This is a genomic window from Chitinophagaceae bacterium, assembly GCA_016710165.1.
Taxonomy (GTDB): domain Bacteria; phylum Bacteroidota; class Bacteroidia; order Chitinophagales; family Chitinophagaceae; genus Ferruginibacter.
On record JADJLJ010000002.1, the window covers coordinates 587,501 to 645,171 of the forward strand.

The 57,671-nt window shown below is 45.3% G+C and carries 50 protein-coding genes, 2 rRNA genes and 2 pseudogenes (2 of these 54 running past the window's edge); 32 read left to right on the top strand and 22 right to left on the bottom strand.

What is annotated here, in order from left to right; genetic code table 11:
- Window positions 1–877 (top strand): 23S ribosomal RNA (locus tag IPJ02_13010) (it extends 2,012 nt beyond the left edge of the window).
- 181 nt (window positions 878–1,058) lie between these two features.
- Window positions 1,059–1,170: ribosomal RNA gene (gene rrf / locus IPJ02_13015) — 5S ribosomal RNA — on the top strand.
- 328 nt (window positions 1,171–1,498) lie between these two features.
- On the opposite strand, the gene IPJ02_13020 is transcribed toward rrf, so the two are convergent.
- From IPJ02_13020 to IPJ02_13055, 8 genes are all read right to left on the bottom strand, one after another.
- Window positions 1,499–2,074, bottom strand: a complete 576-nt coding sequence (locus IPJ02_13020) for a DUF1211 domain-containing protein (GenBank protein MBK7376435.1) — start codon at window positions 2,072–2,074, stop codon at window positions 1,499–1,501.
- Window positions 2,075–2,188: 114 nt separating this feature from the next.
- Window positions 2,189–2,566 (bottom strand): RNA-binding protein, encoded by a 378-nt coding sequence (locus IPJ02_13025; GenBank protein MBK7376436.1) that lies wholly within the window; start codon window positions 2,564–2,566, stop codon window positions 2,189–2,191.
- A gap of 318 nt (window positions 2,567–2,884) precedes the next feature.
- Window positions 2,885–3,331 carry a 50S ribosomal protein L9 gene (locus IPJ02_13030; GenBank protein MBK7376437.1) on the bottom strand — a complete coding sequence of 149 codons (447 nt, stop codon included), beginning with the start codon at window positions 3,329–3,331 and terminating at the stop codon, window positions 2,885–2,887.
- Between the two features lie 72 nt (window positions 3,332–3,403).
- Window positions 3,404–3,667: a 30S ribosomal protein S18 gene (locus tag IPJ02_13035; GenBank protein MBK7376438.1), complete on the bottom strand. Its 264-nt coding sequence runs from the start codon at window positions 3,665–3,667 to the stop codon at window positions 3,404–3,406.
- Between the two features lie 2 nt (window positions 3,668–3,669).
- Window positions 3,670–4,026 (bottom strand): 30S ribosomal protein S6, encoded by a 357-nt coding sequence (rpsF, locus tag IPJ02_13040; GenBank protein MBK7376439.1) that lies wholly within the window; start codon window positions 4,024–4,026, stop codon window positions 3,670–3,672.
- A 207-nt stretch (window positions 4,027–4,233) separates the two neighbouring features.
- Complete coding sequence (locus IPJ02_13045) at window positions 4,234–5,955, bottom strand: M14 family metallopeptidase (protein ID MBK7376440.1); 1,722 nt, start codon at window positions 5,953–5,955, stop codon at window positions 4,234–4,236.
- 108 nt (window positions 5,956–6,063) lie between these two features.
- Window positions 6,064–8,730 carry an endonuclease gene (locus tag IPJ02_13050; protein MBK7376441.1) on the bottom strand — a complete coding sequence of 889 codons (2,667 nt, stop codon included), beginning with the start codon at window positions 8,728–8,730 and terminating at the stop codon, window positions 6,064–6,066.
- A 124-nt stretch (window positions 8,731–8,854) separates the two neighbouring features.
- Window positions 8,855–9,109 carry a 30S ribosomal protein S20 gene (locus IPJ02_13055; GenBank protein MBK7376442.1) on the bottom strand — a complete coding sequence of 85 codons (255 nt, stop codon included), beginning with the start codon at window positions 9,107–9,109 and terminating at the stop codon, window positions 8,855–8,857.
- A gap of 115 nt (window positions 9,110–9,224) precedes the next feature.
- Between IPJ02_13055 and IPJ02_13060 the strand changes: the two genes are divergently transcribed.
- Window positions 9,225–9,719, top strand: a complete 495-nt coding sequence (locus IPJ02_13060) for a paraquat-inducible protein A (GenBank protein MBK7376443.1) — start codon at window positions 9,225–9,227, stop codon at window positions 9,717–9,719.
- A 59-nt stretch (window positions 9,720–9,778) separates the two neighbouring features.
- Window positions 9,779–12,523, top strand: coding sequence for a 2-oxoglutarate dehydrogenase E1 component (locus IPJ02_13065; GenBank protein MBK7376444.1), 2,745 nt, complete (start codon window positions 9,779–9,781; stop codon window positions 12,521–12,523).
- Window positions 12,524–12,550: 27 nt separating this feature from the next.
- Here IPJ02_13065 and pdeM read toward each other — a convergent pair whose 3' ends face one another.
- The 3 genes from pdeM to IPJ02_13080 form a co-directional block, all read right to left on the bottom strand.
- Window positions 12,551–13,198, bottom strand: a complete 648-nt coding sequence (pdeM, locus tag IPJ02_13070) for a ligase-associated DNA damage response endonuclease PdeM (GenBank protein MBK7376445.1) — start codon at window positions 13,196–13,198, stop codon at window positions 12,551–12,553.
- A 99-nt stretch (window positions 13,199–13,297) separates the two neighbouring features.
- The gene (locus IPJ02_13075) at window positions 13,298–15,838 is read right to left on the bottom strand and encodes a ligase-associated DNA damage response DEXH box helicase (GenBank protein ID MBK7376446.1); all 2,541 of its coding nucleotides are present in this window, start codon (window positions 15,836–15,838) and stop codon (window positions 13,298–13,300) included.
- A gap of 41 nt (window positions 15,839–15,879) precedes the next feature.
- Entirely contained in the window at window positions 15,880–16,638 is a 759-nt protein-coding gene (locus IPJ02_13080) for a CHAD domain-containing protein (GenBank protein MBK7376447.1), read from the bottom strand.
- 193 nt (window positions 16,639–16,831) lie between these two features.
- On the opposite strand from IPJ02_13080, the gene ffh reads away from it, so the two are divergent.
- The 5 genes and pseudogenes from ffh to IPJ02_13105 all read left to right on the top strand — a co-directional run bounded on the left by ffh (window position 16,832) and on the right by IPJ02_13105 (window position 21,478).
- Window positions 16,832–18,157 carry a signal recognition particle protein gene (gene ffh, locus IPJ02_13085; GenBank protein ID MBK7376448.1) on the top strand — a complete coding sequence of 442 codons (1,326 nt, stop codon included), beginning with the start codon at window positions 16,832–16,834 and terminating at the stop codon, window positions 18,155–18,157.
- 196 nt (window positions 18,158–18,353) lie between these two features.
- The gene (gene rpsP / locus IPJ02_13090; protein ID MBK7376449.1) at window positions 18,354–18,836 is read left to right on the top strand and encodes a 30S ribosomal protein S16; all 483 of its coding nucleotides are present in this window, start codon (window positions 18,354–18,356) and stop codon (window positions 18,834–18,836) included.
- 187 nt (window positions 18,837–19,023) lie between these two features.
- On the top strand, window positions 19,024–19,542 hold the full coding sequence (gene rimM, locus IPJ02_13095) for a 16S rRNA processing protein RimM (protein ID MBK7376450.1): 519 nt from the start codon (window positions 19,024–19,026) through the stop codon (window positions 19,540–19,542).
- 102 nt (window positions 19,543–19,644) lie between these two features.
- A pseudogene (dinB, locus tag IPJ02_13100) lies at window positions 19,645–20,794 on the top strand (DNA polymerase IV).
- Window positions 20,795–20,839: 45 nt separating this feature from the next.
- The gene (locus tag IPJ02_13105) at window positions 20,840–21,478 is read left to right on the top strand and encodes a peroxiredoxin (GenBank protein MBK7376451.1); all 639 of its coding nucleotides are present in this window, start codon (window positions 20,840–20,842) and stop codon (window positions 21,476–21,478) included.
- Window positions 21,479–21,553: 75 nt separating this feature from the next.
- On the opposite strand, the gene IPJ02_13110 is transcribed toward IPJ02_13105, so the two are convergent.
- From IPJ02_13110 to rlmN, 3 genes are all read right to left on the bottom strand, one after another.
- Window positions 21,554–22,273: an RNA pseudouridine synthase gene (locus tag IPJ02_13110; GenBank protein MBK7376452.1), complete on the bottom strand. Its 720-nt coding sequence runs from the start codon at window positions 22,271–22,273 to the stop codon at window positions 21,554–21,556.
- Between the two features lie 3 nt (window positions 22,274–22,276).
- The gene (locus tag IPJ02_13115; protein MBK7376453.1) at window positions 22,277–23,323 is read right to left on the bottom strand and encodes an rRNA pseudouridine synthase; all 1,047 of its coding nucleotides are present in this window, start codon (window positions 23,321–23,323) and stop codon (window positions 22,277–22,279) included.
- A 365-nt stretch (window positions 23,324–23,688) separates the two neighbouring features.
- Entirely contained in the window at window positions 23,689–24,729 is a 1,041-nt protein-coding gene (gene rlmN, locus IPJ02_13120; protein MBK7376454.1) for a 23S rRNA (adenine(2503)-C(2))-methyltransferase RlmN, read from the bottom strand.
- Between the two features lie 195 nt (window positions 24,730–24,924).
- Between rlmN and IPJ02_13125 the strand changes: the two genes are divergently transcribed.
- The gene (locus tag IPJ02_13125; GenBank protein ID MBK7376455.1) at window positions 24,925–26,025 is read left to right on the top strand and encodes a PQQ-dependent sugar dehydrogenase; all 1,101 of its coding nucleotides are present in this window, start codon (window positions 24,925–24,927) and stop codon (window positions 26,023–26,025) included.
- Between the two features lie 3 nt (window positions 26,026–26,028).
- Here the strand turns inward: IPJ02_13125 and IPJ02_13130 are convergent, their stop codons facing one another.
- From IPJ02_13130 to IPJ02_13150, 5 genes are all read right to left on the bottom strand, one after another.
- Window positions 26,029–27,225 (bottom strand): hypothetical protein, encoded by a 1,197-nt coding sequence (locus IPJ02_13130; protein ID MBK7376456.1) that lies wholly within the window; start codon window positions 27,223–27,225, stop codon window positions 26,029–26,031.
- Window positions 27,226–27,249: 24 nt separating this feature from the next.
- A complete protein-coding gene (locus IPJ02_13135; GenBank protein MBK7376457.1) occupies window positions 27,250–28,878 on the bottom strand; it encodes a hypothetical protein in 1,629 nt (542 codons plus the stop codon).
- A gap of 550 nt (window positions 28,879–29,428) precedes the next feature.
- Complete coding sequence (locus tag IPJ02_13140) at window positions 29,429–30,571, bottom strand: OmpA family protein (GenBank protein MBK7376458.1); 1,143 nt, start codon at window positions 30,569–30,571, stop codon at window positions 29,429–29,431.
- 133 nt (window positions 30,572–30,704) lie between these two features.
- Window positions 30,705–31,331 carry a response regulator transcription factor gene (locus IPJ02_13145; protein ID MBK7376459.1) on the bottom strand — a complete coding sequence of 209 codons (627 nt, stop codon included), beginning with the start codon at window positions 31,329–31,331 and terminating at the stop codon, window positions 30,705–30,707.
- A 48-nt stretch (window positions 31,332–31,379) separates the two neighbouring features.
- Window positions 31,380–34,349 carry a hypothetical protein gene (locus IPJ02_13150; GenBank protein MBK7376460.1) on the bottom strand — a complete coding sequence of 990 codons (2,970 nt, stop codon included), beginning with the start codon at window positions 34,347–34,349 and terminating at the stop codon, window positions 31,380–31,382.
- A gap of 108 nt (window positions 34,350–34,457) precedes the next feature.
- On the opposite strand from IPJ02_13150, the gene IPJ02_13155 reads away from it, so the two are divergent.
- Window positions 34,458–35,651: an acetyl-CoA C-acyltransferase gene (locus tag IPJ02_13155; protein MBK7376461.1), complete on the top strand. Its 1,194-nt coding sequence runs from the start codon at window positions 34,458–34,460 to the stop codon at window positions 35,649–35,651.
- A gap of 101 nt (window positions 35,652–35,752) precedes the next feature.
- Here IPJ02_13155 and IPJ02_13160 read toward each other — a convergent pair whose 3' ends face one another.
- The 3 genes from IPJ02_13160 to IPJ02_13170 are packed head-to-tail and all read right to left on the bottom strand — an operon-like array spanning window position 35,753 to window position 38,038.
- Window positions 35,753–37,141: a histidine--tRNA ligase gene (locus IPJ02_13160; protein MBK7376462.1), complete on the bottom strand. Its 1,389-nt coding sequence runs from the start codon at window positions 37,139–37,141 to the stop codon at window positions 35,753–35,755.
- Window positions 37,142–37,175: 34 nt separating this feature from the next.
- The gene (locus IPJ02_13165; GenBank protein ID MBK7376463.1) at window positions 37,176–37,529 is read right to left on the bottom strand and encodes a four helix bundle protein; all 354 of its coding nucleotides are present in this window, start codon (window positions 37,527–37,529) and stop codon (window positions 37,176–37,178) included.
- Window positions 37,530–37,573: 44 nt separating this feature from the next.
- Entirely contained in the window at window positions 37,574–38,038 is a 465-nt protein-coding gene (locus IPJ02_13170) for a low molecular weight phosphotyrosine protein phosphatase (protein ID MBK7376464.1), read from the bottom strand.
- Between the two features lie 236 nt (window positions 38,039–38,274).
- Here IPJ02_13170 and IPJ02_13175 point away from each other — a divergent pair, with 236 nt between their 5' ends.
- The 21 genes and pseudogenes from IPJ02_13175 to IPJ02_13275 all read left to right on the top strand — a co-directional run.
- Window positions 38,275–39,102, top strand: a complete 828-nt coding sequence (locus tag IPJ02_13175; GenBank protein MBK7376465.1) for an energy transducer TonB — start codon at window positions 38,275–38,277, stop codon at window positions 39,100–39,102.
- 61 nt (window positions 39,103–39,163) lie between these two features.
- Window positions 39,164–39,421 (top strand): hypothetical protein, encoded by a 258-nt coding sequence (locus IPJ02_13180; GenBank protein MBK7376466.1) that lies wholly within the window; start codon window positions 39,164–39,166, stop codon window positions 39,419–39,421.
- Window positions 39,422–39,519: 98 nt separating this feature from the next.
- Window positions 39,520–40,362: a substrate-binding domain-containing protein gene (locus IPJ02_13185; protein ID MBK7376467.1), complete on the top strand. Its 843-nt coding sequence runs from the start codon at window positions 39,520–39,522 to the stop codon at window positions 40,360–40,362.
- Between the two features lie 74 nt (window positions 40,363–40,436).
- Window positions 40,437–42,344: a tetratricopeptide repeat protein gene (locus IPJ02_13190; GenBank protein MBK7376468.1), complete on the top strand. Its 1,908-nt coding sequence runs from the start codon at window positions 40,437–40,439 to the stop codon at window positions 42,342–42,344.
- Window positions 42,345–42,463: 119 nt separating this feature from the next.
- Window positions 42,464–42,859 (top strand): NADH-quinone oxidoreductase subunit A, encoded by a 396-nt coding sequence (ndhC, locus tag IPJ02_13195; GenBank protein MBK7376469.1) that lies wholly within the window; start codon window positions 42,464–42,466, stop codon window positions 42,857–42,859.
- Window positions 42,860–42,937: 78 nt separating this feature from the next.
- Window positions 42,938–43,501, top strand: a complete 564-nt coding sequence (locus IPJ02_13200) for an NADH-quinone oxidoreductase subunit B (GenBank protein MBK7376470.1) — start codon at window positions 42,938–42,940, stop codon at window positions 43,499–43,501.
- A 101-nt stretch (window positions 43,502–43,602) separates the two neighbouring features.
- On the top strand, window positions 43,603–44,109 hold the full coding sequence (locus tag IPJ02_13205; protein ID MBK7376471.1) for an NADH-quinone oxidoreductase subunit C: 507 nt from the start codon (window positions 43,603–43,605) through the stop codon (window positions 44,107–44,109).
- A 10-nt stretch (window positions 44,110–44,119) separates the two neighbouring features.
- On the top strand, window positions 44,120–44,338 hold the full coding sequence (locus tag IPJ02_13210; GenBank protein MBK7376472.1) for a hypothetical protein: 219 nt from the start codon (window positions 44,120–44,122) through the stop codon (window positions 44,336–44,338).
- On the top strand, window positions 44,335–45,555 hold the full coding sequence (locus IPJ02_13215) for an NADH-quinone oxidoreductase subunit D (protein MBK7376473.1): 1,221 nt from the start codon (window positions 44,335–44,337) through the stop codon (window positions 45,553–45,555). Before IPJ02_13210 ends, IPJ02_13215 begins: the two co-directional genes overlap by 4 nt.
- A gap of 27 nt (window positions 45,556–45,582) precedes the next feature.
- Window positions 45,583–46,077, top strand: coding sequence for an NAD(P)H-dependent oxidoreductase subunit E (locus tag IPJ02_13220; protein MBK7376474.1), 495 nt, complete (start codon window positions 45,583–45,585; stop codon window positions 46,075–46,077).
- The gene (locus tag IPJ02_13225; GenBank protein ID MBK7376475.1) at window positions 46,056–46,499 is read left to right on the top strand and encodes a nuclear transport factor 2 family protein; all 444 of its coding nucleotides are present in this window, start codon (window positions 46,056–46,058) and stop codon (window positions 46,497–46,499) included. Before IPJ02_13220 ends, IPJ02_13225 begins: the two co-directional genes overlap by 22 nt.
- Window positions 46,500–46,576: 77 nt before the next feature.
- The gene (gene nuoF, locus IPJ02_13230; GenBank protein ID MBK7376476.1) at window positions 46,577–47,932 is read left to right on the top strand and encodes an NADH-quinone oxidoreductase subunit NuoF; all 1,356 of its coding nucleotides are present in this window, start codon (window positions 46,577–46,579) and stop codon (window positions 47,930–47,932) included.
- 86 nt (window positions 47,933–48,018) lie between these two features.
- Window positions 48,019–49,197: a (2Fe-2S)-binding protein gene (locus IPJ02_13235; GenBank protein ID MBK7376477.1), complete on the top strand. Its 1,179-nt coding sequence runs from the start codon at window positions 48,019–48,021 to the stop codon at window positions 49,195–49,197.
- A 20-nt stretch (window positions 49,198–49,217) separates the two neighbouring features.
- Window positions 49,218–50,270 (top strand): NADH-quinone oxidoreductase subunit NuoH, encoded by a 1,053-nt coding sequence (gene nuoH, locus IPJ02_13240; protein MBK7376478.1) that lies wholly within the window; start codon window positions 49,218–49,220, stop codon window positions 50,268–50,270.
- Between the two features lie 53 nt (window positions 50,271–50,323).
- A complete protein-coding gene (gene nuoI, locus IPJ02_13245; GenBank protein MBK7376479.1) occupies window positions 50,324–50,878 on the top strand; it encodes an NADH-quinone oxidoreductase subunit NuoI in 555 nt (184 codons plus the stop codon).
- Window positions 50,879–50,883: 5 nt separating this feature from the next.
- The gene (locus tag IPJ02_13250) at window positions 50,884–51,387 is read left to right on the top strand and encodes an NADH-quinone oxidoreductase subunit J (protein ID MBK7376480.1); all 504 of its coding nucleotides are present in this window, start codon (window positions 50,884–50,886) and stop codon (window positions 51,385–51,387) included.
- A gap of 115 nt (window positions 51,388–51,502) precedes the next feature.
- Window positions 51,503–51,835, top strand: a complete 333-nt coding sequence (gene nuoK / locus IPJ02_13255; GenBank protein MBK7376481.1) for an NADH-quinone oxidoreductase subunit NuoK — start codon at window positions 51,503–51,505, stop codon at window positions 51,833–51,835.
- Window positions 51,836–51,933: 98 nt separating this feature from the next.
- Window positions 51,934–53,831: pseudogene (nuoL, locus tag IPJ02_13260) on the top strand (NADH-quinone oxidoreductase subunit L).
- 9 nt (window positions 53,832–53,840) lie between these two features.
- Window positions 53,841–55,328: an NADH-quinone oxidoreductase subunit M gene (locus IPJ02_13265; GenBank protein MBK7376482.1), complete on the top strand. Its 1,488-nt coding sequence runs from the start codon at window positions 53,841–53,843 to the stop codon at window positions 55,326–55,328.
- Window positions 55,329–55,363: 35 nt separating this feature from the next.
- On the top strand, window positions 55,364–56,758 hold the full coding sequence (locus IPJ02_13270; GenBank protein MBK7376483.1) for an NADH-quinone oxidoreductase subunit N: 1,395 nt from the start codon (window positions 55,364–55,366) through the stop codon (window positions 56,756–56,758).
- Window positions 56,759–56,832: 74 nt separating this feature from the next.
- A protein-coding gene (locus tag IPJ02_13275; GenBank protein ID MBK7376484.1) for an ABC transporter permease crosses the window boundary here: on the top strand, window positions 56,833–57,671 show its 5' portion. 445 nt of this gene lie beyond the right edge of the window; only the first 839 of its 1,284 coding nucleotides appear in the window; the start codon lies at window positions 56,833–56,835; the stop codon falls past the right edge of the window.

Here is a 57,671-nt window from a genome sequence, read left to right on the forward strand (position 1 = left end):
CTCCACGAGCCCGGTGAAATTGTAGTATCGGTGAAGATGCCGGTTACCCGTCACGGGACGGAAAGACCCCATGAACCTTCACTACAACTTTGCATTGATTTTGAATTTTTGATGTGTAGGATAGTTGGGAGACTTTGAAGTGGTGTCGCCAGGCATCATGGAGTCGTTGTTGAAATACCAACCTTTAAACATTTAGAATCTAATCCCGAATGGGAAACAGTGCATGGTGGGTAGTTTGACTGGGGTGGTCGCCTCCTAAAGTGTAACGGAGGCTTGCAAAGGTTCCCTCAGTACGGTTGGTAATCGTACATAGAGCGTATTAGTATAAGGGAGCTTGACTGTGAGACTTACAAGTCGAGCAGGGACGAAAGTCGGCTAAAGTGATCCGGCGGTTCTGTATGGAAGGGCCGTCGCTCAAAGGATAAAAGGTACTCTGGGGATAACAGGCTGATCTCCCCCAAGAGCTCATATCGACGGGGAGGTTTGGCACCTCGATGTCGGTTCGTCACATCCTGGGGCTGGAGAAGGTCCCAAGGGTTCGGCTGTTCGCCGATTAAAGTGGCACGTGAACTGGGTTCAGAACGTCGCAAGACAGTTCGGTCCCTATCTGTGATGGGCGCTAGTAAATTGAAAGGACATGACCTTAGTACGAGAGGACCGGGTCGTACACACCGCTGGTGTATCTGTTGTGCCGCCAGGTGCAGTGCAGAGTAGCTATGTGTGGCCAGGATAAACGCTGAAAGCATCTAAGCGTGAAACCTTCCTTAAGATGAGTTTACTTTTAAGGGTCGTCAGAGACTATGACGTTGATAGGCTACAGGTGTAAAGGTGGTAACATCAAAGCCGAGTAGTACTAATTGCCCGTAAGCTTTATTTTTTATTTTGTTTCCCCCATCCCCTAAAGGGGAGAAGGAAGACACAATAATCATAATCAATTACTCTGTTAAACTTCTTATCCCAATATGTCACCTTATTGTTATGGTGAATGATAAATGCCGAATGTTAAATGAAAGTCTCATTCAATATATAGCATACAACATTCAACATGATTAAGATCTTATGGTGGTTTTGCCGAGGGTGTTCACCTCTTCCCATACCGAACAGAGAAGTTAAGCCCCTCATGGCCGATGGTACTGCACAACAATGCGGGAGAGTAGGTAGCTGCCATATTCATTTAAAGAGCCTTTCAGTTAATTCTGGAAGGCTTTTTTATTTTATGTATGTGGGTAAAATCACAGAGAAGTTAACCCGCCGGTGGTGGCCGATGGTATTGCACAACAATGCGGGAGCCCGAAAGTTATCGGATAAAATCCGGTAACTGCCATACCTGCCTGCCGGCAGGTTCATTTAAAGCCTTTCTGGAAAAGGGGTGCTTATTTATTTTGAGGATTTGAAGAATGAATAATGAACAAGGAATGCAGATCGGAGGATTACTTCGGAATTTGATTTGTCCCGGAGAGAACCGGCTGATGTTGCAGTAGAAAGAACGAATTTTGGGTTACTTATTCATATTATTCTCTATTCTTTTATCCGGGATGAACCATATAACAGCCACTGCAACATAAAGTGAAAATCCGATCCATGAGTTCAGAAAAGAAAAGCCAATTCCCAGTGCGTAGAGGATTATAGAGATGATTCCCTTTCGGTCTTTACCTAAGGCCTGCGCCAGGGCAGAATCTTTTCCATGTACATTGGTAAGGCAATGCGCTAAAATATAGTAAGCGATCGCAGCCATCAGCAATACAACACCATACAGCACCACCGGCCAGAAACTGAAGTTATTCTCACCCATCCAGGCAGTGGTGAACGGAATGAGTGAAAGCCAGAATAAGAGATGGATGTTTGACCAGAGCACCGTACCTGTTACTTTATGTACTATATGCATTAAGTGATGATGGTTGTTCCAGTATATACCCAGGTATATGAAGCTGAGCACATAACTGATGAATACCGGAAGCAGCGGTTTCAATGCTGCCAGCTCGCTGCCATGCGGAACTTTCATTTCCAGTACCATGATGGTGATAATGATGGCAAGTACTCCATCACTGAATGCTTCTAACCTTCCTTTTCCCATACGTTAATGATCTAAGGGTGCAATATAGTTTCAGCCATCCAAATTTATTGATTCAAAATAAAAATCCTTCCGGGGTGACCGAAAGGATTTTAAAAATGAGGTTATTTGTATGAATTAATAATCCCTGTTGTAACCACCACCACCGCCGCCGCGGTTTCCACCACCATAACCGCCACCGCCACGGCTTCCGCCACCGTAACCGCCGCCGCCGCTGCGTTTCTTGTAGCCGCCACCACCGCCTTCGCCCTGGGGCCTTGGCTGTGATTCGTTAACGATCAGTTTCCTGCCCTGTACTTCTGTTTCGTTCAGGTTGGCAATAGCAGCTTTTGCTGCTTCATTGTCTTCCATTTCAACAAAACCAAAGCCTTTACTGCGGCCATTCATTTTGTCTTTGAGGATTTTTGCACTGGTAACACTGCCGTACTGTGTGAATAGGTTCATTAAATCATCATCAGTCATTGACCAACTCAGATTTCCAACATAAATGTTCATTGTAAAACTTTTTGATAAATAAATATAATAATACTATAATGACTTAGTTGTAACAATGAACTGAACCTGACTTCTAATAAAGCTACTTCAGCCAATAGCAAAAAACTAAAACCATTAATCGCTATAAAGATAGGGGGCTTTTCTGATTAATGAAATTAATTTTTAACTTTTAAACCGGTTAACCGTGGGGATCGATACAGTTATCTGAATAACAGCACTTTTTGCCACGGAAAATATATTAATATAGGACATTTTTACCTGCGGGGCAATAAAAAAAGCCTGGTGAAGACAGGCTTTTTTACTATTTGTTCGGATGACTCACTCGGCTACCACTTCAAAATCAACTTCTGCTTCGTTTCCGTTCCCGAAATCAATTTTTGCCTTGTAGGTACCCAATTCTTTCACTTCATCAATGATCGAAATGCGGCGGCGGTCGATCTCGTATCCTTTCTGGTCTTTGATCGCCCGTGCGATCTGAACAGAGGTTACGCTGCCAAATATCTTCCCACTGGTACCGGTTTTTGCACCGATCTTCAGTGCTCCTTCTTTTAAAACAGATATCACGCTGTTTAATTCCGCCAATAATTTGGCTTCTTTTTTAGCCTGTTGCTTCTTTTTTTCTTCCATCATTTTAATGTTGGAAGGACTGGCTTCAACAGCGAATTTCTGGGGAATAAGATAATTACGACCGTAACCATTCTTAACAGTAACCAATTCGTTAACGCCACCTAAATTGTTTACATCCTGTATTAATATTACCTGCATCGTTTTGCATTTTTACCCAATCTCGCCAAAGGCGAGACTTTCTCTATTTAAAGGTTAGGGTGGTTAAAAAAATTATTTTAAAAGATCCGTAACGTATGGTAAAATAGCCATTTGACGGGCTTTTTTTACGGCATCGCCTACTTTACGCTGGAACTTAAGCGAGTTCCCGGTAATGCGGCGTGGCAGCAGTCTGCCTTGTTCGTTGATGAATTTTTTCAGAAATTCTGCATCCTTATAATCGATATAGTGGATACCCATTTTCTTAAAGCGGCAGTATTTCTTCGGGCGTTTCTCCTGCTTGATGGCAGTAAGATATTTTATTTCATTTTTTGCCATGATTATGCCTCCGCTTTTTCTGGTTCAGAATGTTTTACGCCACTTCTCTTTTTTACATTGTACTCAACGGCGTATTTGTCGAGTGCAGTGAACATGTGACGCATCTGTGATTCGTCACGTAAAAGTTGAATTTTCAACTTTTCATTGAAGCTGGATGGCGCTTTATACTCCATTACCCAATACAAACCGGTTGTTTTTTTGGCAATGGGATAGGCCAGCGATTTTAGTCCCCAGGGATTCAAGTGCAATACCTCACCTCCGTTTTCTGTAACGAGGTCGGCATATTTTTTCTGAGCGGCTTTAAATTCTTCGTCAGACAGCACAGGGGTAAAAATCACCATCAATTCGTAGTTGTTCATTTCCCTGATTGATTTTTTGTTAAAAATGTTGTTTAATAACCGTTTTTTGAACGGGCAGCAAAGGTAGGACTTTATCAATTAAAAATGAAGAATTAATGAATTAAAAATGAAGCTTTTTTGGTACCAACCCCGGTATTTCAATTTGGCTTCAGTGGCGTTGCAATCCCTTCGTCTTCAATACATATGGCCACATTTCTAACCCTACTATCAATTCAGCCTGTACACCGGGTACCTGTTATGCCCCGGTTCGTAATAGGGCGAATTTTTATATATGAAGTCTAATTGGGCAGAACCATTGGCGGCAAATTTTGGATCTGCCGCTTTTTTCTCTTCCAGCCTGGTTTTGAGGGCCGGATCATTTTTCAATACTTCGGCAGCCAGGTCATCCCACCGGTAATCACTGTATCCTTCTTTTTGCTGCAGGATGGCATCAAAAAAATTCCAGGCAAAGAAACTGTCATCACCGGTGGGTTCCAGCATCTCAACCAGATAACGGTTTGCCGGTTGATCCAGGGGAATAAGATAATCTCCCTTAAGGAATTTTATCTTCTGCTTTTTAACAGATGTTTTCACAGCCGAATTCTTATGATGTTTTTCATAAGGACGGGGAGCGGATCTGTAATCCTCGATCCTGTATGCTTCTACTTCTATGACCGTATCCCTGGGGAATTGCTTAACGGTCACGTTATTGAGTTTAAGCAGGTCCACCACAGCGCTCCATCCCTGCGGTATGATATAGGCATCCGGCCTGTTTATAAAATCAGCGGGATTGAATGCGTTGAAGAACCTGACCTGTTTGGTAAAAGGTTTGCTGCGGTCGTAATACATCCTGTTAACACCGGTGGCATCACTGGGTTTGAACGCCTGTTCATATCCTTTAAAACCAACAAAGGAATATTTTGAAGTATCCACCGTCCATTTGAACGGCCATGATTTTGTTTTTATGACTTCTGCTTTTGCTTTTTTGCGTTGTGCAATCAACCCGGTTGCGTTGGCTGATGATCTTTCCAGTACGGTTTGCATAAAAGCATAGGTGGAAAGCACGCGGTCTTTAAATGGTTTAAGCATGTGTGTTTCCGGAACAAACCCGATGGTTTGAAACAACGCAGCATACCCCGATGAATAACGCGGCGGATCGAAGAACATGACCATCCCCCTGTCTGGACTGGCGGTTTCAAAACTTACATAGGGAACCATATCCCAGTTCTTTTCGGCCATGCCTTTGTACAACTGCGGTTCAAAATCATCTTTCAGCCATCCGCCCAGGTCAGCTCCCAGTTTATCATACTGCGTGGTCAATAAGGTCATGGTGTGCTGGTAATCTGCACCGTCGCTTACGTGGTTATCAATTAATATATCGGGATCCAGCCCATGAAAGGTCTGTGCAAATGATCTTGCTTCTTTACTGTCGCATTTGGTGAAATCCCTGTTCAGGTCAAGGTTTTGTGCATTGCCACGGAAACCATATTCCAACGGTCCATTCTGATTTGCCCGGGAATAGGAATTCCGGTTAAGGCAACCGCCGATATTGTAAACCGGTATCAGGGCCAGGGCAACATTATCCGGCAGATTTATTTTTTTTGAAACGATGTCCCTTACCAGCATCATGCTGGCATCAATGCCATCCGGCTCCCCGGGATGAATGCCGTTGTTGATCAGAATGACTGCTTTGTTTTGCTTATGCCATTGTGCGGCATCGAACTTCCCGTCATTACTTACCAATACCAGGTGCAGGGGATAGCCTGCATCGGTCATTCCCATTTCCTTCACAAGTACCTGTGTGGAAGCCTTGTCCAGATCTTTATACCATTCAATGGCCTCAAAATAAGTAGCGCTCTCGGTGCCATTGCTTTTTTCAAAGGGGCACTGCTGGGCATTTATTTGCGAGAAAAAGGAAATGAAGAAGGAAAGAATGATGAGCTTTCTCATGCAGGTTAATTTTTTTCAAGCTACAATAATTTCAGGTCAGTGAATTGCCGTTCGTAAAAATAAAGAACCGGCTGCATTATTGCAGCCGGCCCGGTCAGGCGATCAGAATTATTTAATGATCACGAAAGACTGTCGTATCAGTTCAGTATGGTTGCTGATGCGGATAAAGTACCTGCCTGCAGGAAGTCTGCTTACATCAAGGTCAACAGATGATTGTGACACGGTTACCTGTTGCTGCATAAGAATTCTGCCGGAAAGGTCAGTAACGGATAAACTGCCTGCTTCTGTCAGCGGGCTGGATAACCGGATGACCAGGTTGCCTTTTGCAGGATTGGGATAAACCAACGCATTGGAAAAGTTCCCATTCAGGCGGACAGGAATGGTTTTGCTGTAACTGTACTTGCCGTCGATGTCAACCATTTTTAAGCGGTAGTAAACAATGGCTGCAGCTGGCATACTATTATCAATGAAAGAATAATCTGCCAGGTTCCTGCCTTTTACAGAACCGATCTTATGAAACAAGGAACCGTCAACACTTCTTTCAACTTCAAACTGTTTGAAATTGGTCTCATAAGTGGCATACCATTTTAAAAATACGGATCCATTATTTTTTTGTGCGGTAAAGTCAGTAATGGTTACGGGCAATAAGCCGGTGCATTGCCATATCATATAAACAAATTCGGGATGATCAATGAACGGATTCCGGTTTCCCTGAATTGCATACACCGCATTGTTCCGGTCGATCTCCTTTTGACTTACCGGGTCATTTGTATGCCACTTGTACATCAGCTTAATATCCCAGTCATCAAAGGAGGGATAGGCAGTACCATTCAGTACATCATTGGCATTCCCGTTGTTTTGCCATCCTGCCACCAGGTTCTGGTATCTTGTTGCCATGTATAAATGCGCTCTCGCCAGGTCGCCCTTGTATTCATTTCTTGGTTCAAAAACAACTCCGCTGAAACCCGGGAAAGTATTTGGTCCCAGCTTGCCGCCATTTTGAGATGTCCAGGTAGGGGCGCTTACCTCTCCATAAGGCTGATTTCCCCTCCGGTTATTCACATATCCGTCGGTGGGAAATAAATGATTGATGTCTGAATACATCGGATAGGCATCATTGAACCACGACGAGGGAAAGGAATGTTCCCTGTTATAACAATCGCTTTCCGAATTATACGTACCGCATTGATCAACGCTGAAGGTATACGTATAGGGTTCCGGGCCCACCGGGTTGTCGCTGTACATATCCCAGATGATATCCGCATTGTTGGCATCATTCCGGTGCAGGTCGGTGGTTTGATAGGCATTCCAGACACCGGGTGTATAACTTAACTGGGTATAATTTGCTGAAATGATATTGAATAAAGCCGTTTTCAGCGGTGCGCAGGTTAGGGCATTGGCCGCATCATAATAACCGGGGGGAATACCATTGCCACTGAGGGTTGTGGTACTTCCGGTAAGAGGCGTTATGTTATAAAATGGTTCGCCGCTGCAATCCCCGTTGGCAGAAAAAACAAAGAAATAATAGAGCGTTCCGGCTGTTAATCCAAATGATGAGAAACTTGTTGCTGAGGTATAAGTCACTACAGTACCTCCGCCAAATGCCTGGCCGGCTGTATAGGTCGTTCCATCAACAGGGGTTGCAGCCAGGCTTGCATTTAAGCTTCTTACTACCAGGTACCTGTTGGCGCCGGCAGCAGCCGTGAAACTCCCGCTTACTGAAATAACGCTTGGAGTGAGCACTAAATTAGTGGGTGCAGAAGACGGTGTGGTGCAGGGCGGTAGTGCGGGAGTGGCAATACTTCCCGTTAATGGATTTAGCTGGAGATAATTCGGAGCAGCACTGCAATTCTCATTATTATGAGCAAAGACAAAATAGTAATAAGTAGTTGCAGGGATTAAATTAATGTCGGTAAAAGAAGTGGAGGTTGTGCTGGAAACAACAACTCCGCCGCCCAAAGGATCCCCGGTTGTATAAAACGTTCCGTCAGCAGGCGGTGAAGCTAACGTAGCAGCAGTACTTCGAACGATCAGGTATTCGTTTGCAGCCGGAATGGCGGCATCAAATGTTCCGCTCACAGTTGTAGGCGTAGGTGTTAAAACCAGATTGGAAGGCTGGCTGGCCGGCTCCGTGCAGGGGGCAGCACCCCCGCCAATACTGATATCGTCTATGGCGATCCGGTCTCTTGACCCGGATCCGCCCGCCGTTGCCCAATAGACCCACCTGATCTGAACTTCGGGCTGATTCTCTGCTGCTACAGGTAAGTTTTCTGTAAAAGCCAAAGAGTGACCGGCTACCTGCCCGGTACTGCTGTATGTGGAAGTGGTTCCGATATCAATAAAATTACCCGTGGTTCCAAGCCGGTATTGCAAAGCAACATTAACATCCCAGGCCGTCTGCTGCAATATCAAACGGGCGGTCCACTGCACTTCAATATTCGTCTTCCCGGTCGTATTTACAGAGATCACCCATGCACCTGCCGACTGGCTGCCAGATGCCAGCACACTCAAACCGTTGGGTCCCTCATCCCTCCAGCCACCTGAATTTATGGTTGCATTATAGGGGAGATCTGCATTGCCCGGGATAAGTGTCCTGGTTGTGGGAATAGCCCCCGCCGTTGTGCCAAAACGATGCAGGGCAACTCCGGCAGGAGGAATATTGCCGGTATGACTGGTAATATTAAATGGCAGCGTTTGTGGTGTGGGGTTCGTTTGAGAAAAACTGATAACAGCCAGCAGCAAAAAAGAGAGAAGGCCGGTACTTTTTTTAAGCATAAAGCATTTTGTAATAGGACAGCAAATTTAAGAATTAACCCCCTGCCAGCATTAATAATTTATCAACAAAAAGCCCGTCAATAGTATAATTGACGGGCCTGAATCATATGGAATGAGTAAACTTTTATTTTGCCTGCGCATTCACTCGCCTGGCCAGTTTGCTCTTTAGATTGGCAGCTTTGTTCTTGTGGATGGTACCACGCTTGGCCAGTTTATCGATCATGGAAGCAACTTTAGGGAGTTCACCGGTTGCGGTCTTTTTATCGGCAGCTTTTAAATCACGGATGGCGTTACGGGTGGTTTTACCGTAATAACGGTTACGTTCGTTACGCTTTTTGCTCTGACGTACATCTTTCTTGGTAGCTGAATGGTTTGCCATTTACATTTATTTTTTGGGCTGCAAAGATAGGGGAATCCATGTAAAATTCAGGACCGGGTCATCAATAATTTTTAAATCAGCCGCCTATTTCATTAATTTGACCTAAAATCGGCTTATGAACAGGTATCTTTTACTGGTTTTACATACCGGATCACTGGTATTGCTGGGGTTTGGCTGGGTACTTGACGTCCTCCAGATCGATATTTCCGTTCAGTTTTTTGCCAGGGTCAACCTTTTCAACGAGAAACGCAGTGTGCTGGGCATGCTGCAAAAGCTTTGGAGCGACAAAAGCTACTGGCCTTTTGTCCTGATCTTTGTATTTGGCATCATCATCCCGGTCCTGAAATCTGCCCTTCTTTACTACATCATATTGGTTAAGAACCACAATATCAAATGGCGGCACCTGGTAAGCGCCATCAGTAAATGGGCCATGGCCGATGTTTTTGCCATCAGCATCTTTGTTGCATTCCTGGGCGCCAATGCCATGCAGAACACGAAGGCAATCCTGGAACCCGGCTTCTATTATTTTTCCGGCTATGTTCTGCTGAGCGGAATAGTAGCCATGTTGTGCGCAAAAATGCTGGATAATTCCACCGCACAAACCGCATAATTAACCGATATTTGCAGCCTGTTTTTGAGCAGGTAACTACATCAAATTTTCTGATCACCATGAAGGATTTCCAGTACATCACCAGTTCCCATCCCGGCTATATCGAAGGTTTATATAATGATTTTGTAAAGGACCCCAACAGCGTGGATGCGGATATGCGTAAATTTTTCGAGGGCTTCGACTTTGCCGTTACCCATGGGGCTGCAGTAAATGGAAAGGCCACTACGGGTAATGGTACGGCTGCCGGGGTAGACTGGATGCAGGAGATCAGGGCTTACCGCATGATATTGCGATACCGGAACAAGGGCCATTTATTGGCTGATACCAACCCGATCCGCAAACGGAAAGACCGGGGCGCCAACCTGGAGCCTTCGTACTTTGGTTTTACCGAGGCAGACCTGGACAGATCTTTTCATGCAGGCGAATTGATCGGCCTGGGAACGACAAGCCTGCGAAATATCATCGCCCATTTAAAAAAATGTTATACCGGGCATCTGGGAGTTGAATTCAAATATGTAGCGGATAAGGAAAAGACAGACTGGCTCACTAAAGCTATTGAAAAAACAATGCTGGAACCGGTTCTGCTCACCCAGAAAAAACGCATTCTCCAGAAACTCAATGAAGGAGTGATGTTTGAAAAGTTCCTGCATACAAAATACATCGGGCAGAAAAGATTTTCACTGGAAGGGGGGGAAACAGCCATTGCTGCATTGGATGCGATCATCAATACTTCCGCCAATAATAATGTGGAAGAAGTAGTGATCGGCATGGCACACCGGGGAAGGCTGAATGTACTGGCCAACATCATGGGAAAGACCTATGAACAGATATTCAGTGAATTCGAAGGCTCCAGCCTGCCCGATACGACCATGGGCAGTGGTGATGTGAAATATCACCTGGGTTTTGGCAGTGATGTGGAAACGGCGGATGGTAAAAAGATACATTTAAAACTCAGCCCCAACCCATCACACCTGGAAGCCGTTGACCCGGTGGTGATCGGTTTTGCAAGAAGCAAGGCGGATATTCTATACAACAGCGATTACGATAAGATACTTCCCATCCTTATCCATGGCGACGCATCGGTTGCCGGGCAGGGAGTAGTGTATGAAGTGCTGCAGATGAGCGGGCTGAAAGGATATTATACCGGCGGAACGATCCATTTCGTGATCAACAACCAGATCGGGTTCACGACAGATTTTGATGATGCAAGAACCGCCGATTATTGTACAAGCATTGCTGCCATGGTACAGGCGCCGGTACTTCATGTTAATGGCGATGATGCAGAAGCCGTGGTAAAAGCAAGCCAGATAGCAACCTTATACCGCCAGCAATTCAACAGCGACATTTTCATTGACATGGTTTGCTACCGCCGGCATGGTCATAATGAAGGCGATGAACCCAAATTCACCCAGCCGCAATTGTATGCGATTATTGAAAAACACCTGAACCCAAGAGAGGTCTATACACAGTTCTTAATGCAGAACGGGGAGCCGGAAGCACAGGCCCTGGCCAGGGAAATGGAACAGAAATTCCTGGCCGACCTGCAGGAACGCCTGGATGAAGTGAAACAAAACCCGCTGCCGTATACCTACCAGCCACCGGAATTGGTCTGGAAAAGTTTGCGTAAGGCAACGTCAGATGATTTTGATGCTTCTCCTGTAACGGCGATCGGGACTGAAATGTTTCAACAGCTTTTTGAGGGCATGATGAAATGGCCGGCCGATTTTAAGCCGCTTCGTAAAGTGGAAAAACTGATCCAGGATAAACTGAAGCTGTTCCATGATGAAAAGAAAGTGGATTGGGCTACCGCAGAGCTGATGGCTTATGGCAGTTTGCTGGTGGAAGGCAAAGATGTACGCATGAGCGGGCAGGATGTTAAGCGTGGCACATTCAGTCACCGCCATGCGGTGATCTATGATGAGAATACGAATAAGGGCTACAACCGGCTGAATCATTTTACCGAAACACAATCTCCCTTCCGCATTTATAATTCGCTGTTGAGTGAATACGCGGTGCTGGGCTTTGAATATGGATATTCCATGGCGAATCCAAATGCCCTGGTAATATGGGAAGCACAGTTCGGGGATTTCTGCAACGGTGCACAAACCATCGTTGATCAGTTCATTGCTGCAGCCGAAACCAAGTGGCAACGGATGAATGGCGTTGTAATGTTATTACCACATGGGTACGAAGGGCAGGGGCCCGAGCACAGCAGTGCCCGTATGGAGCGCTTTTTACAAATGTGTGCCGAACTGAATTTCGTGGTGACCAATGTTACTACTGCTGCCAACTTTTTCCATCTGTTGAGACGGCAACTGGCATGGCCTTTCCGCAAGCCGTTGGTTAATTTCTCTCCAAAGGCCAACCTGCGCCATATTGGTAGTTACAGCACCATGAATGAATTTACCAATGGGGGATTCAAAGAAGTGCTGGACGACAGCAGCGCAGGCGATGCCGCATCGGTAAAGAAGGTGTTGCTTTGCAGCGGAAAAATTTATTTTGACCTGGCAGAGCGTAAGCAGAAAGAAAACCGGAATGACGTAGCCATTGTACGGATGGAACAGGTACATCCGTTACCGCAAAAGCAACTAGATGCCCTGTATAAGAAATACAGCAAGGCCATCTGGTACTGGGTGCAGGAAGAGCCGCTGAACATGGGTGCCGCCACTTTCTTACGGATGAACCTGAAGAACATCAATTTCTATATCATCAGCCGCCAGCCAGGTGCCGCCACGGCAACCGGGTTCAGTAAGATACATGCAAAGGAACAGGCACAGATCGTAGATACGGCATTCAGTATTTAATAAAACCGGTGATGGACTAAACGGCTATCACGCTGTTGTTAACAACCGCAAAGGCTTTTCTTTTTTTGATGGTTCTACCAGGTATGTTCCGGTAAATTTTCCAAAGGCAGGCAGTACGGCATAGTTTTCTGTAAAATAAAAGCAGGGAAAGCGTAGGGACTGTTTACCCAATCCCCTGATGCTTACCGCCGGGTGGATATGCCCGCTGAAGCAATAATTGTTCTTCAGTTCAGCTTCTGCCAGGTCTTCAATGTGATGCACAAAGATGAAATCATTTTTTTGCCAAAGCTGCAGGGCCACTTCAATGCCTGCATTCCTGTACCACTCGCCGGCAATGATATCATGATTTCCTTTTACCAGCAGGAAATCAACATGCGGGAAATCATTCCGCCATTTTAAGAACCAGTCGTGTTCTTTATTCTCAATGCTGTGAAACAGGTCGCCTACAATGATCAGTTGTTTTGGTTTGAAGAACTGGATACTGTCTACCAGCCGCTGCATATCTTCTTTGGTAACCGAAGGAGGGATGGGAATGCCGCTCTTTCGGAAATGGCCTGTCTTGCCAATGTGCAGGTCGGATAATATCAATGCCTTCTCCTGCTCCCAAAAAACCGTACGGTTGCTGTGAAGGATAAGATCATTGTTGTGGATAGTATGTTTTATAAATGCCGGCATTAATTTCTTTGTCGCTTTTGTTTTTTTTACCTGCTTTGACCAACTCAGCATGACAGAAAAAACAAAAGCTGTCAGCCTGAGCTTGTCGAAGGCGGTTATTTAAGATTCGCCTTCCAATTGTACCTGCATTCGTTTCACCCTGTCTTCTAATTGTTCTGAGCTCATGTTCTCCCGCAAACTGTCAACCTTTAACGGGAAACAAAATGGGGTTAATTGCTGCGGCCAGGTGATCACAATATTGCTTTTCTGTATCCGCTGCAGCATATCCCGCAGCCTTGCTTCTTCCATCTGCTGGTCAAATACTTCCGTGTAAGCCTGTTTCAACAGGATATTATTGGGTTCATACTCTGCGAATACTTTGAACAGCAAGGATGCGGAAGATTGCAGGTGCCTTGCCTTTTGTTTCTCACCCGGCATGCCCTGGAATATCAACCCGCCAATGACGGCAATATCCCGGAACTTGCGTTTTGCCATTTCGGTGCTGTTCACACTTTTCTGTATGTCCTCAAATAGATTTTCCTCGCTGAACAGTTCATACACGTTGCTGTCGTCAACCGGGATGGGCTGGTCACTCAGCAGTTCAAAACCATAATCATTCATGGCAAAGGAAAAAGTGACGGGCATGATGCGGCTGATGCGGTAAGCCAGGATGGCCGCCATGGCTTCATGCACCAACCGGCCTTCAAACGGATATACGAACAGGTGAAAGCCATCTTTGGTCTCAATATGTTCGATCAGCAGTTCATTCTCTTTTGGTACACGACTGAGTTCATTCTGTAGTTTGAATAAGGGTTTTAAGACCTGCAGTTCTTCTACCTTGTTTTTCTTTTGGCTCGTATCAAGCGCCTGCCGTAGTTTTTTACCCATGTTGCTGCTCAGGCTCATTCTTCCCCCCATCCAGCTTGGGATGATGCTTTTTTTAGACGTTGATCTTTTTACCAGCACGGTCATATCCTTTATCATCACCAGTTCCAGGTTTCTTCCCGCAATGGTAAATGAATCACCCGGGTCCAGCCGCGAGATGAACCATTCTTCGATCATGCCGATATAGCCGCCACCCATGAATTTTACTTTCAGCATGGCGTCACTTACGATGGTGCCGATGTGCATGCGGTGGCGCATGGCAATGCGGCGGCCGTTGATCTTATGCAGCCCATCCGGCATCACTTCTACTTTCTTGTATTCATCATATTGATTCAAGGCCTTACCACCGGCAGTAATGTGCAGCAGTATTTCCAGGAATTCATCTTTGGTCATCTCACTAAAACAGAAAGTGCTTTTTATTTCTTCAAAAACGGGGTCCGGATAAAAACCGTCTCCAACAGCCAGGGTACACAGATATTGTATCAGCACGTCATAACACAACAGCATGGGTGGTTTGCTCTCGATAAAATTTTCTTCCACAGCTTTTTTTAAAGCCGCAGCTTCCACCAACTCTAAACTATGGGTGGGTAAAAAGTAGATATTGCTCACCGCATCCGGACTATGGCCGCTCCGGCCGGCCCGTTGTAAGAATCTTGCCACGCCTTTGGGAGAGCCCACCTGTATCACCGTTTCCACCGGGCGGAAGTCAACTCCCAGGTCAAGGCTGGCGGTACATACTACGGCTTTTAATTTCCCGGAATGCAGGTTTTCTTCCACCCAAAGCCGTAAGGCCTGTTCAATGCTGCCATGATGCAGTGCAATGGCACCGGCCAGTTCAGGCGCTGCATTCAGCAATGCCTGGTACCACATCTCCGTCATGCCTCTTGTGTTAATAAAAATCAGTGTTGTCTTACTCTGGTGAATGATGGGAATGATCTTATCCACCAGCTTTATTCCCAGGTGCCCGGCCCAGGGATATTTTTCTATTTCATCCGGGAAGATGGATTGGATTATTGTTTGTTTTTGGAGGTTTGCTTTTATTACCTCACCCCAACCCCCAACCTCCCCTAAATCCCCTCCAAAGGAGGGGACTTGTAAGCCCCTGCTTTTTTGTGAAACTTTTACGGGATGTAACAGCACTTCTCTTGCTTCATCCAAATTTCCGATCGTGGCAGATATTCCCCAAACTGAACATGGAGCATTGTTCATTGAATATTGAACATTTATTATCCTGCTGATAGCTAACTCCACTTGCACGCCTCTTTTTCCTCCCATCAGTTCGTGCCACTCATCAACTGCAATTATTTTTAATGAAGAAAAATAAGCAGGATTGTTTTTCTGCGCCAGCAGCAAATGCAGGCTCTCCGGTGTGATGATGAGCACTTCGGGCATTTGCTTTTTCTGTTTTTCCCGTTCTTTTAGTTCTGTATCACCGTTGCGGATGCCCACTTTCCACTGCATGTTCAATTGTTCAACCACTTCTTCCATGGCCCGTCCAATATCCTTTGCCAGTGCCCGGAGTGGTGTTATCCATACTAACTGCAGGCCGTTGTTTTTTTTAGTTTGATAATTCTCGGGATGCTGATTGATGAACCCGATAAGGGCGCCCAGGAACACCGAATAGGTCTTGCCGCAGCCGGTGGGTGCATTCACCAGGCCGCTTTTGTTCTCCATGATCTGCTGCCAGGTCTGCTCCTGGAATGCAAAAGGCTGCCGCTGGTTTTGTGAAAGCCAGTGTGTGATCATTTTATAACCCGGGGATCGGTGCAGCTGCATAATTGGTCATGCAAATTAACTACAGAAACGGTCTTAACCCGTCAATTTGAGGTGAAGATCCTTTGCGTGAAGTTTTTACAGGCTTTTACCAGCAGATCTAACTGCCGGCTTTCCTGCTGTTTCAGCTTTTTAATGTATGCCGCCGGACCAAGGTCATTGTTTTCAAGAAACCGTACGGCCATAAAACTGTCGTGCCATTTACCGGCAACGGTTTGCAGTTTATCAAGGTACGCAGCATTCAGCCCGGTACTTTTTTGAAGCCCGGCCGGAAGTGCATGATACAGGTACATCATTTTCTTGATCCTGATCCGGAAGCGGTGAATATTTTTTTTATCCCCCCGGTCATTAAAAAGGTTTTCTGCATTACTGACCTGGGCGATAAAATACTTTTTCAGTTCCTTCTTTTTTAATTTGTGATGGGGAAGCCTGAGTTTCTTTTCAGCCCTTTTAACGCCTGCCAGGTACCGGGAGATATTATCTATGAATTGAGTTTCCAGCAGTTTCTGTTTTTCTGAAAGCCCGGTAAGCAGTTTGCCCGGGCAGGACACTGTTTTAATGATGCCCGTATTAATATGGTTCTCCCTTAAGATGCCGGCATCGTTGAATAACCGCCGGAGTATCTTTTTGGGAAGTTTTTCCGTATCATCCATTTTGTTCAGGAAAGAAAGCAATGCCCGGATCTTTTTAATATCAACCCGCAGCCAATGGATCTGCTCCTGTTTTTTCTCCGCTGCATACGCATGCAGGTTTTGCCTGATGGCGGAAAACCGCTGGGTTATATAAACGGAAGGAAATGACATGTTGAATAAATATGGTATGATCCCGGGCAAAGTTATTCATAAAGAACTGCTGTTTTCAGCCATTTTCCGTTGATTTTATGCGACGCTGCCCCGGGGCAAGACAAGTTGCAGGTAGCAGCCCCATCCTGTACTAAAGTTTCGGATGGCAAGCCCAATTCCTTATTTTTGCACTCCTTTTTAAAAGTCAGTTATTATGTTCAATTCGTTAAGTGAAAAGTTAGAAGCAGCCTTCAAGAATATAAAAGGCCAGGCCCGGATCAATGAACTCAATATTGCCAATACGGTAAAAGACATCCGCCGGGCACTGGTGGATGCGGACGTGAACTATAAAATTGCCAAAGATTTCACCGACCGGATAAAGGAAAAAGCGTTGGGTGAAAAAGTGCTTACGGCGGTAAGTCCGGGCCAGCAAATGGTGAAGATCGTGCAGGACGAACTGACGGAACTGATGGGCGGCTCGGAAAGTGAATTCAACATCAGTGGTAACCCGGCCATCATTTTGGTTGCCGGTTTACAGGGTAGTGGTAAAACAACTTTCAGTGGCAAGCTGGCTAACTATCTTAAAACCAAAAAGGGTAAATCACCTTTGCTGGTAGCGGCAGACATTTACCGCCCTGCGGCGATCGACCAGCTGGAAGTATTGGGCGGACAGATCGATGTGGCTGTTTACAGCGAGCGGGAAAATAAAGATGCGGTATCCATTGTTCAGAATGCAATAAAGGAAGCAAGGTCGAAAAATAAGAATGTGATCATCATCGATACAGCCGGCCGCCTGGCGGTAGATGAAGTGATGATGACCGAAGTGGCTGATATAAAAGCCGCTGTAAACCCGCAGGAGATCTTATTTGTAGTGGATAGCATGACGGGCCAGGATGCGGTGAACACGGCAGCGGCTTTCAACGAGCGCCTTGATTTCAGCGGTGTGGTGCTGACCAAACTGGATGGTGATACAAGGGGTGGTGCTGCACTTTCTATCAAGTACACCGTAAACAAACCCATCAAGTTTGCCAGCAGCGGCGAGAAGATGGATACACTGGATGTATTCTATCCGGAGCGTATGGCTCAACGTATCCTGGGCATGGGCGATATTGTGAGCCTGGTGGAAAAAGCGCAGGAGCAGTTTGATGAAGCAGAAGCAAAGAAACTGGAAAAGAAGATACGCAAGAACCAGTTCGACTTCGAGGATTTTAAGACCCAGTTGCAGCAGATAAAAAAGATGGGCAACCTCAAAGACCTCATGGGTATGATACCCGGCGTAGGCAAACAGGTGAAAGACCTGGACGTAAACGACGATTCCTTCAAAGGCATTGAAGCCATGATCAATTCCATGACCCTGCAGGAACGCAGGAATCCCGACATCATCAACCCCGGCCGCAAGGCACGCATTGCCAAAGGTGCCGGCAAGGACATTGCCGAACTGAATGCTTTTTTAAAGCAATTTGAGCAGATGAAAGGGATGATGAAGATGATGAACAAAATGCCCATGGGCCGCATGCCGGGCATGGTGGGGAAAAGATGATGATTTGATCAGATATTTCGTCAAATGAGGGGTAATGAACCCGTTATTTCCTGTTGAAATATTAGACATTTCTTAATATCTGAACGACGGTACTGCAAAGCTTTTCAATAATTTGGCAGTTCACCTTCCGCATATTATCTTCGTTGTCCCTTTTTAGGGACAAACCCTATTTTATAACAACCAAAAATTTCTATTTATGGCTGTAAAAATGAGACTGCAAAGGCATGGCTCAAAAAAAAGACCCTTTTACTTCATCGTTGTAGCAGATGGCAGAAGCCCACGCGACGGTAAATTCATTCAAAAATTAGGTACGTACAATCCGCTGACCGTTCCGGCTACTATCCAGATCGATCGTCAGAAAGCATTGGACTGGCTGCAAAAAGGTGCTCAACCCACCGATACTGTACGCCGAATCCTTTCTTTCAAAGGAGTGTTATACCTGAAACACCTTCTTCGTGGTGTTGGCCTCGGCTTATTTGATGAAGCTGCCGCAATGGAAAAATTCACCAAATGGACCAGCGAACATGAGGCACATGTTGCCAAGCGCCAGGGGGCTCATAAAAAAGCCCGTACTGACCGCCGTGACAAACCCGTTGTAAAAAAGGTTGCTGCTAAAACAGAGGCCCCCGCTCCTGAATCAGTTGAAGCGCCGTCTGAAGAAACTAAAACAGAAGAATAAAATACCTCTGTTGAAAAATTCTTTTAAGTCCTGGTTCTATACCGGGACTTTTTTTTTGGAAGATACAGGATGTAAGATGCCAGATGCCAGATACAGGATCCAGATCCCGTATCCCGTATCCTGTATCCTGTATCCCGTATCCTGTATCCTGTATCCCGTATCCAGAATCTCGTAACTTGCATCATTCATGACAAAGTATTATAAAATAGGAAAACTGGCGGCCAGCACCGGGTTAAAAGGTGAACTGGTCCTGCAGCACAGCCTGGGATCAAAAACCTCCCTCAAGGGACTGGAAGCCATATTCCTGGAAGAAAAAAAAGACAGCTTTATTCCTTACTTCATCCAGTCGGCAAAGATCCGCAGTGAAAATGAAACCGTGATAAAACTGGAAGGGGTGGATATTATGGAAGCTGCCCGTAAACTTACACCCAAAGAGGTTTGGCTGGCGGAAACGGACTTTAAAAAATTTGCCGCAAGATCATCGCCCATTTCTTTGCTTGGTTTTACCATGATCGACGACGAAGACAATGTGATCGGGGAGATAACAGAAGTGATCGAACAGCCACACCAGGTATTATGTACTGTATTGATCGAAGGAAAGGAAGCATTGATACCCATCCATGGAGAAAGCCTTGACAAAGTGGACAAGAAGAACAGGAAAGTATATGTTACGCTTCCGGATGGCCTGCTGGATATTTATCGATGATAAAACCAAACCTATAAGGTTTGCTGAGACGATTAAACTTATAAGTGGCTTTATTTTACAGGGAATTTAATTCAAAAGACAGAAAATAAACCTTATAGGTTTATGAAAGAACCCCGCCGCATCATAGCACATTTTGATCTTGACTCCTTTTTTGTTTCGGTGGAGATATTGAATGATCCTTCATTGAAAGGCAAGCCGGTGATCGTTGGCGGAAGGGAGAGAGGGGTGGTGGCCGCCTGCAGTTATGAGGCAAGGAAGTTCGGCATTCATTCCGGGATGCCATCTAAAAAAGCATTGCAGCTTTGTCCGCATCTCATCGTATCCAACAGTTCAAGGGGAGAATACAGCAGGTACAGCCGCTGGGTCACCCAGATCATCGCATCCAAAGCGCCGCTCTTTGAAAAAGCATCGGTGGATGAATTCTATATTGACCTGAGCGGCATGGAAAAATTCTTCAAGCCCCTGCAATGGACTATTGACCTGCGGCAGCAGATCATCGAAGAAACACGTTTGCCCATATCATTTGGCCTGGCCAGTAATAAAATGATGGCCAAAATTGCTACCAACGAGGCCAAACCCAATGGCTATCTCCAGATACCGTTCGGAAAGGAAAAGAATTTCTGGCGCCATTGGCGGTCAATAAGATCCCGGGGTGGGTGACCACACGTATGAGATCCTGAGATCAATGGGTATATTCACCATTAAAGATGTAAGCGAAAGAACCCAGGAAGAACTGGAAGAACGGCTTGGCAAGTGGGGCATCGATCTCTGGTACAAAAGCCAGGGCATACACAACGGTGAAGTGAGCCAGTACCATGAGGCAAAATCTGTTTCTTCAGAAAATACCTTTAATGAGAACAAGACCGACATCGGTTTTCTGAAAAGCGAACTGGTAAGGCTTACCGAAAAAATTGCGTTCGAGCTGAGGCAGGATGGTAAGGTGGCCGGTTGTGTGGCCGTTAAGATCCGGTACCACGACTTTGAGACCACTTCCCGCCAGACCACTGTTCCGTATACCTGTGCCGATGATGAGATCATCCCGGTGGTTAAGGAATTATTTGACAAGCTATACAGGAAGGGCGAGCCGGTAAGGCTGCTGGGTGTACGCCTGAGTGAACTGACCAACGATGCTATTCAAACCAATTTGTTTGATGACGTGGAACGGAAATCGGGTCTGTATAAAGCCATCGATAATGTTAAAAAACGTTTTGGAAAAAATTCACTTACCCGCGCTTCTTCTAACAGGAAATAAGGTTGTAATTTTACAGACTCTTACACACTTAAAAATTTTATCATTATGAGTTTACGATTAGGGGATATTGCTCCCAATTTTAAAGCAAAAACATCTTTAGGGGAAATTGATTTTTATGAATACTTAGGCGATTCATGGGGGATTTTATTTTCGCACCCGGCTGATTATACACCGGTTTGTACTACCGAACTCGGGCGCACTGCTTTATTGAAAGAAGAATTTGCCAAACGCAATGTAAAAGTGCTGGCGTTAAGTGTTGACCCGGTAGATAAGCACCTGAGCTGGATCAGCGATATTAATGAAACACAGCATTGCCATGTGGAATTCCCGATCATTGCCGACGATGATAAAAAGGTTTCTGAATTATATGATTTCATTCATCCCAATGCATCGGCAACGGCAACCGTCCGTTCGTTGGTGATCATTGGCCCTGATAAAACCGTTAAACTGATCATTACATATCCGGCGTCTACCGGCAGGAATTTCGTAGAAGTATTGCGGGTGGTTGATTCATTACAGCTTACTGCGAACTACAGCGTGGCTACACCCGCTAACTGGACTGAAGGCGAAAAAGTAATTGTAGCACTCAATGTGAGTACCGACGACGCTGTTAAAAAATTCCCTAAGGGACTGGAAATTGTGAAGCCTTATTTGCGTTACACCCCGCAACCCAACATTGATTGATCATTCTACTGCCGGGGCGCTTAAGCAACCCGGCAGCTATGTAGTTGCCGCAGATAGTTGTAAGGTCTTAAACCCTTACAGGATTTTTTTCAATTGCTGAATTAATGCCCGTATATCTTTTGGAAGTTCAGCCTCCAGGTCGATCAGTTTTCCGTCGGTATCCGTAAACTTCAGCCGGTAAGAATGCAGTGCCAGCCTGTTCAGCATGGGCCTTTCTTCTTCGTCATGCCTGCTGAGTTTAAATTTCTTTTTTATGGAAGAAAGCAGGATGGGTTTACCATCGCCATACAGTTCATCACAGGCAAGGGGATGGCCCATGTTCCTGCAATGCACCCTTATCTGGTGGGTACGGCCGGTATGTAATTGGAATTGTACAAGCGAAAACTGTTTAAGGTCTTCCAAAACCTCGTAATCGGTTATGGATGGTTTGCCATTGCGGTGAACCACCATCAACCCTTTTTGGGTGGGGTGCTCACTGATGGGGGCATCCAGGGTCCCTTTTTTTTGTGAAGGGCAGCCAGTCACCAGGCCCTGGTAATACTTTTCAATCTTCCGCTCTTCAAACAGCCGGGAGAAATATTTATGAGCCGCTTCCGACTTTGCAAATAAGATGATGCCGCTGGTATCTTTATCCAGCCGGTGAACAGTAAAGATGCTCCCGTATTTTTCCAGCAGCATATCCTTGAGGGAAGGTTCGCTCTGCATCCGGTCGGGGATGGATAAAAGGCCGGCCGGTTTATTGATGGCAATAAAGGAATCATTCTCAAAAATGACCTCGGGTCGTAATTTTTTCACTGCTTATTTCTTTTTGGAGGCATTCATGTATTTGAGGAGCCTGATCTCTTTTTCACTCAGGTAACGCCACTTGCTTCGTTCTACATTTTTTTTGGTGAGGTTGGCATACATCACCCGGTCCAGCCCTTTCACATCATAGCCCAGGTGTTCAAATATTCGGCGCACAATGCGGTTGCGGCCGCTGTGCAGTTCAATGCCAATGATGGATTTATCCTTGCTGTCAGCATACGCCAGGCTGTCAATATGAATTTCCCCGTCTTCTAATTTCAGTCCCTTTACAATTTTGTCGAAATCAGTTTTGGCAAGCGGCTTGTCTAATTTTACTTCGTAGATCTTTTTTATCTCGTAGCTGGGGTGGGATAATTTTTGGGTAAGGTCGCCATCATTGGTGAGCAGTAAAACACCCGACGTGTTCCGGTCCAGCCTTCCGATGGGATATACCCTTTCCGTGGTGGCATTTTTAATTAACTGCAATACCGTTTTTCTTCCTTGCGGATCATCGGTGGTGGTGATATAATCTTTTGGTTTATTCAGCAGGATGTAAACCAGGTTCCTGGTAACAAACAGTTTTTTGCCGTTGTAAAACACCTCGTCTTTTTCCTGGACCTTGTAGCCAGGCTCCGTGGCAACTACCCCGTTCACTTTTACTTTGCCTGCATTTATCAGTGCAACAGCATCCCTCCTGGAACATACCCCGCAATGTGCCAGGTATTTATTCAGGGGCATGATGCCGGTGGGGGCATTGTCATTGGCCGCTGTTGCTTTTGCTGACTTTGTGCCCGTCTTTCCGGCAGGCGGGTGTGCTGATTTTGGTGATCTTACAGGCTTTTCATCGCCGGCTATAACAGGTGATCTTCCTTTGGCTGAATTGGCCGCTGCAGGAGCCATTCCTTTTTTCTTTGCCTGCCTGGCCTGGTATTCTTCTTCCTTCTTCTTTTCAAAAAATGCATTACGCTCCTTGCGGTATTTTTTCTTTTCCTGGCGGAATTCTTCCTTTACAACGCTGTTTTTCTTTTTTGATGCAAATTTCTGAAATGGCGACTGGCTCATGTGTGAAAGTGTTTTGCTGTTATTTCAACAGTAGTGAGTGGCAAAGATAAACTTTTAATGCCTACCCATCGGCAAGTGGCAAAAAGAAAGCGTTCCCGGTATAGAAACGCCTCTCAGTTCAGGGTTTTATAGTGTATTTTATCCGGGGTCTTTTTATGCATACACAGACCAAATAACCCGCGCAAGGTTTAATGCAGGTATTAAAAGGTGATTTTACCCCGGTGTTTTGGGTGATTATCCTTAGGTAATGGCCGGCCTGGGATAGATATTTGTCATCTCAAACAGCAGGAAATAATTTTCTCATACGCTTAGTTTTGTTTTATGATCACCCCGCTTTTCCAGGTGGGGTGATTTTTTAAAACACACTATTTTTTATTTGCCAGTTGGCCGCAGGCGGCATCAATATCCTTGCCCCGGCTCCTGCGCAGGCGTACATTCACCCGGTGTTTGGCCAGGTAGTCGGTAAACTGCTGTGTCTTATCTTCATCGGGTTTCATGAAGGAGGCATTATCGATCGGGTTGTATTCGATCACGTTGATGAGGTGCGTGGGGATCTGCCGGTAGATCTTTATCAGGTCATTGGCGTCTTCAATGGAATCATTTACGTCTTTGAACAGAATGTATTCCAGGGTGATGTCATTCTTTGTCTGCTCATAAAAATAATTCAGCGCTTCGATCAGCACTTCAATACTATTGCTTTCGTTGATGGGCATGATGGCATCCCTTTTTTTATCGCTGGCAGCGTGCAGAGAAAGGGCGAGGTTGAACCGTACCTTATCATCACCCAATTGCCTGATCTGTTTGGCAACACCTGCTGTTGATACGGTGATCCTTTTCGGGCTCATGCCCATACCGTCGTTGGCAGTGATCCGGTCTATTGCCTGCAACACATTCTTATAATTCAGCAATGGCTCTCCCATGCCCATGAAAACGATATTGGTGAGTTTGGTCCCGTACACTTTTTCACTTTGCTGGTTCAGCAATGCCACCTGGTCATAGATCTCGTCAAAGTTCAGGTTACGTTTGCGGTCCATATAACCGGTGGCGCAAAATTTACAACTCAGGCTGCAGCCGATCTGGGAAGACACACAGGCCGTTTGCCTTTTTTCCGTAGGGATCAGCACCCCTTCCACAAAATGCCCGTCAAAGGTTTTAAATCTCGACTTCACCGTTCCGTCGCTGCTTACCTGGCTGGTATCCACCGTAATGGCGGGCAATGAAAAATTCTCTGCCAATTTCTGCCTCAGTTCCCTGGACAGGTTGCTCATATCGTCAAAACTCTGGGCATTCTTCTTCCATATCCATTCATAGGTCTGTATGGCCCTGAATTTTTTGTCACCAATGGACTCAAAATATTCCTTCAATTCGGGCAGGCTGAGGGTGCGTATGTTCTTTACTGCGGTCATGCCGCAAAGGTACTACGGACAGGTTTATTCCCGGCATTTTCGTGATAATTGAACCACATAGGACATAGGAAACATAGGTATTGTATTTCTATGTGCTCTATGCTTTTATGTGGTTCAACAATAAATACCACCCACTCGTCAAATGGTTTGGCGGGGTTTGGCAAAAAACCGTAGCTTCCATCAACATATTATATCATGCATAAGTACCTTTTATTATTGATCATTTTTGTTTACTCAGGCAGCAGTTGTAATTCTGCCCCCGGTACGAATACTTCGGTTGATGCTCCCCCGGATTCGGTACGGATAATTAAGGGCGGGCTGGATCATCCCTGGGAAATACGCTGGGGCAAGGACGATCATATCTGGATGACCGAACGGGGAGGGAAGATCAGCAAACTGGACCCCAAAACAGGTGCCACGGTCTTTTCAGCATCCATTGCCGAAGTGGTAAGCCGGGGTGAAGGTGGTTTGCTGGGCATGGTACAGCACCCGGATTTTTTACACAATGGATTGTTCTACGTGGTGTATAATTACAAAGGCCGCGGAGATTATTCAGAGAAGCTGGTGCAGATGAAATACGAGAATGGGAATATACGGCCGGTAAAAACAATTCTTGAGAATATACCCGCAGCCCATTTTCACAACGGCTCCCGGCTTTTGATAACAGGCGCCGACCCCAAACTTTTTATGACCACCGGCGATGCCACCGTTCAAAGAAATGCGCAAAATACGTTGTCTGTTTCAGGCAAAGTGCTGCGGTTTAACCTGGATGGAACCATCCCGGCTGATAATCCCTTTCCCGGTTCGCCGGTATGGAGTTATGGCCACCGCAACCAGCAGGGTTTGGTTGTTGTGAACGGCATCCTGTATGCCAGTGAGCACGGGCCTGCCATCGAAGATGAGGTGAACATCATTGAAAAGGGCCGAAACTATGGCTGGCCAAATGTGAATGGTTACTGCGACCAGCCGGATGAAAGCGCTTTTTGTACGTCGGCCAATGTGAAGGAACCCATCTGGAGCAGCGGCGGGAATACCCTTGCTGTTTGCGGACTGGACCATTACAATAACAACCGGATCCCCGCCTGGAAGAATTGTTTATTGATGGTTTCACTGAAGGATGCCAGTTTGCGGGCGCTTAAGCTGAATGCTGATGGCAAAAGAGTGATTGGCCAGCAGACTTATTTTAAAAACCGCTTTGGGCGGTTGAGGGATATTTGTGTATCAACTTCAGGTAAAGTTTACCTATGTACAAGTAATGGAAGTAATGGAGATGTGCTGGTGGAGATATTTAAATAAGGATCATTTATCTATCATCGCCTGGAGTTTATCAAATGGAAAATATGCTTTTAAGATATCTGAAAATTTTGTGAAAGGGGTCCATTCATTCCATGCAAACTGAACTATAAAAAACTGCGGTACATATTTGGGCAGGTCTCTGCGGATATAGTCCGGATTTTCTGTGATCAGCATGGATGCTTTCCCAGGATCAGTTTCGAAAATAAATGGTTCGTGTTGATACATGGTGTTCACCAGTGCAGGTGCATCCAGCAGTCCTTGACTTGTTGTTCTTTCCAGCTCATCCATGAACCTTTTTATTACATCATCTTTATTCTTTTTTGTTTTTGCTATAAGTTCATCTCTCCTATCCTGTTCGGTTTCATAACCGGACAGGTAATAATCAACATTGGCTTTTAGTTTTTTTGGGTCATTGGCAAAGTCCTTTTCAAATTTTTTCAGTTTTGCTTTTTTTTCTTTTTCCTGTTCCTCTAATGAACGTACAGGCATTTTTTCAAAATCCTTAATAAGCCCGTCATTGACCCTGGTGTGAAAAATTATGCAATAATCCAGGTATTGTTTTCTTGTTACAGGGGTGTATGGCAGTATTCCTTTACGGTGAATCAGAACTTCATAAATATTCCGTCCGGGTTCAGGGTACAAAACGTCTATTCCGTCTGCTGATGTGATGGGAGGTTTATACATATTCACCGGCAAGCCATTTATCGTCCAGTTATCATCAGGCGGCATTACTCCGAAAGTAAAGTTTGTAATAATATTCAGAAAAGTACCGGTCTCTCCCGGGTAGGTGGCTATCAATGAATTTGTCTTACCATACTCGCATTGGTAACGGAAAAATGCAGCGTTATAAGAATAATAAGTGAAAGGAGGCAGGTTGTAGTAATCAAATGTTTGCCTGTCATCAGTTGTCTTATAATATTTATGTTTTGAACCGAAATAACTCATGCCTGCTGTCCGGTGCCATACGATATCCATACCAGTTGGCTGCGGATACATTTCCAATACCAGCTTATGAATTTCATCAAGCCTGCTGCTGGTTTCTTTTGTGTTATAGGTGCCGTTATTAGGAGTCTGTATCCATCTTCCTTTTGTATTTTGCGCCATTGCATCCGTGCAGGGTTCCTGGGTCAAAATTACGTTTTGGCAGTACGATGACTGCTGAATTAAGAAAGCCAATAGCAGGGTGATTTGCTTTTTCATCTGATTTGATTTGGGTGGCCGAAGTTAATTTGGGGAATGCTCAGCCTTTAATGTAACAATGCCTTTTTTCATGACCATTCCTTTTTCCCTATCCGGATCATTCGTATCCACTACATCCACTGTAGGATTGAATAAGCGGCTTGAGCCTGGCGGATCCAAACGCAAAGGGATAACCGTTTTCTCAGTATGGCTTGTTTGGGAAAGACTATACTGCAGTTCGTATTTTTTTTTGTTCATTAAATACTCCATATGCATATGGTCAAAAGCCGGATCACCGCTGGATGCCGGCGTTTGTGAAGATTGAATATTTATCATTTGTACAGAAGTGCTGATAAGTTCATTCACATCCATTTTTGTTTTTACTGCGCTCAGAAATAATTTATTGACAAAAAATTGCATATCCATTGAGTACTTTTTTGAAACATCATCATTTTTGTGTCTTTCTACATCAGCTGGCTCGTATCTTAATGCATCCATCATAACGGTTGATCCGGTTCCGCAAAACGATATTTTGAATGTCGGAAAGACCATTTTTAATATGGAGGGACCGGTATAAGGGAACGGGGGATATTTGTCTTTCAGGAAATCCTTGCTGCCCGTTACTACATTCATGGGGATCTCAAATTCTTTTTCGTTTGTGTTTCTGTTTTGGTGGTTTACATTTTTAAGATAAAATATCCAATTGCAGTCATTGCGGCCCAGGCTAACAATCAGTTCGTCTGATTTAAGCGACCCGGAGGCCATCAGCAACAGATCGTCATCATCTTCCTTATTTACCTGTTGGTAATCAAAGTTTATTTCAATATTAAGTTTAAAACGATTGAACTTTTCCAGCCCTTTCATCCAAAGTTCGAAGAGATTTTTATTTATATCATTCTGAGGATACACCTGTTTTTTGTTAAGTTCATGTGCCAGATAAAGCCCGTAATCGAATACTGCATTAAAATTCTTTTGGGACTTTTGATCTTCAATGTATCTTTCAAAAAGATCTGACATGACAAGACTTCCTATATCATCAACAATTCTATTGATCCCGTTATTGGTGGCCCGGAGTCTTGAACCAGCATTAAGCTCCGTTTGTGTATCTAAAAGTGTGCTTGCAGCATAAACCAGTCCATCTTCTATAAGTACATCTCCCTGTTGGTATGATTTGCTCAGGTCAGTTAGTTTTGCCGTCATTCGTTCTAATATAATCTCAAAATAGCGGTTCGGGTCATTTAGTGAGGAGGCTACAGCGGGGATAGCAATGCCCTGTAATTTCATTGATTCAATCCGTTCGTATATCGCCATCAGCTTCTGAAGGATCTTATATTCTTCTGAATAGAATTGAATGACCCAGGATTTTAGACTGTTTTGATACCTGGTTTGTGCGGAGGAGTTCTGGCATAAACAAAGATCATTGGGTCTTTTTGGAGGAGGTACCATATTTAGTGGCGGAAGATGACGCAGGAAATCGGCCAGGTTTTGGATCATGGATTCTAAGCTGGTATTGCGGTGGGTTGGATTTAATTGAATGTTGTTTCTGGCCAGCTCGTAGTAGGTGTTTTTGAACAGATCATATTCTTTATAGGCATCCTCAATAAGCGGAAACATAAAAAAACTGTTCATCAAACCACGCATTCCCTGGCTATAGTCTTTTTTTAATTGCCTCACCTGCCCCAGGGTATTTACCAGATTATAATAAGGTGTATCCGTCCTGCTGGGTTGGTAAATGACCATATTATTTTGCAGGTCATCCCCTACGATAAACCCAGTTGGTGTAATCAGCGTATTTGGATCTATTCTTCTTCCCCGGTACCAAAGTAGCTGATCGGTAGCCTGTTCCCATGCAGGAGCCTTAGCGGGCTGCTTTAACGTGATGGGTGTAAAGGGTGATACATATGCAGGCTCGGTGGTTTTTGAAGGGGAAAGGGTTTTGGGAGCCTGCATTGCGGTGATATTCGTTTTTTCCAGCAGGGTTACCATTTGCTGGAGTGATTCCAGTTGTTTTTGCAGCTGGTCTATGGATTCAGGATCGTCCTTGTTTTTTTTTGCTTCTGCTATTTGCTTTTTTGTTTCTTCGATCTCTTGTTTTGCATCTCTTATGGATTGTTGTAACTCGGCTTGCATCTGCTCTTTTGTAGGAGGCTTTTCGTTTTGGGAAAAGCCGGAATTGCAAAAGATTAATAGCAAGGAAAGAAGTATTATTCGCATAAGCTATTGTTTAGATCTTAATAAACTCCACCCTCCGGTTATTGGCTTTGCCTGCAGGGCTGTCGTTCTTGTCTACGGGCTGGCTTTCTCCCTTACCATCTGTTTCCATCCGGTTTTCATCAATGCCGAATTCCTTTGCCAGGGCAGCTTTAACTGATGCAGACCGGCGTTTGGAGAGATCGAGGTTGGCTGCATCGACTCCGTCGGAATCGGTATGACCTACGATCTTCACTTTCATGTCGGCATTTTCTTTCAGCACATTCGCTATTTCTTTTAAAGTGCCATAAGATTCTGGTTTGATATTGGCGCTGTTCACATCGAACAGTATACCATGTGTCACCCATTTATTCTGGGTAAGCAGTTTATTTCTTGTATCCGGTGCTCCAATGGCCAGCCGCAGGTTGCCGATATAATGTTGCACCGTGGCTTCAGCATAGGTTACGTAAAAAATAATGGAGTTCAGTTTGGCTTCCCTGGCCAGCGCTTTTGGAATATCCCATACCTTTTCCTGGTTCACATAAAGCCTCACTCGTTCTTTTTGCCGCCAGATGGAAATATGAACCGGGTTGTGTGCGTCACTTAAAAGGTCAGTTTGCACTGCGTTGGCAGATTCACTTACGGAATTCTTTCGTATTTCATATTTTGAATCACCCGTCTTCCCTCCGTTATTTGCATTATTCAACTGGAATTTTATACTGTTTGCTCCCAGTGTCCAGTGCTGGGGCTGCGAAATATTATCAAGCTGAACAAGGGCCACACTCATCCCTCCCCCGTTGATTTTCCCGTGAAGCAGGTCAAATTCAAACGTAAAATCCTCGGGATATTTATCTGTGAACTCGGGCATGAACACGCTGGGTTTGGTAAGCCATAACCATCTTCCCGGTTTACCTTCTATCGTTACGATCTCGGCAGCGCCGTTCGTATTCCATCCCGCAGGGAAATCACCGATGGATCCGGTTGAAAAATCTTCAAAGCCAATCACTTTTTCACCCGGCACAAAATCGTACTTGCTGTACGCTTTGATATTTGCAGATGCTGGAACAGTATCTGCATTTACTATAAAACCTGACCGGCAAGCAGTATTATTACCGGGGTGTGGGAGCGACCCGGTCAGGACAATGTACAAGGAACTTAAAAAAAATATACTTTTCATAGCTGTATTTTAATATTTTAAGATAAGAGGGGAATGTTGTTTATGAAACCAGGCTTGAAATTAGGCAGCAGCCAATGGCAGGGCAATAGTAAAAAAGTAAGTATCGGGTATAACGAATGTTATAGCAGGCAGGTCAGTTCCGCTCAAAATATTTATTGACCGCTTCGGTACGGTTCTGAACATGGAGTTTTTCATAAATATTATGTATGTGCTGGCGTACCGTGCCATGTACGATATGCAGGCGGTCGGCGATCTCTTTGTACAGCAATCCGTCGGCAAGCAACTGAAGCACTTCATTTTCTCTTTCGGACAGTATTTCTTTTTTTGTCACTTTCTTTTCGGTCAGGAAAATATTGACCAACTTACGGGCAATGTTGCTGCTCATGGGTGAGCCGCCCTGGTTCAGTTCTTTAATGCTTTCCAGGATGCGTTCGGGGTGGGTGCGTTTTAGTAAATAGCCGGTGGCTCCTGCCTGCAGCGCCTTCAACACTTTTTCATCATTTTCATATACGGTGAACATCATGAACTGGGTAGCCGGGCATTTTTCTTTAATCTTTTTGATGCAATCAATCCCACTCATACCGGGAAGGTTGATGTCCATGATGACGATATCAGGTTGTATGGTAGGAAGTTTTTCTGCAGCAGATTCAGCATCTTCAAAATTATCAAGTAACAATAACTCTTTGTCCGACCGTACAAGATCAGCAAGTCCTTCTCTTACTTCAGCAAGGTCTTCAACTATGGAAACTTTTACCGGCATGGGCATTAAAATTAACAGTATAGGCATCGTTTTCCAATAGGACAAATGTTATACCGACAAAGGAATGTAAAGAATAACCTTCGTTCCCTGTTCATTGATGAATTGGGCACGGCCATTCATTTCCTTCATCCGGTTCCGGATATTTTCCAGGCCGTAACTGTTTATCCGTTGATTATTCCAGTCGATCCCTTTACCGTTATCATGGATAATGATCTCTATGCCCCGGTTCAATTGTACCGAAAATCTTACCCGGCTGGCATTGGCATGTTTAACAATATTGTGCAGGCATTCTTTTACTGATAGAAAGGTATTGCGCCTGGTATCACCCGGTATAAAAGTCCCGGGCAAGTGCAAAGGGGTATCGGCCTCACATTGAATGCCATGATTACCCAGGTATTCCATGGCATATGAACGGGTATAGGCGATCAGGTCGGCGAGGGTATCATTCTTCTCATTCAGTGCCCAAACTATCTCTCCCATTTTTTCAGTCATTTCATCTGAGTAACCGGTGATCTTCTCCAGCGAGATCCGGGTATGCTCATCTTCCATTCTCTTATTTACCAGGGATTGGCTCAGGAATTTTATTCTCGACAAACCTGCCCCGAGGTCATCGTGCATGTCTATCGAAATTCTTGTTCTCTCTTTTTCAATAGCCTGTCGTTTTTCCAGTATCACTTTCTGTTTTTCCAGTTTCCTCCGGTAGTAGAACCTTATGAAAAGAATTAAAAATCCAATAATCAATAATCCTGCTGTAACCCGGAACCACCGGGTCTGCCACCAGGGCGGTGTAATTTCAAAGGGATAATTAAACTCAGCCGGCGGGTAAGCATCTGAAGGAAAGAATGCTTTTACATACAGAACATAATTGCCATAGGAAAGATTGGAAAGATTGATAATTGAGTTGGCAGCAGTTGTATCACTCCAATGGTAATTTTCCGATCCCCTCAGCAGGTAAGTATAGCGGACATGCTTTTCATCAATAAAGCTCGGGGCTGCGACATAAAAGCTGAGGCTGTTTTCTTTATGATAGAAATGTTTTTTCTGTTGCTGGACCGTTTTTGTATTTACTTTAAGTTCTTCTAAAAGTAATTGGGGAGATTCGTTCTTTTCTTCCACAACGGTTGTGGCAACTTTCAGCACCACCCCGCTGTTTGTTAATGCATAGGCATGTTCAGCATCGGTCCAGGTACTGTTTATATAAGCAAAAAGATTGCTGTTCCTGCTTATGTTTTCAATCCGGTAGGAGTTGTCCGGACTGGCAAAGATCAAATCCAGTCCGGATTGTGTTCCGGCAACAATATTATTCATCGAATCGCAGGCAAGCGAGGTGACAAAATTGTCAGAAAGCCCGTTGCCCGTATGAAAATGATAAAGTTTTTCAAGCCTGTTTTTAGTTACAGTATATCCTGCCAGGCCATTATCCCGGGTGCCTAGCCAGATCAATCCTTTTTTATCCATCACACAACTTCTGACCGATCCGGCCAGTTGGGCGGGGGGTATTTGAAAAGCGGGACGGAGATAATTTGAAAAATCACCGGGATGAACACTATACACATCTATACCAAGGCTTCGTTTTACCACCCATAGCCTGTTATTCTTATCCACTAAAAGATCTTCTATAAATTCTTTCGATTCAATTGGTCTGTGGTGTTCCAGTTTATTGTTAACCCATACACCAACGCCTGAATGCTGGCTGGCAATGATGGCGCCCCGGGAATCCACAAATATTTTTTTTCCAAAATAACCAGAGTCGTGCAGTGAAATGATCTTTTGAAAATTGATAATGCCGGCATGGGGTTGTAATGTGGCTTTATAAATGTTGTGGTCATCTTTTGCCAGCAGGGTATTCTCTTTTTCATAAAAAATATGCGGTGACCAGCCAAGGTTACTGGTAAAAGCCTGGGGTTTGCCTGATGTTCTCCGGAAAAGTTTTCTTGATAGCGTACTGAACCAGGCAACGCCGTTACTGTAATAAACATAACCCGCCTGCCCCTCACCGGATTCTATAAAGGGTTTTTCAATGATCTGTAACCGGGATATGACTATCTTAAACACCCCTTCACCATCATTGCTTAACCAGATATTATTTTCCCGGTCAATAAAAATATGCTGGATATACGATGCCGATATCTGCCCGGGTAAGCTGACACGAAACAGATTGCCATCTTCATTAATGCGTCGCAACTCAGAGTTCCTGAATTCTTTATCCCGGTAAACTAACCAGGCGAAATTATTTCCAAAAGCAATATTCCTGGCTGAATAGTTTTCAGTTTGCCGGTAACCCTTATCCGGCGGTAGTAAATTCAGTTTTCCTTTTTTCAGTGCAGCCGTATCCGCAATCAATAACTGGTTGGGAGTGCTGAGCCAAATCCTCTTCTTTTTATCCTTACCCACCAGGTATGCCCTGATAGATACCAGGGAATCACAAATCCGGTTATTTTTTATATCGTATAAAAAGAGCCCCTTGTGAAAACTCATTTCGTTGGTGGATATCAGCAGATAATTTCCAATCCCTGAAATATTGCCAAGATTGGGCTGGCCATCCCTGCTGCCAAGCCCGGAAATTTTTAATGGATGTATTTTATTTTTTTCAAGTACATACAGGCCAAAATCAGATGAAAGATAAATCCTGCCATCATCATGCCTGTAAAACTGGTTGATCAGGGGAGTAAAACTGTTTTCTGGTTTAAAAATCCCGATCCTTCCGTTCACAAGCAGGTTAATTTTTGCTGTATTTGTTGCCACCAGCAATGAGTCATTGCCGATTTCCAGAACATCGTTAATAATATTTATCGGCAAACCATTTTGTGTAGTATAGTTCCTGAACCTTGCACCGTCATACACACAAAGTCCGCCATAAGTAAGAAAATACATACGGCCTTTGCTATCCTGGTATGCTTTTTTCACCCGGCTGTTCACTAATCCATCCTTTGGTGAATAATGGACAAAAGGATATTGTTGTGCAGATAAATGCGCAGTGATCAACAAGCCCGTGAACAGTATGATCATCCGGTTCATACCTAAATTTACTCAGAAATAGGATCATTCCGGCCTGGATGTCTAAAGGCCGATTTCGCAGATTTGGTAGTATTTCCGTTATTTGTGAAGGATTGAAGCCCTCAAACTATGCAAACAGTCTATATAATTGATGCCGTACGTACACCCATAGGAAAATATGGTGGCGCATTAAGCGGTGTAAGGCCCGATGACCTGCTGGCACATGTTATTAAAGTGCTGGTAAGCCGCAATTCCAGCATTGATGTAAATGCCATTGAAGACGTGATCGCCGGCGATGCCAACCAAAGCGGGGAAGACAACCGCAATGTGGCCCGCATGGCAGCATTGCTGGCCGGGTTGCCAAACACCGTGGCAGGTAATACGGTGAACCGGCTTTGCGCCAGTGGACTGCAGGCCATTATGGATGCAGCCCGTGCCATTGCGTGCGGGGATGGTGACCTGATCATTGCCTGCGGGGTGGAGAGTATGAGCAGGGCTCCTTTTGTTGTTCCCAAAAGCACCAGCGCTTTTGCAAGAGAGCCGCAGATCGCTGATACAACCCTGGGCTGGCGCTTTGTGAATAAACGGCTGGCTGAAATGTATTACCCCTATACCATGGGCGAAACAGCCGAGAATGTTGCCAAACGATGGAACATCAGCCGCCATGCACAGGATGAATTTGCAATAGAAAGCCAAAAGAAATACGAACGGGCCTTTGCAGAAAATAAGTGGAAGGATGAGATCACGCCCATACAGGTTCAGATAGATAAAGAGGTCTTTGATTTTGATAAGGATGAACATCCCCGCCTGACAAGCCTGGAAAAACTGAAATTATTAAAACCGGCCTTTGCCAAAGACGGAACGGTTACTGCCGGAAACAGCAGCGGTATCAACGACGGTGCTGCAGCGATATTACTGGCCAGTGAAGCGGCGGTTAAAAAGTACGGCCTGCAGCCTATGGCCAAAATAGTAAGCATGGCAGTAGTAGGGGTTGATCCTGCCATCATGGGCATTGGACCGGTACCTGCTACAAAAAAAGCATTGGACAGGGCCGGACTGCATGTTGCCGATCTCGACCTGATCGAATTGAATGAGGCATTTGCATCGCAGTCCATTGCCTGCATTCACGACCTGGGATTAGACCTTGAAAAAGTAAATGTGAACGGAGGAGCCATCGCACTCGGCCACCCGTTGGGTTGCAGCGGCGTTCGGATCTCCACAACGCTGCTTCATGAACTGAAAAGAAGGAATGGAAGATATGGACTGGCTACAATGTGTGTGGGGGTGGGGCAGGGGGCTGCGATAATTTATGAAGGTTTATAAAACAGCATAAGGCAATTAAACCACATAGGAACATAGGTAACATAGCTTAGTCTTTCGTAAATTGTATGTTTTCTATGTTCCTATGTGGTTCAAAACATAACTCAGAGATTTTTCAGATAGTCTGCCAGTTTCTCAAATGAGACCACTTCCTGTACACCGGTTGACAGGTTCTTCACCGGGCAATTCTTCTCTTCCATTTCTTTACTGCCGATGATGATCACAAATGGAATATTTTTCTTTTCTGCGTATGTGAATTGTTTGTTGATCTTTACCGGCTCGTGGTACAATTCGCAGGCGATGCCGCTGCTGCGGAGTTTCTGCATGATGCCGAATGCAAACCGGCTTTCCGCTTCGCCCATATTAAAGAACAATGCCTTGGTACCCATCTGGAGGTTTTCCGGGAACAGGTTCATTTCTTCCAGTACATCATATATCCGGTCAACACCAAATGAAATACCAACACCCGGGATATTGGGTACACCGAATAAACCGGTCAGGTCATCATAGCGTCCACCGCCACCAATGCTTCCCATCTTCACTTCTTCGGGCGCTTTGGCTTCGAAGATGATGCCTGTATAATAATTCAATCCTCTCGCTAAAGTAAAATCAATGATCAGATTGGTATTTTTTGCCTGCCTGTCCGGTAGGCAGGTTTGCTGAAATACGAATTCCACTTCTTCAATTCCCTGTTTGCCGCTTTCTATGGAGCCGATCAAAGACCTTATGGAGGATAATTTTTCTTCATTGCTTCCGGAAATGTTCAGGTAGTTTTCGATCGTTTTTACCTGTTCATTATTCAAACCACGCTGTTGCAGTTCTTCTTTTACTTTTTCTAAACCGATCTTATCTAATTTATCGATGGCAATGGTGATATCGGTCATTTTATCTGCACCCCCGCATAGCTCAGCCAACGCTGTTAAAATCTTGCGACTGTTAATTCTTAATTCATAATTTTTAATTTTTAATTGAACAAACACTTCATGATAAATAGTAGCAAGTTCTACTTCATTCACTAAGGAAAGGCTGCCAACCACATCGGCATCGCATTGTGTAAACTCCCGGTAGCGTCCCTTTTGCGGACGGTCGGCCCGCCACACCGGTTGTATCTGGTATCGCCGGAAAGGGAAAGTGAGTCTCGTGTGGTTCATCGCCACGTAGCGGGCAAAGGGAATGGTAAGGTCGTATTTCAATGCCCTTTCGGTAATGCCTTTTACATTCTTTCCTTGCAGTACTTTTTCAAGATCCTCCCTGACCTGTTTTTCTTTCTCGGGATTATCAAGTCCGTTGTTCAGTATCTTGAAGATGAGTTTATCTCCCTCTTCCCCATATTTGCCCATCAGTGTTTCCAGGTTTTCCATCGCGGGGGTTTCCAATGGCTGAAAACCATACAGTTCAAACACATTTCTTATGGTGGAAAAAATATAATTCCTCTTTCGTACAACTTCTGCCGAAAAATCTCTGGTGCCTTGAGGAATGGATGGTTTTGTCATGATGGTCGTGAGTCGTGAATGGTGAGACGTGAGTTTAGTAAACAATCATTTTACTGAGCATTTGAAAAGTTTTTAGCATCAACGTCCCGGTTTCTGCCAATTCTTCTTTTTTAAAATATTCTAAAGAAACTGCTATGTCAAAAATAGCATCTATTTCAATCAATGAACCCCTGGATATTTCATAAAATCTCCTTCTTTCAGCCTCTGATTTTCTTGAACTTCCCTCGGCTATATTAAGCTGAACTGACAGGGCAGCCCTTCTTAACTGCTGTACCATATTAAACCGCTCTTCGGAAGGCAGTGATTTTGATATCCTGTAACAGGCTGGGACAAAATTCTTACCTGTGATAAAAACATCCAGTTTAGTATGTGCTAAATCTAAAAACATAAAAATGATTTTTCCTTGGAAATGAGGAAACATTTCTGTTTCTCTTATTCCCGGCTGCTCACGACTGACTGCTCACGTCTCACGATCAGTTCGCATACTTCATCTATCAGCTTATAGGCTTCATGAAAATCCTGTTCTCCTCCGTACCAGGGATCCGGCACATCCCGGTCTTCGCCCGGGTAAACCTCATTTAAAAACAAATCTACTTTAGTTGCGTTGAATTTATTTCTGCTGATCCGTTTTATATCTTCCAGCACATCATTTGCCATGGCGTAAATGCGATCGAATTGTTCAAGGTCATCTGCCATAAAGCGCCTGCTCCGCTGGTTGCTGATGTCAACGCCATTTTCCCTTGCTACCTTAATGCCCAGGTGATGCGGGGGCTCGCCGGTATGGTATCCGTTGGTGCCGGCGCTTTCCACGGTCCAGTTCAATCCCGCCTTCCGGGCCCTATCCTGCAGGATTCCTTCCGCCATCGGGCTGCGGCAGATATTGCCCAGGCAAACCATTAGAATTTTCATGGCGCAAAGATAGGAAGCTGGCTGCAAGCTTCAAGGGGAGTAGCCGCAAGGGACAAGCATGATACAAAAAGACTTTGTTCATCATTCTGTCCCTTGCGACTTGTAGCTACTCCCCTTGCAGCTTTTTATGGAATTGCTCAACTTCCACATCTTACTACCGTACACGGCGCCGGTTTTGGATCTGTTAATTCTCCCGATAGCGATCGGGATCAAAACCAAACTATATGAACAGCAACCTGATCTTGAAAAGCGATATCCTGGATATCATTTTCGAAAAACGAAATAAAGAATACGGCGCTTACATCCTACGTAAATTTTATGAGAACCGTTTGAAAAGGGCCCTGCTAATAATGTTACTGACAGCAGGCGCATTCTTATCATTCACGCTCCTTCCACAAAGATCAAATCACCTGGTGGGCAAAGTATATGACATTCCAAAAACGGAACTGGCGAAGGCCGATGAAACAAAGCCCAAAGAACTTCCCAAAAAAAAGGAAGTGCCTAAAGCAGAGCCTAAGCTTAAACCAGCATCCGTCAGCCAGGTGAAGTCTGTAGCTACTTTTAAGATCGTTGATGACAAGGTTAAGACCGATACGGTGCGGACCATTAAGGAAAATGATGTTATTGGAAGTACAACGGTAATTGTTGCCGATCCCGGAATTCCCGTTGTTTTGACTGCACCTGCTGAACCAGGTACTGTCATGACAGAACCGGTAAAAATTGATAAATCAACACCGTTGGATCTCCACGCGGTGGATGTGCCCCCCTCCTTTCCCGGGGGAACAGAAGCGCTGCTGAATTTTCTAAGGAAGCACCTGAATAATCCGGAGCCAATGGTGGAAGGAGAATCGGTTAGTGTTAAAGTAACTTTTGTGGTGGGGTACGGAGGCAAACTGCAGGGTTTTAAGATCTCCGAAGACGGCGGAGATGTATTTAATAAAGAAGTAATAAGGGTATTGAAGAAAATGCCCGACTGGGTACCCGGCAAAGCAAAGGGCGAAAATGTATCGGTATACTATGCCATTCCCGTAAAGTTTACCGGTTCAGACTGATTAAACGTAATTATTTTACTAATTTCACAGCCCCGTCAAAAGCGGGGCATAAACATAAAATATGGCACTGGAAGAATTTGAAAAGGAACAGTTGAGTGAAAGGGACAAAAGGTACGTCCGCATGCGTAGTATCATGGACATGGGTATGGGGGTATTGTGGTCGGCGATGGGGGTTTTTCTGCTGTTCATTAAAAAATTCAGCCCCGACCTGGCGCTTCAGTACGATGAGAATATACTCATGATCTTTGGAGGCGTTTGTGTTGCATACGGCCTGTTCCGGATTTACAGGGGCATTAAGAAAAATTATTTACGGCATTGATCAATAAGGATATTTTGAGGCATTGGAAGAGATATGGTGTAGGCTTTTTAATGACCTGGTTTTGCATAAGTGCATGTGACCAGGCAAAAAAAGATCCGATGTACTCGTTGAAAAACGGGACCATCCACATCAGCGTGGATGAATCCTTCCGGCCGGTGATCGAAGAGCAGATAAAGGTCTTTGAACGGTCCTTTCCCGGGGCAAAGATACTGGCCGAATATAAGACAGAGGCAAACTGCTTTAAGGATTTCTTTTCCGACACGGCAAACCGGATGATCATTGTAACCAGGGGGCTCACGGATGAAGAAGACCGGTATTATAAAGACAGCCTGAATTATTCACCCCGGTGGAACACACTTGCCTACGATGCCATCACCATCCTTGTAAACAGCAAAAGCAGTGATACTTTGTTTACAATGGAGCGGCTGAAAGCCCAGTTATCGGGTAAAATGAACAGGGACCAGAAAGTAGTATTCGACGGGTTGAATGCAACCAGTACTGTACGCTTTGTACTCGACAGTATCCTGAAGGGAGAGCAATTTGATACCAGTGTGGTGAAAGCTGTAAAAAGCAGCCAGGATGTTATCAGCTATGTTTCGTCAAATGAGAACGCAGTGGGTTTTGTAGGAATAAGCTGGATCGGTAACCCGGAAGATACGGCCCAGGTGAATATGTTAAACAAAGTAAAAATTGCGTACGTTTCCTGCAGTGTTTGCCCGGACTCTCCTTATGTAAAACCAATGCAGGCCAGCATTCTCACCAGGCGGTACCCTTTGGTACGTGGTTTGTATTACGTAGTAAAAGAAGGGTATGATGGCGTGGGAATGGGGTTTTCGAATTTTATGCGGAATGAACGGGGCCAGCTGATCTTCAAAAGGGCGTACCTGGGTACCATAATGGATTTTGAGATACGGAATGTGAAGATCAATAAAAAATTATAGAAAGATTATAGGGAATTAAAGGCGGGATGTTTTGGAAAATTAATATTATTGTACAGACTTAAACAGCAAAAGAAATGAAGAAGTTAAAATTTACACTGATCCTGTTGAGCAGTTTAATGACAGTGGGCCTGGTCAATGCACAAGGCATTGAAGAGGGAAAGCGGTTCTTGTACTATGAAAAGTTCATCAGTGCAAAAAATGTGTTCCAGGGTTTACTGGGTGCAAACCCGGCAAATGAGGAAGCTGCTTACTGGCTGGGACAAACATTATTGGCCCCGGATGAGGATAAGGATCTTGCTGGCGCCCGGGCAGTGTACGCAAAGGCATTGGCTGCAAATCCCAACAGCGCTTTGCTCAATGCCGGCATGGGTCATGTGGAATTGCTGGAAGGAAAGACACAGGAAGCCCGTAACCATTTTGAAACAGCCATCAGCCTGAGCAAGGGAAAGAGCATTGAGGTGCTGGATGCCGTTGGGTTTGCCAATGGCGATTTTGATTCAAAACTGGGTGATGGGGCCTATGCGGTGGAAAAACTGCAACAGGCTACCAGCATAAAGGGATTTAAAGATGCCCGTATCCTCACAGACCTGGGCGATGCATACCGTAAAGTGGGCGACGGCGGATCTGCACAGCGTACCTATGAAGCGGCACTGGCCATTGATCCAAGGTATGCAAGGGCCAAATACCGGATCGGGAGGATCTACCAGTCACAGGGCGAAACACAAAAAGATATTTTCCTCGGGTATTATAATGAAGCCATTGCGTTGGATCCGGCCTATACCCGTGTGTATTTTACGTTGCATCAGTATTACTATGAAACAGATGTTGTAAAGTCTGCAGAATACCTGAACAAATACCTGGCATCAAAAGGTTCCGATGAAACAAATGCCTGCTTCCTGCAGGCCCAGATGAAATATGCCCAGGGCTTATTTGCCGAAACGGTTACTGCTGCAAACAGCTGCATTGCATCAACGCCAAATCCATATCCAAACCTGTATGGACTGGTAGCGTATTCATCGTACAAACTGGGCGATTCTTTAGGTGCAAAGAATGCCTTTGAACAGTATTTTCAAAAGCAAAAGCCGGATAAGATAGGAGTACGTGACAGGTTCACGTACGGAGAGGTTTTGTTGAAGTTCCCGGGTAGCGAAGCCCTTGCCGGAACGTATATTCAGCAGGCGGTTGACCAGGACAGCACGGAAGCCGGTAAAGTGGCCTTATTAAAATCGGTGGCTTCCACGTACGAAAAAAGGGGCCAATATACCGAAGCGGGGGATTGGTATAAAAAAGTGCTGAACATAAAAAAGACTCCTACCAAAAATGAAATATATAATGCAGGTTATAGCTATTACCGAATTGGAAAGTTTGCGCAGGCAAGTGAGGTATTCGATATCTACACCCAAAAATACCCCGACGATATTTTTGGATATTATATGATGGGTAAATGTTATTGGGGTATTGATACCACGATGGTTTTTGGCCTGGCCAATAACGCTTTTGCAAAGGCAATACAGGTAGGGGAAGCCTATCCGGATAAGTCCAAGATTTTAGCACAACTGATGGGTAGCTATAAATATATGATCGCTTACGGGGCTAATATTGAAAAAAATAAAGAGTTGGCTTTAAGTTTTGCCGATAAGGCATTATTGGTAGACGCTACTGATCAGGAAGTGCTTACCAATAAAGATATTATTTCTAAAATAACTTTCAAGCCCAATACAAAACCGGCAAACAAGGCCGATAAAGTTATCATGGGTGCCGATGGGTCAATTACTGCAACAGGGAGCGACGGATCAAGTACCGTAATTACCAAAGAAGGTAAAATAACCACCATAAAAGACGGCATCACCACCATCATAGAGAACGGGAAAGTGACCATGATCGGAAAAGACGGAAAGGTGATAAATCCAACACCCCCTGCACCTCCCGCCAAGCCGGCAAAACCAAAGCCCGGTAGCGGCACGGCTCCAAAAAAAAAGTAAAAAAGAAAGGTAAATAAAGCGATCCCCGTTATTCGTACAATAACGGGGATTTATTTTTCAATCTATTGATTATTGCTTCTGCTGCCTTATTTTTGCCTGTAATCAGAACCGTTAATCCAATGGACTTTTTTTTGTTACAGGCAAACGATGTGAACAACGCAGTAAATTACCTGCCCATTGGCCTCCAGTTACTTTTTGCCATTGGACTGATCGCAGCCATCATTGTAGGATCCGATTACCTGGGCCCCAAAAGAAGAACGGCTGATAAACTCCAGAATTTTGAGAGTGGAATAGAGATCAAAGGCAATGCACGCCAGCCCATGGCCGTAAAATATTTCCTTGTTGCCATTTTATTTGTCTTGTTTGATGTGGAAGTGATCTTCTTTTATCCGTATGCGATAAACTTCAGGGAACTGGGATGGAGCGGCTTTGCAGCCGTGGTGGTTTTTGTAGGCTTATTTATAACGGGGTTGATTTATATATTCAAGAAAGGCGCTTTGAAGTGGGAAGAATAATCAGTTTAAAAGTTGAATGATAAAGTTTGAATTAAAAACCATCATTTAACATTCAATATTCAACATTCAAAATAGAAAATGAGTCGTCCGGTACAATATAATACACACATCAAATTTGAGGGTATTCCGGAAGGATACATGGGGGAAGGGTTCATGGCAACCAACCTGGAAAAAGTGGTGAGCCTTGCCCGTAAAAATTCAATCTGGCCCCTGCCTTTTGCAACAAGCTGTTGCGGCATTGAGTTCATGGCCACGGCTGCCAGTCATTATGACCTGGCCAGGTTTGGTGCAGAGCGTATGAGCTTTTCTCCCCGCCAGTGTGATCTCATACTGGTGATGGGAACCATTGCAAAAAAAATGGGCCCTGTACTGCGGCAGGTTTACCTGCAAATGGCGGAGCCCCGTTGGGTAATGGCTGTTGGCGCCTGTGCATCATCCGGTGGGATATTTGACACCTACTCTGTTTTACAGGGCATCGACCAGGTGATACCCGTAGATGTATATGTGCCCGGTTGCCCGCCCAGGCCCGAAGCCATCCTGGATGGATTCATCAAGATACAGGAACTGGTGAATGCGGAAGGGCTGCGGAGAAGGTACAGTGATCAGTACAAGGAGTTGCTCGCCGGATACGGGATACAATAGTAATTAAATGATGAACCTCAGTGGGGTAAATGATAAACTTCATGCACACAAATCAGTTAACCCCCCGTTTATCTATAAGTTTGTAGATCGAAATGTAAAAGTTGATGCTGAATAACGAAATAATAAAACTAAAATTAACTGAAAAATTCGGCGACCAGTTGACCAACTGGGAGGAGCCTTATGGTATGCTCACCTTCACTGCCCCCAGGGACCTCAATTTAAAAGTACTCCAGTTTTTATACGATGATGCAGAGTTGAAATTCCAATTCTTAACCGACCTGCAGGCGGTTCATTATCCGGACAGGAAAGGAGAAGAACTGGCGGTGGTGTATCATTTGCATAACCTGGTTGACAATATACGGATCCGGTTTAAGGTATTTGCAGATATTGAAAAGCCCGATGTATTCAGTGCAACGGCGTTGTACAGGTCGGCCAATCATATGGAAAGGGAGACCTATGACTTTTTTGGTATGAATTTTATCGGCCATCCCAACCTGAAAAGGATATTGAATGTGGATGAGATGGATTATTTCCCGATGCGGAAACAATACCCGGTGGAGGACCAGTCGAGGATCGATAAGGATGATGAGATGTTTGGAAGAGAATAAAACAACAAAGATGTTTAAACCGGATTCAAAATACCGGCTGGTATATTTAATAGGTGTAGTAGTTGTATTCACCTATCAATCTGTGCGTTCCTTTTATCAGTTTTCCATTGGAGAAGATAAAGGAATGAGCCTGACAGGAGGGATTGTTTTTGGTGTTATGGCAATGGTATATGGCCATGATCTGTATGAATTCATTAAAAATAAAAAAAGCATTAACAGCGGGGCATGAGTGAACATATCTTATTACCGGAAGGAAGTATTGAAAAGCAGACCACCACGCTGAACCTGGGGCCCACACACCCGGCTACGCATGGTGTGTTTCAGAATATCCTGGAACTGGATGGGGAACGTATATTGAAATCAACTTCTACCATCGGGTATATTCACCGGGCATTTGAAAAGATAGCCGAACGCAGGCCACTTTACCAGATCACCCCGCTGACCGACCGGCTGAACTACTGCTCATCACCCATCAATAACATGGGCTGGCACCTCACCTGCGAAAAACTGCTGGGTGTAAAAACGCCCAAACGGGTTGATTATTTACGGGTGATCATCATGGAACTATCCCGGATCTCAGATCACCTGATCTGCAACTCCATTGTGGGTGTGGATACCGGCGCTTTCACCGGGTTCTTGTATGTAATGCAATACCGTGAACTTATCTATGAGATCTATGAAGAAATATGCGGCTCCCGTCTTACTACTACTATTGGGCGTATTGGCGGTTTTGAAAGGAATTTCACTCCTGCGGCCTTCCAAAAACTCGAAAAATTCCTGAAAGAATATCCCCGGGTGTTGAAAGAATTCGAGAACCTGTTCACCCGCAACCGGATATTCATGGACCGTACCATCGGCTGCGGGCCGATCTCTGCCGAACGGGCATTGAATTATGGGTTCACCGGTCCGAATTTAAGGGCGGCAGGTGTTGATTACGATGTTCGTGTGCATACGCCGTACAGCAGTTACGAAGATTTTGATTTTATAATACCGGTGGGAACGACGGGTGATTGTTACGACCGTTTCCTGGTACGTAATGAAGAGATGTGGCAAAGCCTGAGTATCATTGAACAGGCCTACCAGAAGGTACAGGAGTTCAAAGGTGCTGAAGCGGAAGTCTTTCATGCCGATGCTCCTGCGTATTACTTGCCCGAGAAAAAAGATGTATACACCAAAATGGAAGCGCTCATCTATCACTTCAAGATCGTGATGGGAGAGACAGATATTCCGGCCGGTGAAGTATACAGTGCGGTTGAAGGAGCGAATGGTGAGCTGGGCTTCTACCTGATCAGTGATGGGGGAAGAACACCTTACCGCCTGCATTTCCGCCGGCCCTGTTTTATCTATTACCAGGCATTTGAAGAACTGGTAAAAGGAGGCATGCTGAGCGATGCGATCATTACCATGAGCAGCCTGAACCTGATCGCCGGGGAGATGGACGCATAATGAATCATGAGTTAAGAAGTAAGAATTATGAATGTTGAGTTTTCGAAAGAGAAATTAGAAAAGGTTAACGAGATCATTTCCCGTTACCCGCAGGGCAAACATAAAAGCGCCCTCCTTCCTGTATTGCACCTGGCGCAGGAAGAATTCGGCGGCTGGCTGGATGTGCCGGTGATGGATTACGTGGCCTCGCTTTTGAAAATAGAACCGATCGAAGTGTATGAAGTGGCCAGCTTTTACAGCATGTATAATTTAAAGCCGGTTGGTAAATATATGTTCGAAGTTTGCCAAACCGGGCCCTGCATGCTGAACGGCAGCGACAACATCATTGCCTATATAAAAGAGAAACTGAACATCGGGGTAGGCGAAACCACGCCCGACGGAATGTTCACCTTAAAAATGGTAGAGTGCCTGGGCGCCTGCGGGTATGCACCCATGATGCAGCTGGGCAAAAATTACCGGGAGCATCTCACCAAAGAGAAAGTGGATGCCATCATTGAGGAATGCAGGGCAAAGGCGAATTAAGATTGAAGAGATCATTGACGATATTGTTTTTACTTCTTGCTGTTTGTTGCCAGGCACAAACAGATGAAGAAAAATTAAGGGTGACGTTAAAAGAATTTCACCAGGCGCTGGTTAACCGGAATACGGTTTCCGTCAACCAGCAGACAGACAAGGCGCTGAGTTACGGGCACAGCAATGGCTGGGTGGAAACGAAAGCGGAGATGATCAGGAACCTGGAAACAGGATACATCAGTTACCAGGGTTTTAAAGAAGACAGTATAAAAGTTGCCATGAACGGGAACCTGGCCAGTGTGCGGTTTGTGGCAGATATAACAGCAACCATGAAAGGAACAGCCAGTGTGTATCATTTGAAAGTACTGGAAGTGTGGGTGAGGAAGAGCAAACGGTGGGTATTATTTGCAAGGCAGGCTGTAAAAAATTAAGAATTCAAAATTAAAAATTCAAAAATGCCCTCAGCAACGAAACAGCCTTTTTGATTTTTGATTTTTAACTTAGATAAATGGCAAGAAAACTATTATTAGAAAAAGCACAGGTGGAGGGCATCCGCTTTTACGACGTTTACCGCCGTGAAGGAGGTTACCGCAGCGTGGAGAAGGCCCTGAAGATGGCGCCTGTTGATATCGTGGAAGAGGTAAAGAAGAGCGGCCTGCGGGGCAGGGGTGGCGCCGGTTTTCCTACCGGCATGAAATGGAGTTTCATTGCAAAGCCGGAAGGGGTGCCACGTCACCTGGTATGCAATGCGGATGAGAGCGAACCCGGAACTTTTAAGGACCGTTATCTGATGGAATTCATTCCGCATATATTGATCGAAGGCATGATCGTTTCATCCTTCGCTCTTGGCTCCCATGTTTCCTACATATATATACGTGGCGAGTATGCCTGGATCGTGGACATCCTGGAACAGGCGATCGCGGAAGCAAAGCAAAATGGATTTTTAGGAAAGAATATCTTAGGTACCGGTTTCGATTGTGAGATATATGTTCATCGCGGCGCCGGCGCTTATATCTGTGGCGAAGAAACAGCCCTGCTGGAATCACTGGAAGGCAAAAGGGGCAATCCCAGGATCAAGCCGCCATTCCCGGCCGTGAAGGGTGTTTGGGACAGGCCAACCGTAGTGAATAACGTAGAGACATTGGCGGCTGTGGTTCCCATCATCAACGATGGCGGCGAGGAGTATGCAAAGATCGGCATTGGAAAAAGCACCGGAACAAAACTGATGAGTGCCTGTGGCAACATCAATAAGCCCGGTGTGTATGAGATTGACATGACCATCTCCGTGGAAGAATTTATTTACAGCGATGAATATTGTGGCGGCATTCCCAACGGAAGGAAACTGAAAGCCTGTATCCCGGGCGGATCATCGGTTCCCATTCTACCTGCTAATTTATTGCTGACAACAGCCAAAGGGGAAAAAAGACTGATGAATTATGAAAGCCTGAGTGATGGCGGCTTTGCAACCGGCAGTATGATGGGCTCGGGTGGGTTCATTGTATTGGATGACAGCCAGTGCGTGGTAAAGCATACGTATACGTTGGCAAGATTCTACCGTCATGAAAGCTGCGGGCAATGTTCACCTTGCCGGGAAGGAACCGGGTGGATGGAAAAAATATTAATGAATATAGACAATGGTAAAGGAAAGATGAGTGATATTGACCTGCTTTGGGATATTCAGCGGAAGATCGAAGGGAATACGATCTGCCCCCTGGGGGATGCAGCAGCCTGGCCGGTAGCGGCAGCGATCAGGCATTTCAGGGATGAGTTTGAGTGGCATGTGAAAAATCCGGCAGAGTGTTTGAAAACGAATTATGGACTGGCGCATTATGCGGATCCGATCCATGTGCCAGTACCGGCTTAAGATAGTTAACCGCAAAGACGCTGAGGCGCAAAGCAACGCAAATGATTTTCTTAGCGACTTTGCGACTTGGCGGTTAAGAAAAAAATATGGCAGACGAAATAAAAAAAGAAGCACCTGCGAATTTTAAAGTGACCATCGATAACATCACGATCGAAGTGGCGCCGGGTACTACTATATTAAATGCGGCCAGGCAGATCGGGGGTGATGTTACACCTCCGGCCATGTGTTATTACAGCAAGCTGCAGGGCAGTGGTGGTAAATGCCGTACCTGCCTGGTGGAAGTAGCCGCAGGTTCAACCGCCGACCCGAGGCCGATGCCGAAACTGGTTGCATCATGCCGCACCAATGTAATGGATGGTATGGTGGTGAAGAACATCACCAGTGATAAGGTAACCGATGCCAGGAACGGGGTGGTTGAATTCTTATTGATCAACCATCCGTTGGATTGTCCCATCTGCGACCAGGCCGGTGAATGTCATTTGCAGGACCTGGGATATGAGCATGGAAAGGAAGGTACCCGTTACGAATTTAAAAGAAGGACCTTCGAGAAAGAAGACATTGGCCCTTACATACAATTGCACATGACAAGGTGCATACTTTGTTATCGCTGCACCTATGTGGCAGACCAGTTGACGGATAAAAGGGTACATGGTATCCTGGACCGTGGCGATCATGCAGAAATATCAACCTATATTTCCAAAGCCATTGACAATGATTTCAGCGGAAACATGATCGATGTTTGCCCGGTAGGGGCTTTAACGGATAAAACATTCCGCTTCAAGAACAGGGTTTGGTTCACCAGGCCGGTGGATGCACACCGCAATTGCGAAAACCCGAAATGCTGTGGTAAAGCAACGCTGTGGTTACGTGGAGATGAAGTGTATCGTGTAACTGCCCGAAAAGACCAGTGGGGCGAAGTACAGAGCTATGACGGCAAACCGGGATGGATCTGTAACACATGCCGCTTTGATAAAAAGAGAACGGCAGATTGGGTGGTGGAAGGATTGACAACCATCAGCCGTCATTCGGTTATTGGCGCCAATAAATATGCAACACTGGAGATGCCAAAGGATACCATTAAAGAAGTGATGGGAGGAAGAGATCCGAAATTGCTGATGAACATACATAATGTGAGCGGGGTGAATAACCCTAACATTCATTTAAGTGAGATCAACAGGCCGGCACACCTGGAAGACTTCGCAAAATCGGGCGATCATGTAAATGGTGACGGGGAATCCACCCAGTGGGGTTTAAAAAAGGACTAAAATTATTTTAATAAAGGATTATGCTTTTAGCGATCGATTGGCTTTTAATAGTGGAGAAACTGGTCCTCATCGTCATAGTGGTGATGGCATCGCTGCTCATTGCCATGTATGCCACCTATGCTGAAAGAAAAGTGGCTGCGGTTTTACAGGACAGGCGTGGACCAAACCGGGCCGGGCCTTTTGGAATATTGCAGCCGGTTGCAGACGGGTTGAAATTGTTTTTCAAAGAAGAGATCATTCCCAATTTTTCTTCCAAATTCCTCTTCATTCTCGGCCCTTCCCTGGCCATGCTTACGGCCATCATGACCGGCGCCGTGGTTCCCTGGGGAAATACCGTATATTTCTTCGACCGGGAGATCTCTTTGCAGATCGCGGATGTGAACGTAGGTATCTTATATGTTTTTGCGGTGGTGAGCATGGGTGTGTATGGCATCATGATCGGTGGCTGGGCAAGCAATAACAAATATTCGTTAATGGGCGGATTGCGGGCCGCATCACAGATCATCAGTTATGAACTGCCCATGGGGATTTCGCTGATCGCCCTTCTGATGGTAACCGGTACGCTCAGTTTGAAAGAGATGGTGCTGCAGCAACAGGACGGTTTATGGAACATCGTTTATCAGCCACTGGGGTTTTTGATATTCCTCATTTGTGCGTTTGCAGAATGTAACCGTACCCCATTCGACCTGGCCGAAGCAGAGAATGAACTGATCGGTGGTTATCATACGGAGTACTCATCCATGAAACTGGGCTTCTATCTTTTTTCTGAGTACATCAATATGTTTGTGAGCAGCGTGATCATGGCTACGTTGTTCTTTGGCGGATACGATATACCATTCCTGAACGAAGCGGATTATAACCAGAACTGGATGGCATTGTTTGGGATAATGATGCTGATGGCAAAAGTAGTTTGCTTCATCTTCCTGTTCATGTGGGTACGGTGGACCATTCCAAGATTCCGGTACGACCAGTTGATGAACCTGGGATGGAGGGTATTGATCCCGTTGGCATTGGTAAATATGCTGGTGACAGGAGCGTTGGTTTTGTTGAAAGCAAACAACTGGCATTTTTAATTTATAAAACGAATTGTCTGCCTGAACATGTCGAAGGCGGCTTAAATAGTACTATGCAAGCATTAACAAACAGGGTGAAACAGGTTGACCGCCGGGAGATGAATTTCCTGGAGCGGCTTTACCTCGTTTCTATTTTTAAAGGCATGATGATCACGTTCATGCACATGTTTAAGAAGAAACCCACGATCAATTATCCTGAAAAGACCCGTCCTTTCAGCCCGGTCTTTCGTGGACTGCACATATTGAACCGGGATGAAGAAGGAAGAGAGAACTGCACGGCCTGCGGATTGTGTGCCGTTGCCTGCCCGGCAGAAGCCATCACCATGGAAGCGGCAGAAAGACAACCGGGAGAGGAGAATTTATACCGGGAAGAAAAATATGCGGCCAGGTACGAGATCAATATGCTGCGTTGCATCTTTTGTGGCCTTTGCGAAGAAGCCTGCCCGAAAGACGCCATTTATTTAAGCGAAACCTTTGCGCCCGCCGATTACCAGCGCAAACAGTTTGTGTATAACAAAAACGAATTACTGATCCCTCATCCTGTAGATGAACCCGAAGCTTATAAAAAAGCATTGGGCAACCGGGTGAAAAGAGAAAAGGTTAATTAGGAACTATGAGCATTGCAGAAATATTATTTTGGGGTTTGTCAGTCCTGGCACTTGCTGCCGCCATCATGGTGGTTGCCAGCAAAAGCCCGGTACACAGCATTTTATATCTCATTGTTGTGTTCTTCGCCATATCCGGCCATTATATTTTGCTGAATGCACAGTTCCTGGCTATCGTGAACATCATCGTTTATGCCGGGGCCATCATGGTATTGTTCTTGTTTGTGGTGATGCTGATGAATCTGAATGCCGAATCGGAGCCGAAAAAGAACAGGTACCTGCAGTTTGCCGGGTTGATATCCGGTGGATGTTTGTTCCTGGTTTTGATATCTGCCATTACCAGGTCAACTTCGGCAACCAACGTGGTGCAGATGGGCAGTGGGAACAGCGGGCTCATTAAAAACCTGGGCATGGTATTGTTCAATGATTACGTGATCCCGTTCGAGATAAGCAGTGTATTGTTTTTGAGCGCCATGATCGGGGCAGTGGTGATCGGTAAAAAGGAGAAGTAATATTTATAAAACGGATTAATACGAATTACACGAATTGATTTTGGTCTTTAAAAATTAACTGGATCCGGAGAACAGATAGTTCGTGTAATTGGTGTAACTCGAATAATTAGTGAATATGGAGATCAAATGGTATATCGGTTTGGCAGTGGCTTTGTTCTGCACAGGGATTGTGGGGGTTCTTACCCGTCGCAATTCCATCATCATTTTCATGTGCATAGAACTGATGCTTAACTCGGTGAATTTATTACTGGTGGCATTTTCAAAAATGCATGCGGCAACAGCTATCGGGCAGGCGTCCCCTGCTGTGGTAAGCGATGCCCAGATATTTGTGTTCTTCATCATGGTGGTGGCAGCAGCAGAAGTAAGTGTGGGATTGGCGATCATTGTTATGATGTACCGGAATATTCACTCGGTGGATATAAATTTTCTAAACAGGTTAAAGAATTGACGCCCCCATCCCCGCCAACCGGCGGGGAGAAAGGCAGGAGTATTAATAATATTTTGAAATAAATACAAAAATTCTCCGCCAGTTGGCGGAATAGGGGTATGAGAAATGTCTTACACATGGTTTGGTTGATCCCCGTGCTGCCGTTGCTGGGATTTTTACTCAATGGGCTGGGCAGAAATAAGCTTTCAAAAGGCTTGTCAGGGGTTATCGGAAGCGGAACGGTCTTTCTTTCATTCCTCATCAGTGTGTATGTATTCTTCAGCGTTAAAGGCGGTAATACATACGTTGCCCATTATTTCGATTTTATAAATATCACGTCATTACAGGTTGGATTTGATTTTCAAATAGACCAGCTTTCTTCGGTCTTCCTGTTGATAATAACGGGTGTAGGGTTTTTGATACATGTGTATTCAACTGCTTACATGCACGATGAAGAACCAAAGGACTTTGCAAAGTATTTCGCCTTCCTCAACCTGTTTGTGTTCTCCATGCTTTTATTGGTAATGGGCGCCAACTATGTGATCATGTTCATTGGCTGGGAAGGGGTTGGGCTTTGTTCTTATTTACTGATCGGATACTGGTTTAAGAACACCAATTACAACATTGCGGCCAAGAAGGCCTTCATCATGAACCGCATCGGCGACCTTGGGTTTTTACTGGCCGTATTCTGGCTGGTTGCAAAAGCCGGTTCGGCCGATTACCATACTGTATTTGCAGCGGTTTCCAAATTGACAGCAACAGACATCACCGGCATTACTTTATTGCTTTTTGTGGGTGCCATGGGAAAAAGCGCTCAGATACCTTTGTATACCTGGTTACCCGATGCGATGGCGGGTCCTACACCCGTGAGTGCATTGATCCATGCCGCCACCATGGTTACTGCCGGCATCTACATGATCGCCCGCAGCAATATTTTATATACCATGGCACCGGTATCTCAAACCGTGGTAGCAGTGGTTGGTCTGGCAACAGCGATCCTGGCCGCCACCATCGCCTTAAAACAGAATGACATCAAAAAAGTACTGGCTTACTCAACCGTGAGCCAGTTGGGTTATATGTTCCTGGCGCTCGGCGTGGGCGCCTATACCGGCGCTGTATTCCATGTAATGACACATGCGTTCTTCAAAGCGCTGTTGTTCCTTGGGGCCGGCAGTGTTATCCATGCCATGAGTGGGGAGCAGGATATCCGAAATATGGGCGGACTGAAAAAATACATGAGCGTAACGCATATTACTTTCCTGCTGGCTTGCCTGGCCATTGCCGGCATGCCGCCTTTCTCCGGTTTCTTTTCAAAAGACGAGATACTGGCTGCTGCCTATGCAAAGAATCCTTTGTTATGGGGGGTGGGTGTTGCCGGTGCCATGATGACGGCTTTTTATATGTTTCGCCTCTATGCCATGACCTTCCTGGGGAAATTCAGGGGTATGCATGAGCAGGAGCATCACCTGCATGAAAGTCCGAAAGCCATTACCATACCATTGATCATTCTTGCCATTTTATCAGTTGTTGGAGGTTTAGTTGGTATTCCTGAAGTATTTATGCATGGGGGCACCGGCTGGAAGGATTTTTAGCGCCGGTATTTGCACAGAGCAATGCCATCACGGTTAAGCATGCGGTGGGTCACGCACAGGAATATATGCTGATGGGAATTTCCGTAGCACTTGCATTGGCTGCATTGGTATACGCATGGACCCGGTTCAGTAAATATCAGAAAACAGGTAAAGCAGAGACTGGTCTCGGCAAAGTGCTGGAAAATAAATGGTACGTGGATGAACTGTATGATGCCATCATCGTAAAACCTGTATTGGCAATCGGAAAATATTTTAACAACATAGTGGAGCGGAGGGGCATTGATGGTTTTGTGAACGGCATCGGCAAAGCGGTTAATTACAGCAGCCGGCAGATACGGCTGATACAGACCGGGCAGGTGGGCACCTATGTTCTACTGATGGTGCTGGGCATTTTAATTTTATTCATCGTTCAATTGTTTTTGTAATCAGAAGATATGGACCCGAAAAATATTTGGATAACATTCCCGGAATTGCTTACCTGGTTCCCGCTGGTGGCGGGCCTGGTTGCTTTTATGATCCGCGAGGAAAAAAAGGTGAAGGCCTGGGCATTGACCGCTTCGTTGATCACACTGGGTATCTCCGTTGCGAGCCTGGTCTATGCAGATAATGCAAAATACTTTTACCTGAACAACGTCAGCTACTACTGGCTGAAGTACCTGGGCAGCAATCTTACTTTGGGGATTGATGGAATGGGCCACCTGCTCACCGCATTGACTGCCATTGCTTTCCCGATCATTTTTATTGCAACCGGAAAAACTACGTATAAGAACGCGGGAGCTTTTTATGGATTGATGCTGCTGACCCAGAGCGGGCTGATGGGCGTATTCACCGCCATGGACGTTCTGATATTCTATTTCTTCTGGGAACTGGCTGTTATACCTGCATACTTCCTGTGCAGCCGCTGGGGCGGGGAAAGAAGGATACAGGCTACTTTTAAATTCTTTGTCTATACGTTTGCCGGTTCGTTACTGATGCTGGTAGGCATCATGTATGTTTACCTGCATACATACCCAACGCCTTTTGCGGAACATTCGTTTGCTATGAATGCATTTTACAGCGCCACCCTGACCGCAAAGGAACAAAGCTGGTTGTTCTGGTTATTCTTTGTTGCATTTGCTATCAAGATGCCGGTATTTCCTTTCCATACCTGGCAGCCCGATACCTATGAACAGGCACCTGCTGCCACCACCATGGTATTGAGCGGAATTATGGTAAAAATGGGTGTATTTGCGGTCATTCGCTGGATCGTTCCCATTTTCCCCGATGCGGTCAATCAATTCGACAACATTGTTATCGGTCTTTCCGTGGTTGGGATGATCTATGCCAGCCTGATCGCCATAAAACAGGATGACCTGAAACGTTTCGTGGCGTATTCATCGATTGCCCATATCGGCCTGATGTGTGCGGCCATTTTTGCCAAAAGCAGTATCGGCTTACAGGGTGTGATGATACAGATGTTCAGCCATGGGATCAATATAATCGGGATGTGGATTGTGGTTGACCTGGTGGAAAAACAGACCGGCACCCGGAAGATATCCGAACTGAGCGGCGTTGCCCATAAGGCACCTGCACTAACGATCTTCCTCGTGGTGATCGCCCTGGCCAATATCGCGTTGCCCCTGACCAATGCTTTTGTAGGCGAACTCATGATGTTCAGCGGGCTGTTCAGGTTCAATATGCTGTATACAGCCGTGGCATTGTTAAGCATCATACTGGCTGCCGTATACACCCTCAACATGGTGCAGAAGGTTTTTTACGGTGAAGCCAACCCGGTTACAGGAACCATGCAGGAAATCTCCCAGGGCCAGAAACTGGTATTAAGTGTGCTGCTGGTATTGATCTTCCTGTTTGGTGTTTTTCCGCAGCCGCTTTTCGACCTGACAAAAGATACGGTATCGGCCATTGTATTGAGATTTAAATAACGAAAATAATCGCTGCCGGCAGGCAGAATAAAAATATGAACGCAATTATTTTAACAGCAGCCTGGGGGGTATTGATGATGTTGGGCGGCGCTTTTATTAAAAGCAAGGCCATGCCGAAATACCTGGCCATTGCGGGTGTGGTACTGGCACTTGCCCTGAACTGCATCGAACTGAACAGTGGCGCTTCTTTCTTTTCCATTGATGTAAAGGGCATGCTTGGTTTCAACAGTTTCAATTTAACGTTCATCAATATTGCGTTGGGTTGCACCCTGCTTTATTTCCTGCTCAACGGAAGGGATATTGAAAAAGTGGGGGAACACGTGTCGGAATATTTTGCGCTGATCTTTTTTGTGTTGTGTGGTGTAACACTCATCTCCACGTTCAATACGTTGCTGGTCCTGTTCATCGGTATTGAGATCGTTACCATACCGCTTTACATTTTAACCGGCAGCGACAAACGGAACCTGAAAAGCAATGAAGCGGCTTTGAAATATTTTTTGATGGGCACTTTTTCCACCGGCATCATGTTGCTGGGCATTGCCTTCCTTTACGGCGGAAGTGAGACCGGCTCCTTCTACATTACCAATATCATTTCAGGCACGGGCGAAATGCCGGCGATGATCGCAGCAGGCCTGGTACTTTTATTGATATCCATGTCTTTCAAGGTTTCTGCTGCTCCCTTTCATTTCTGGACACCGGATGTGTACGACGGGGCGCCAACCGTTTTTACTTCATTTATGGCCACCGTCGTGAAGGCCGCCGCTTTCTTTGCCTTTGTAAGGTTGTTTGAAAATACCTTCGGCAGTTTGCATGCCCAGTGGCAAAAACTCATCGTAATCCTGATAGCCGCTACCTTGCTGGTGGGAAATCTCACAGCCGTATTCCAGCAAAGCGTAAAACGGATGCTTGCCTACTCCAGTATTGCCCAGGCAGGGTTCATGCTTTTTTCCTTATTTGCGCTCAGCAGCATGGCAAAAGAAGGCCTGATACTTTATACGGCTGCCTATAGCCTTGCAAGCATCGGCATCTTTGCCATATTGGTGAAAATGAACGATTATACGATAGATGGGTTTAACGGACTGGCAAAACAGCAGCCGGTTCTGGCAATTACTGCCACCATATTCCTTCTTTCGTTAACGGGCATTCCCCTTACTGCCGGTTTCCAAAGTAAATTTTACATGTTGTTAGCTGCTGTACAGAACGGGCAGCACACCTGGCTTGTGATACTGGCTGTTCTGTGTGCCGCCTTAAGTGCATATTATTATTTCCGGGTAATTCAGGCCATGTATTTTAAAGACAGCGCCGGGGCAGAAATGGCTGAAAGCGGAGATATAACGATCTCCTTTAAGGTACTGCTGGTCATTACGGCTGTTCTTATCATTGTGCTCGGCATTTTCCCTGGTTTCCTCACCGACTGGTTGTATTTTTAATCAACCCGGGCCGTTCATAAAAGTTTTGCATCGGAATGCTTATCTGTCGTTAACTTTAGGAAGAATACAAGCACATGACCCTTAAGGATACCTTTGCACTCTCCTGGCGTAATATATCGGGCAATAAATTAAGGACCGGTATTACGGTTGCCATCATTGCCCTGGGCATTTTTGCACTGATACTGATAATCACGGCCATCCAGGCTGCCAGCAACAGCCTTACCACCAGTTTTTCCACCATGGGAGCTAATTCATTCAGTGTTCGTTTCAAAGAAAGAAATGTACGCATTGGCGGAGGAAGGCAACAAACAAATACCAAACTCCGCAAGTCGGCACTGAGAGAGAAAAAATCAAACCTGGGTAAAGTAATCACGTATGAAGAAGCGAAAGCATTTAAACAGCGGTACCAGTTTCCCGGTGCAAAGGTTGGATTGACCTTAGGCGGACCAAGGGGAATTGTGGTGAATAACGACCGTAAAAAGACAAACCCGGATGTGGCAGTGCTGGGCGGAGATGAGAATTACCTGGAACTGAATGGTTACAACATTGCCTTCGGGAGAAACATAACAGCTACCGAAGTGGAAACAGGCCGCAGCATCTGCCTGATCGGCAGCGGGGTGGCACAAAAGCTATATCCGGATAATCCTGAAAAGGCAATTGATAAGGTGATCAGTGTTGATCATATCCCGTACCGGGTAATTGCTGTGCTGGAAGAAAAAAGTTCCAGTGCATTCTTCAATACCAGTAAGATCGTCATTACTTCCTATAATAACATACGGCGGTTATATGCCAACCGGAGTTCTTCCTTCAACGTGGGGGTGATGGTGAACGACATAAAGATCATGGATGCTGCCGTAGGAGAGGCGAAGGGTACTTTCAGGCCGATAAGGAAACTCGATGTAAAGGAAGAGGA

What these genes read in the sequence shown, in the direction of transcription:
- IPJ02_13020 (MBK7376435.1), bottom strand. Translation starts at nt 2,074, where the DNA reads ATGGGAAAAGGAAGGTTAGAAGCATTCAGTGATGGAGTACTTGCCATC.
- IPJ02_13025 (MBK7376436.1), bottom strand. Translation starts at nt 2,566, where the DNA reads ATGAACATTTATGTTGGAAATCTGAGTTGGTCAATGACTGATGATGAT.
- IPJ02_13030 (MBK7376437.1), bottom strand. Translation starts at nt 3,331, where the DNA reads ATGCAGGTAATATTAATACAGGATGTAAACAATTTAGGTGGCGTTAAC.
- IPJ02_13035 (MBK7376438.1), bottom strand. Translation starts at nt 3,667, where the DNA reads ATGGCAAAAAATGAAATAAAATATCTTACTGCCATCAAGCAGGAGAAA.
- rpsF (MBK7376439.1), bottom strand. Translation starts at nt 4,026, where the DNA reads ATGAACAACTACGAATTGATGGTGATTTTTACCCCTGTGCTGTCTGAC.
- IPJ02_13045 (MBK7376440.1), bottom strand. Translation starts at nt 5,955, where the DNA reads ATGAGAAAGCTCATCATTCTTTCCTTCTTCATTTCCTTTTTCTCGCAA.
- IPJ02_13050 (MBK7376441.1), bottom strand. Translation starts at nt 8,730, where the DNA reads ATGCTTAAAAAAAGTACCGGCCTTCTCTCTTTTTTGCTGCTGGCTGTT.
- IPJ02_13055 (MBK7376442.1), bottom strand. Translation starts at nt 9,109, where the DNA reads ATGGCAAACCATTCAGCTACCAAGAAAGATGTACGTCAGAGCAAAAAG.
- IPJ02_13060 (MBK7376443.1), top strand. Translation starts at nt 9,225, where the DNA reads ATGAACAGGTATCTTTTACTGGTTTTACATACCGGATCACTGGTATTG.
- IPJ02_13065 (MBK7376444.1), top strand. Translation starts at nt 9,779, where the DNA reads ATGAAGGATTTCCAGTACATCACCAGTTCCCATCCCGGCTATATCGAA.
- pdeM (MBK7376445.1), bottom strand. Translation starts at nt 13,198, where the DNA reads ATGCCGGCATTTATAAAACATACTATCCACAACAATGATCTTATCCTT.
- IPJ02_13075 (MBK7376446.1), bottom strand. Translation starts at nt 15,838, where the DNA reads ATGCAGCTGCACCGATCCCCGGGTTATAAAATGATCACACACTGGCTT.
- IPJ02_13080 (MBK7376447.1), bottom strand. Translation starts at nt 16,638, where the DNA reads ATGTCATTTCCTTCCGTTTATATAACCCAGCGGTTTTCCGCCATCAGG.
- ffh (MBK7376448.1), top strand. Translation starts at nt 16,832, where the DNA reads ATGTTCAATTCGTTAAGTGAAAAGTTAGAAGCAGCCTTCAAGAATATA.
- rpsP (MBK7376449.1), top strand. Translation starts at nt 18,354, where the DNA reads ATGGCTGTAAAAATGAGACTGCAAAGGCATGGCTCAAAAAAAAGACCC.
- rimM (MBK7376450.1), top strand. Translation starts at nt 19,024, where the DNA reads ATGACAAAGTATTATAAAATAGGAAAACTGGCGGCCAGCACCGGGTTA.
- IPJ02_13105 (MBK7376451.1), top strand. Translation starts at nt 20,840, where the DNA reads ATGAGTTTACGATTAGGGGATATTGCTCCCAATTTTAAAGCAAAAACA.
- IPJ02_13115 (MBK7376453.1), bottom strand. Translation starts at nt 23,323, where the DNA reads ATGAGCCAGTCGCCATTTCAGAAATTTGCATCAAAAAAGAAAAACAGC.
- rlmN (MBK7376454.1), bottom strand. Translation starts at nt 24,729, where the DNA reads ATGACCGCAGTAAAGAACATACGCACCCTCAGCCTGCCCGAATTGAAG.
- IPJ02_13125 (MBK7376455.1), top strand. Translation starts at nt 24,925, where the DNA reads ATGCATAAGTACCTTTTATTATTGATCATTTTTGTTTACTCAGGCAGC.
- IPJ02_13130 (MBK7376456.1), bottom strand. Translation starts at nt 27,225, where the DNA reads ATGAAAAAGCAAATCACCCTGCTATTGGCTTTCTTAATTCAGCAGTCA.
- IPJ02_13140 (MBK7376458.1), bottom strand. Translation starts at nt 30,571, where the DNA reads ATGAAAAGTATATTTTTTTTAAGTTCCTTGTACATTGTCCTGACCGGG.
- IPJ02_13145 (MBK7376459.1), bottom strand. Translation starts at nt 31,331, where the DNA reads ATGCCGGTAAAAGTTTCCATAGTTGAAGACCTTGCTGAAGTAAGAGAA.
- IPJ02_13150 (MBK7376460.1), bottom strand. Translation starts at nt 34,349, where the DNA reads ATGAACCGGATGATCATACTGTTCACGGGCTTGTTGATCACTGCGCAT.
- IPJ02_13155 (MBK7376461.1), top strand. Translation starts at nt 34,458, where the DNA reads ATGCAAACAGTCTATATAATTGATGCCGTACGTACACCCATAGGAAAA.
- IPJ02_13160 (MBK7376462.1), bottom strand. Translation starts at nt 37,141, where the DNA reads ATGACAAAACCATCCATTCCTCAAGGCACCAGAGATTTTTCGGCAGAA.
- IPJ02_13165 (MBK7376463.1), bottom strand. Translation starts at nt 37,529, where the DNA reads ATGTTTTTAGATTTAGCACATACTAAACTGGATGTTTTTATCACAGGT.
- IPJ02_13170 (MBK7376464.1), bottom strand. Translation starts at nt 38,038, where the DNA reads ATGGTTTGCCTGGGCAATATCTGCCGCAGCCCGATGGCGGAAGGAATC.
- IPJ02_13175 (MBK7376465.1), top strand. Translation starts at nt 38,275, where the DNA reads ATGAACAGCAACCTGATCTTGAAAAGCGATATCCTGGATATCATTTTC.
- IPJ02_13180 (MBK7376466.1), top strand. Translation starts at nt 39,164, where the DNA reads ATGGCACTGGAAGAATTTGAAAAGGAACAGTTGAGTGAAAGGGACAAA.
- IPJ02_13185 (MBK7376467.1), top strand. Translation starts at nt 39,520, where the DNA reads ATGTACTCGTTGAAAAACGGGACCATCCACATCAGCGTGGATGAATCC.
- IPJ02_13190 (MBK7376468.1), top strand. Translation starts at nt 40,437, where the DNA reads ATGAAGAAGTTAAAATTTACACTGATCCTGTTGAGCAGTTTAATGACA.
- ndhC (MBK7376469.1), top strand. Translation starts at nt 42,464, where the DNA reads ATGGACTTTTTTTTGTTACAGGCAAACGATGTGAACAACGCAGTAAAT.
- IPJ02_13200 (MBK7376470.1), top strand. Translation starts at nt 42,938, where the DNA reads ATGAGTCGTCCGGTACAATATAATACACACATCAAATTTGAGGGTATT.
- IPJ02_13210 (MBK7376472.1), top strand. Translation starts at nt 44,120, where the DNA reads ATGTTTAAACCGGATTCAAAATACCGGCTGGTATATTTAATAGGTGTA.
- IPJ02_13215 (MBK7376473.1), top strand. Translation starts at nt 44,335, where the DNA reads ATGAGTGAACATATCTTATTACCGGAAGGAAGTATTGAAAAGCAGACC.
- IPJ02_13220 (MBK7376474.1), top strand. Translation starts at nt 45,583, where the DNA reads ATGAATGTTGAGTTTTCGAAAGAGAAATTAGAAAAGGTTAACGAGATC.
- IPJ02_13225 (MBK7376475.1), top strand. Translation starts at nt 46,056, where the DNA reads ATGCAGGGCAAAGGCGAATTAAGATTGAAGAGATCATTGACGATATTG.
- nuoF (MBK7376476.1), top strand. Translation starts at nt 46,577, where the DNA reads ATGGCAAGAAAACTATTATTAGAAAAAGCACAGGTGGAGGGCATCCGC.
- IPJ02_13235 (MBK7376477.1), top strand. Translation starts at nt 48,019, where the DNA reads ATGGCAGACGAAATAAAAAAAGAAGCACCTGCGAATTTTAAAGTGACC.
- nuoH (MBK7376478.1), top strand. Translation starts at nt 49,218, where the DNA reads ATGCTTTTAGCGATCGATTGGCTTTTAATAGTGGAGAAACTGGTCCTC.
- nuoI (MBK7376479.1), top strand. Translation starts at nt 50,324, where the DNA reads ATGCAAGCATTAACAAACAGGGTGAAACAGGTTGACCGCCGGGAGATG.
- IPJ02_13250 (MBK7376480.1), top strand. Translation starts at nt 50,884, where the DNA reads ATGAGCATTGCAGAAATATTATTTTGGGGTTTGTCAGTCCTGGCACTT.
- nuoK (MBK7376481.1), top strand. Translation starts at nt 51,503, where the DNA reads ATGGAGATCAAATGGTATATCGGTTTGGCAGTGGCTTTGTTCTGCACA.
- IPJ02_13265 (MBK7376482.1), top strand. Translation starts at nt 53,841, where the DNA reads ATGGACCCGAAAAATATTTGGATAACATTCCCGGAATTGCTTACCTGG.
- IPJ02_13270 (MBK7376483.1), top strand. Translation starts at nt 55,364, where the DNA reads ATGAACGCAATTATTTTAACAGCAGCCTGGGGGGTATTGATGATGTTG.